This is a genomic window from Saccharopolyspora cebuensis (assembly GCF_039542665.1).
GTDB lineage: Bacteria > Actinomycetota > Actinomycetes > Mycobacteriales > Pseudonocardiaceae > Saccharopolyspora > Saccharopolyspora cebuensis.
The window spans coordinates 221,037-277,750 of sequence record NZ_BAABII010000016.1; the positions used below are offsets into that span (position 1 = coordinate 221,037).

Below are 56,714 nucleotides of genomic sequence, written 5' to 3' on the forward strand. Positions count from 1 at the left end.
GTTGAGCATCGGCAGCCCGGCGGCGTGGGTGCGGATGCGCTCGGCCAGGTGCTCGCCCCACTCGTGCGTGGACAGCTCGCTGCCGGTCAGCCGGAGCACGGTGCCGATCTGCTGCGGCACGGTCGGGGTGGTGGCGTGCACGAAGAACGCGTCCTGCGGGCGCAGCGACCGCCTGCCGTGGTGGCGGGGCACCTCGGCCAGCGCCGCGACCTGCTCGGCGAAGTCCCCGGCCTGGGCGTGCTTGAGCGCCCGCTGTTCGAGCTGGGTCAGCGCGTCGGGCTGCTCGGTCCACCGCCGCAGCAGCGCGGTGAGCTGGTCGGCGTCCCAGCACAGCTCGGCGAGCTCGGCCTCGGCCATCAGCTCCGCGTTGGCCTTGCCGTGGCCCGCGATCGGTTCGAACATGACCACCGCCCGGCCGCAGGCCAGCGCCTCCAGCGCGGTCGCGCCCCCGGCGTTGGTGATCACCGCGTCCGCCGCGGCCATCAGCCCCGGCATGTCCTCGACCCAGCCCAGCGGGACGACCCGCGGATCGGCCAGGTCGGTGAGCCGCTGGCGCAGCGCCGCGTTGCGGCCGCAGACCACGACCACGCGGTCCACCCCGTCGGCGCGCCGGGCGGCCCGCACGGCGCGTTCGACGGACCCGAAGCCGAGCGATCCGCAGGTGATCACCACCGCGAACCCGTCGGCGGGCAGTCCGGCGGCGGTCCGGGCCGCCGTGCGGTCGGCGGGGTGGAACGCGCCGACCGCGGGCGGGACGCTCACCGCCCCCACGGCGTCGGGCTCGGCGCGCCGCATCTCCCGCAGGCTCACCTCGCTCATCACGTGGTGCAGGTCGACCTCCGGGTAGACCCAGAACGGGTGCGGCGAGAAGTCGGAGATCACCGCCGCGATCGGGACCTCGCGCAGCTCGCCGCGCCGGCGCAGCCAGTCCAGCCCGGCGGTGCCCAGCGGGTACGTCGACACGATCAGATCGGGCCGGTGCGCGGCGACCGGCGCCCGCAACCGGCGTCCGGACCAGGCGCCCACGAAGCGCCGCGAGGAGTCGGCGAACCACCGCCACCGCCACAGCGCCGAGTAGAACAGGTCGTAGAGCCACGGCGTCGATTCGACGTTGGTCGCGTAGATCCAGTTGAAGGTCCGCGGCACCCAGCCGCCCATCTCCGCCAGCGCGTCCACCCAGGACACCTCGCAGCCCGGCCAGCGCTGTTCGGCGGCCTCCGCCACGGCGCGCGCGGTCGCGTTGTGGCCTTCACCGATGGTGGCGCTGATCAGCAGCACTCGTCGCGGCTGGAGACTCACCACAGGAGGAATCCTTTCGCCCGGGCAGTGCTCCCGCAGGCTAACGCCGTGCGCGGTTGTCGGCTGGCCGAACGATCGCTGGGTCCGCCACAGTGGACTCCGCCGACCGGACCGCATCACCCGGCCAGGGCAGCGCTGGTCGTTTCGGGTGACCGGGCGCGGGTGCGGCCGCCGACCTGGTGGCATCGGGGTGATTCCGGGGATGCCGGATGCGGGACCCTGGCAGTATCACGCGCATGATCAAGCCCGTCGCACATCCTCCTCGACGGCGGCTCAGCGATGAGGTCCGGGATTGGATGCTGGCGGAGCTGGTGCTCTCCGGCGATCTCGAACCGGGGGACCGGCTGCCCAGCGAGGCGGAGCTGTGCGCCCGCTACAACGTTTCCCGGATCACCGTCCGGGCGGCGCTGCGCAGCCTCCAGGACGCCGGATACATCGCGGTCCGGCACGGTCGTGGATCGATGCTGCTGCCCCGCGCCGACAGCATCGCCGCCGGACTGGACCGGCTGTGCCCGCTCGAAACGTTCGCCGCCGAGAGCGGCAACCGGATCTCCAGCACCGATCAGCACGTCGAAGCGGTGTCCTTCGACGACCGCACCGCCCGGCTGCTGGGCGTCCGGGCCGGGAGCCCGGGCGTCGTGGTGCGCCGGACCGAGCTCTACGGCGGGACGCCGGTGGGCCGGGTCGTGGAGCACGTGCCGGACGGGGTGCTGCCGCCGTCCCGGCTGCGCGAACCCGGTGCGGTGCTCGACCGGCTGCTGACCGACGTGGGGGTGGAGTACACCGACTGCGATCTGACCCCCGTGGTGCTGGACCGGGAGCTGGCCGAGGCCCTGTCGGTCGACGTCGGGAGCCCGGCGCTGCACCTCGACGAGCTCGCCAGGGTCGGCGACGGCCGGATCGTCGCCCGGAGCCAGGCGTGGTTGCTGCCCGAGCACTTCCGGTTCGCCCTCCGGCGGCGCAGGCAGGAGTGAGCCCGGCCGCGTCGCGCGGGGCGCAGGGCCGCGACGTAGTCTGGGGCGGCGAATCGCCTCGCGGCGATGTCGCGTCCCGGCTGGCGGTTCAGCGCTGGGGGTAGCCACCAGTCGCGCCGGTGGTGGGCCGCGAGGGGGTCGGCTCACCACCGGCCGCGGGCGCCCCGTCCGGTCCGGCTGACCCGGGTCAGTTCACCCCGGGTCAGTTCACGCAGGGCACGCCGTCGGCGGTGATCGCCTCGTCGAGCCCTTCGCCCTCCTGCTGCGCGGGGCGCGTCCCGTCCAGCGCCAGCGGCTGCGCGGCGGCCATCTTGGTCGGCCCCCGGTAGTCCTCGCCGAGGACCACCTCGACCTGGCCCGGTGCCAACGCGTCGTCCTGCTCGGCGGACAGCTCGCCGAGCGCCGAGGCCACCCGCTCGCCCGAGTCGGCCAGCCCCGGCGCGTACCGCACCGACGACGTCTCGGTGCGTTCGGTGCCGCTCACCTCCGCGACGGTGACGCCCTGCGCGCTCAGCCGCTCCCGCACGCGCTCGGCGAGGCCGTCGTCGCCGGTGCCGTCGAGCACGGTGACGGCCGGGGCCGTCGCGGCGGGGGACTGCCCGGTGGCGCGGGCGATCGCGCCGCGCACCTCCTGCGGGTCGACCTGGACGGCCATGCCGTCGCTGGTCGGGTAGGAGGCGTCCTCGATCGGGATCGTGGTGAACCGGACCGCGCCACCGGCCAGCCCGCGCATCCGCTCGGCGAAGGCGAAGATGTCCCAGTCGTCGTCGAGCACCAGCGACTGCTGCACCGAGTCGATCAGCGCGCGCAGCCGGGCGGGGTTGGCCAGCACGTCACCGGAGAGCACGGTGCCGGCCAGCCCGGCGAGGAACGCCTGCTGGCGCACCACGCGGTCGAGGTCGCCGCGCGGCAGGCCGTGGCGCTGCCGGACGAAGGCCAGCGCTTCGGCGCCCACGACGGTCTGCCGCCCGGCGGCGAAGTCGGCACCGGAGTACGGGTCGTGGGCGGCGGACTTGAGGCAGACCGGCACGCCGCCCACGGCTTCGGTGATCCGGGCGAACCCGAGCAGGTTGACCTCGGCGTAGTGGTCGACCGAGGTGCCGGTGAGCTGCTCCACCGTGCGCACCAGCAGCTTGCGCCCCGCGTCCGCGCTGCGGCGCTCCAGCTCCGGCGAGGGTGCGAGGCCACCGGCCGCCAGTTCGGCGCGGGCGGTGTCCGAGCCGCGCACGAACGCCGAGTTGATCTTGTGCTGGCCGTGGCCCGGGATCTCCACGAAGGAGTCCCGGGGGAAGGAGAAGCCCACCGCGCTGGAACCGTCGTTGGGCACGTGCAGCAGGATCACGGTGTCGGTCAGGCTGGCCTCGTTGGAGGTCGCGTGCAGCTCGCGCAGCACCTCCTCGGGCAGCGGGTTGCCGTGCGCGTCGGTCCGGCTGTCCATGCCCACCAGCAGGATGTCGGTCGCGCCGTCGGTGTGCTGCTCGCTGGTCACGTCGCTGGTGGCCAGGCCGGTCTGCAACTGGCGGTAGTTCGTCCAGCCGTACCCGGTGACCAGCAGCACCACCAGCGAGGCCGCGGCGGTGGCGGCGCGGAACCGGGCCAGCCGCCGGTTCCGGCGCACGGCGGTCGCGGTGCGCCGGGGCGGTCGGCCCGGACGCGGTCGCGGGCGGCGGTCGGCCGGGCCGGTGCGGCGGCGCTGCTGAGATCCCACGATGCCCCTCCCCGTTCGCGGCAACCCCCAGCATCGCACCGGGCCGCAGGCTCGGCAGAGCGCGGAAACGGCCGTGCCGAGCGACATCCGGCGGCCCTCGGCGATCACTTGGGGTCCATTGAGGACCGACCGGCCGGGGGGCGGAACTCCGCCCGGGAGCGCGGAAGCGGTGCGCCGCCTGCCAGGTCGGCGGCGGGTTCCGGCGGAGCGGCGGAGGCCGGGACGGTGATCGTCGGCCGCGCTCCGGCATCACCGGACCGGGTGGGCCGGGGATCAGTCGGCGGCTTCGTCCGGATCGCCGGGGTCCAGGTCGGCCGGCCGGACGCGGTAGACCTGCAGCGTGGTGGCGTGGTACTTGTCCGTTTCGCCCACCCACTCCATGCCGATCCGCTCCGCGGTGGCGATGGCCCGCTGGTTCTCCGGCAGGGCCAGCGCGCTGACCTCCTCGATGTCGAAGCTGAACGCCCACCGCAGCAGCGCCCGGGCGGCCTCGGTGGCGTAGCCGTGGCCCCAGTCCGCCGGGCGGAGTTGCCAGGTCAGTTCGAGATCGTGGTCGTAGGGCGGCAGCAGCCGCAGCACCAGCCCGCCGATCACCACGCCGTCGGAGCGGCGCTGCATCGCGAACCGGCCCGTCGGCGGCACCAGGTTCGGCTGCGCCTCGGTCCAGGAGTGCACGACGGCGCGCATGGCGGCCAGGTCGGCGACGCTGGACACGGCCGGGGTGAGCCACTCGGTCACCTCGGGGCGTCCGTAGAGGTCCAGTGCCGCCTGCACGTCCGCATCGGAGCTGGTCCAGTCGCGCACCACGAGCCGTCTCGTCCCCAGCGCCGGATCCATCGCGACCACCCCTCCCGCATTCCCGGGGAACGGTCCATCCTACGCCGATCCGGCGCGGGCCGGAACGCCGTGCGCACGGAACCGCACGGCTCGTTGACACCCGTCGGCCGGTCGTGGACGATCACCTCGGTTCCGGCACCGGGAGGACGCGCGTGGGCACGGCATTCGACCTGACCGGGCGGACCGCCGTGGTCACCGGTGGTGGTCGCGGGCTCGGGCGCGGCCTGACCACCGGACTGCTGCGCGCGGGCGCCGACGTGGTGGTGCTCCAGCGCAGCCCGCTGGACCCGGACCTGGTCGACTCGGCGGCCGGGCTGGGTCGGGAGCTGGAGTGCGTGCCCGCCGACCTGGCCGACCCCGCGAGCACCGATGCCGCCGTCGCCGAGGTCCTGGACCGCCGGGCGGTGGACGTGCTGGTGAACAACGCCGGGGTGCAGGCCAGGCACGCGGCCGAGGACTTCCCGGACGCCGACTTCGACCACGTCCTCGACGTGAACCTGCGCTCGGTGTTCCGGTTGTGCAAGGCCTTCGGCCGTCCGATGCTGGAGCGCGGCCGCGGCAAGATCGTCAACATCGCCTCGCTGCTGAGCTTCCAGGGCGGCATCCGGGTGCCCGCCTACGCGGCGAGCAAGGGCGGCGTGGTGCAGTTGACGATGGCGCTGTGCAACGAGTGGGCCGGGCGGGGCGTCAACGTCAACGCCATCGCACCCGGGTACATGAGCACCGACCTGAACACCGCGCTGCGCGCGGATCCGGTCCGGTACCAGGAGATCTCCGAGCGCATCCCGGCCGGGCGGTGGGGTGCGGCCGACGACCTCGCCGGGGCGGTGGTGTTCCTGTCCTCGGCGGCGGCCGACTACGTGCACGGTGCGGTGCTGCCGGTGGACGGCGGCTGGCTGGCCCGCTGAACCTCCCGAGGTGCGTGCGCCGTCCGGCGGGCCCGGTGCGGGCGCCGCCGGACCGGCGGGTCACGGGCGGGGCAGCATCCCCCGCTCGTCGAACGCCCAGTCGCGGGGTTCGCCGAGCACCTCGATGTCCGGGTGCGCGCCGACCTCCTCGGCGTAGGCCTCCGAGACCTCGATGTGCGGCATCGACAAGGTGTTGCGGATGCGCACGATCCGCGCCGTCGCGTTGGTGGTGTCCAGCGAGCTGTGCACCGCCGCGACGATCGCGTCCCGGTCGCTGCCCAGCGCCATCGGGATCCGCGCCCCGTCGGGTACGCCGGAGGTCAGCGAGTTGGTGTAGAACGAGGCGAAGTCGATCCCGTCGACGCAGCGCTGGGTGGTGAAGTCGGCCATCCCCAGTCCGCAGGCGTTGCCGTGGGTCTTCTCGGTCAGGCCCAGCACGACGATGCGCTGCAACGGCGGCGCGACGAAGCCGTCGGCGTCGACCGGGGTCCGCCCGGTGATGTTGGGGTCCATGCCCGCGCCGCTGATGTCCTTGCCGATCTCGTCGACGACGAGCACGTCGATCCGGGACAGCAGCAGGCGGGGCATCAGCGACTTCGCCCGGGTGAGCAGTTCGGTCTCCCGGTCGAGCAGGTCCGCGGGCTCGACCAGCTCCACCGCGGCGATGTGCTCGTAGCCGTTCTCCACCACCGCCAGGCCGAATTCGATCGGCACCGCGTCGAGCACGGCCTCGGCGACGGCCGGGATGAGCTCGCCGAACCGGCCGAACCCGTGCTTGTGCAGGGTCGCCGCGCCCCGGTGCTTGCCCAGCCCGATGGCCAGCATCTTGGCCAGCCCGCTCTCCACCCCGGCCTTGAAGTCGGTGTGCGGCTTGACCCGGTTGACCACCACCACGCCGTCGGCCTGGGCGGCCTCGGCGTCGAAGTGCACGGGCGTGCCGTCGGGCAGTTCGGCGACGACCGCGGTATCCATCGAGGCGATGATCGGCGCGCCGATCGCGTCCTCGGTGATGCCGTACTCGGCGAGCACCCCGCGCTGGCCTTCGGCGGTGGCACCGCCGTGGCTGCCCATCGCGGGGACCACGAAGGGTTTGGCGCCGCAGCGCGCCAGCGCGTCCACGACGACGGTGATGATGCGCCCGATCTCGGCGACGCCCCGGCTGCCCGCCGCCACGGCGATCCGCTTGCCGGTGAGCGGTCGCCGCCGGTCGTGCTGGGCGATCTGCTCCCGGATGACGCCGTCGAGGTCCTCGACGGCGTCGTCGGGGAACCGCTGCTCGACCGGGATCATGCGGGGAAGTGCGAGGTCGGCCCCGGCTAACCGGACCTGTTCGACGTTGAACATGCGTCAGATCCTCTTCCGTGCGCTGCCCTTGTGGTCAGACCATGTGACCGGGATCCTTCCACGCGGGGCCGCCGCGGCGGAAGGGGCGCGTGCGACCGGTGCGATCCCGGGTAGCAGTACGGCTGTATGGTAATCGGATGCCCCGGGTCGCCGATCACGATCAGCGCCGCGCCCAGATCGCGCGGGCGTTCCGCCGCCTGCTCGCCGCCGAAGGCTTCGCCGGTGTCTCGTTCTCCCGGCTGGCGGCCGAGGCCGGGATCTCGGTCGGGCTCATCCAGCACTACTTCGCGAGCAAGGACGTGCTGCTGCGCTTCGCCTACGACGACGCCGTGCGCCGGCTGGGGGAGCGGGTGCGGGACCGGGTCCAGGAAGGTGCGGCCGCCGGTCTCCCGGTCGCCGACGTGCTGCTGGACAGCCTGGTGGAGCTGCTGCCGCTGGACGCCGAACGCGACGCGGAGTACCGCGTCCGGCAGGGGTTGCAGGCCCAGGCGCTGCACGACGAGGGGCTGGCCGAGGTCGCCCGGCGGTCGGGCGGTGACCTCCTCGCCTACGTCGCGGCGGTGGTGGACGACGGCGTCGCGCGCGGCGAGGTCGAGCCCGGGGTGGACGCGGTGCTCGCCGCCCGCGCGATCCTCGCGGCGGTGCAGGGCCTGGCCGATCAGGTGGTGCTCTCCGGCGCGGACGCGTTCCCGGCGCGGGACGTGCTGGGCCGGGTGGTCGCCGCGGTGTTCACCGGTGGGCGCTGAGGCGCGTCGGCGGAAATCCCGAGACGGCAATAGGGGCGTATGGTTATCATAATCGTATGATCATATTGTTATTCCGCCCCGAGGGGCCGACCGCCGGGCGGCGCGGCCGACGCGGGGAGCGGGTCCGGTGACCTCGATCGTGGAGCTGAGCAGCGGTGCCGTGCGCGGTCGGCAGTTCGACGGCCACCTCGCGTTCCGCGGCATCCCCTACGCCGCGCCCCCGGTCGGCGAACGGCGCTGGCGGGCGCCCGCACCCGTCGAACCCTGGTCCGGGACCCGGGACGCGACCGCGCCCGGCAACCCCGCCCCGCAGCGGGCCCGCTCGCTCACCGAGATCACCGCCCTCGACGAGGACTGCCTGACGCTGGACGTCGTGGTCCCGGAAGGCCCGCGCGCCGGGCGGCCGGTGGTGGTGTGGCTGCACGGCGGTGGCGGGACGAACGGCGGCGCCGCCACCCGCGACCCGCACCGCTTCGCGGTCACCGGCGACGTCGTCGTCGTGACGCCGAACTTCCGGCTCGGCGTGCTCGGGTGCTTCGGCCACCCCGGCCTGGCCGGTGGTGGGACCTTCGGGTTGCAGGACCAGCAGGCCGTGCTGGGCTGGGTGCGTCGCGAGATCGCGCGGTTCGGCGGCGACCCGGCGAACGTGACCCTGGCCGGGGAGTCCTACGGGGCGCTGATGGTCGCCGCGCACCTGGTGGCGCCGGGCTCGGCCGGGCTGTTCCACCGGGCGGTCCTGCAGAGCGCGTTCTCGGTGCTGGAGCCGACCCCGGCGCACCTGTTCATCCCCGGTGTTCCGGCGCTGCCGCCGAGGTGGTCCCCGGCCGCCGAGCTGGACCGGCTCGGCGCCGCCGTCGCGGCCGAGCACGGGTGGGTCGCGCCGGGCAGCGACCCCGAATCGGCGCTCGCCCGGCTCCGCCGGGTGCCGGTGGCCGACCTGCTCCAGGCCACGGACGCCTTCATCCGGCCCGCGTTCGGCGGTCCCGCGCTGCCCGAATCCCCGGCGGTGGCGCTGCCCGCGGGGCGGTTCCACCGGGTGCCGGTGCTGCTGGGCACCACCCGCGACGAGGCGCGCTTCTTCGTCGAGCTGTTCGGCGCCGACCACCCGGTCACCGCCGAGAACCTCCCGCGGTTGCTGGCCGAGGCGTTCGGCGACGCGGCGGACGAGGTCGCCGCCCGCTACCCGCCGGACCGGTTCCCGACGCCGGCCCTGGCCTGGTCGCGGCTGAGCACCGACCGGGCCTGGGCCCGGCCGACCTGGGACCTGGCCCGCTGCCTGGCCGCGCGCACCGGGACCTGGTTCTACGAGTTCGCCGACCCGGACGCGCCGCCGATCCTGCCGGGAACGCCCTCCGGCGCCCAGCACGGCAGCGAGCTCGGGTACCAGTTCGACCTCCCCGGAGCCGGCCCGCTCGGGGCCGACCAGCGCGCTCTCGGTGACGCGATGAACCGGTACTGGACGGCCTTCGCCGCGCACGGCGACCCGGCTCGCGCCGACCTGCCCGCCTGGCCCGGATTCGGCACCGGGCACGTCCAGTCGCTGGCCCCGGGCCGGATCGGCCGCGTCGACTACCGGGGCGAGCACGCACTGGACTTCTGGTCCGCCGTGCCGTGAACCCCCGCCTCGCTCCCGGCACCGGGCCGGTGCGCAGGGCGGACGGGGTGCCGCGGACCGGTCGCCGCTCAGGGTCCTTTCAGGATGCGGCGGAGCCGCATGCGGTGAGCACACAACCGGCACCGCGGCGGGTTCTCAGCGGCCTTCTCGCGAGGACAGCCGCGACGCCGTGTACGTACTTGGTACATCAGGAGCGGCTCCCGGAGCGAGGAGGCCGCTGAGGTTCCGCCACCCGCACCGCCACGCGGGCCATTGGCGAAAGCAGTCCTTATTGTTGCTTAACGTTTTCAGCCCGCTCTAGTGTCTCCGGGCAGCCGGGTGATCCGGGGCACACGACAGGAGGTCGGGCGTGGAGGAGACGACGCGCGTGCGGCGCACGGTGGCGGGCCGGGTGTCGGCCGCCGCGGTGGCCCGTGCCGCCGGGGTCTCGCCCGCCGCGGTGTCCTACGTGATGAACGGCAAGGGGGGCGTCGCCCCGGACACCCGGCGCCGGGTGCTCTCGGTGGCCCGGGACCTCGGTTTCCAGCCGAGGCGCCCGGCCCCCGCCGTCGACCCGGACCGCAGCCGGGTCATCGGGCTGGTGATGCCCAACATCATCAACCCGGTGTACCCGTGCTTCGCCCAGGGGATCGTCAGCGCGGGCGCCGCGGCCGGGTACGAGGTCTTCGTCGCCACCACCCAGGACGATCCGGACGTGCTGCGCCAGGTGACCGCCACGCTGATCGAGCGCAACGCCGACGGCGTGATCCTGGCCGGAACGCTGCGCGAGGACGCCACGGCGCTGCGGCTGCTGCGCGCGGCGAAGATCCCGTTCGCCTGCCTGTCCCGCAGATCCCCGTACCTGGAAGCCGATTTCGTCGGGATCGACGACGATGCCGCCGCCGAGGCGATGATGCGGCACGTGCTCTCCCACGGGCACACCGAGATCGCCACCGTGATCGGCCCCCGGCTGTCGAGCTCGTCGTTGACCCGCGAGCAGGCGTTCATCCGGACCGCGGCGGCCGCCGGGGTGGAGATCGGCGGCGACCGCAAGATCAGCACCGCGCTCAGCAGCGCGGGAGGCCGGATCGCCGCCGAGCGGTTGTTCGCCGCCGACCGGCCGCCGCGGGCCGTCGTCTGCGGTTCCGACGAGATCGCGATCGGCATCATGGAGCACGCCGTGGCGCGCGGTCTCCGGGTGCCCGAGGACGTCGCGGTCACCGGCGGCGACGGCCACCCGCACAGCATCTCGGCGCTGATCGACCTGACCACCGTCGTGCAGCCGCAGCAGGAGATGGCGGTCGAAGCGCTGGGCCTGGTGCTCAAGCGGATCGAGCGCCCCTCGACGGTGCACCAATCCCTCATCTGCGCCCACCGGCTGCACATCGGGCGCACCTGCGGCTGCGATCCGGCCGCGCGCCGCTGATCCGGCGACCGAGCAACGACCCACCGCCCAGAGGAAACCCATGTCCACATCACCCGGTGCCGCGACGATGCGGCCACCCGCCGAGCTGAACAAGGTCATCCTGCGCAAGCTCATGCCGCTGCTGGTGGCGGCCTACGTGATGAGCTTCCTGGACCGCACCAACATCGGCATCGCCAAGGAACGCCTGGAGATCGACCTCGGCATCTCCGCGACGGCCTACGGCATCGGCGCCGGGCTGTTCTTCATCACCTACGCGCTGTTCGAGGTGCCCTCCAACCTCATCATGCACCGCGTCGGCGCCCGCTTCTGGATCACCCGGATCATGATCAGCTGGGGCTTGATCTCGGCGGGCATGGCCTTCGTGCAGGGCGAGTGGTCGTTCTACGTGATGCGGCTGCTGCTCGGCGCCGCCGAGGCCGGGCTCTACCCCGGCGTGATGTTCTACCTGACCCGCTGGTTCACCCGTCCCGACCGCGCCAAGGCCAACGGCTTGTTCCTGCTCGGGGTGTCCTTCGCCAACATCGTCGGCGCCCCGCTGGGCGGTTTGCTGCTGGGCATGGACGGCATCGGCGGCTGGCACGGCTGGCAGTGGATGTTCGTCCTCGAAGGACTGCCCGCCTGCCTGCTCGCCGTCCTGGTGTGGAAGCTGCTGCCCGACCGGCCGACCGACGCGCGCTTCCTCAACCGCGCCGAGGCCGAGGCGCTGGAACGGCGGATCGCCGAGGAGGACGCCGCGGGCGAGGCCGCCTCCGGCACCCGCAGCATGCGGTTGGTCTGGCGGGACCGGCAGATCCTGCTCGTGGTCGGGGTGTACCTGGCGCACCAGATCGCGGTGTACGCGCTGTCCTACTTCCTGCCGTCGATCATCGGCGGTTACGGGGAGCTGAGTTCGGTGCAGATCGGGCTGCTGACCGCGCTGCCGTGGGTGTTCGCCGCGATCGGCGCGGCCGTGGTGCCCCGGTTCGCCTCCTCCGGGCGGGCGTCGCGGAAGTTGATCAGCGCCACGATGATCGGCATCGCCGCCGGGTTCGCGCTCGGCGCCGCCTCCGGTGCGGTGTTCGGCCTGATCGGGTTCTGCCTGGCCGCGTTCTGCTTCTTCGCGCTGCAGTCCGTGCTGTTCACCTTCCCGGCGTCCCGGCTCAGCGGCGCGACCCTGGCCGGCGGCATCGCCTTCGTCAACACCATCGGCCTGTTCGGCGGGTTCATCGGCCCGTACGTGATGGGCGCGGTGGAGGGCGCCACCGGGGAGTCCTCCGGCGGGCTGTGGTTCGTCGTCGGTGTCGTGCTGGTGGGCGCGGTGCTGTCGTTCTTCCTGCGCTACGGCGCCGACAAACCGGGATCGACCGAGGAGTGAGCATGGATCTGACCGGGAAGCGGGTGCTGGTCACCGCCGGGGCGGCGGGCATCGGCCGGGCCATCGCCGAGCGGTTCGCCGGGTTCGGGGCCGAGGTGCTGGTCAGCGACCTGGATCCGGCGGCGGTGCGGGACGCCGAAGGCGCCGGGCTGCGCGCCGAGGTCTCCGACGCCGCCGACGAGGCGGCCGTCGAGGCCCTGGTGGATGCCGCCGAGCGGCGCCTCGGGGGCTTGGACGTGCTGGTCAACAACGCCGGGGTCGCCGGTCCCACCGGCCCGGTGGAGGCGCTGGACGGCGCGGCGTGGGCGCGGACCTTCGAGGTCAACGTGCACAGCCAGTTCTACTGCGTCAAGCACGCGCTGCGGCTGCTCCGCGCCGGGACCGAGCCGGCCATCGTGAACCTGTCCTCGGCGGCCGGCCGGCTCGGGATGGCCGGGCGCAGCGCCTACTCCGCGTCGAAGTGGGCCGTCGTCGGGTTCACCCGCACGCTGGCCATCGAACTCGGCCCCGAGGGCATCCGGGCCAACGCGATCTGCCCCGGCGCGGTGGACGGACCGCGCATCCAGGCGGTGATCGACGCCAAGGCGCGGATGCTCGACGCGCCCCGGGAGCAGATCGAGGCGCTGTACCGCGACCAGTCCTCGATGCGCCGGATGGTGACCGCCGGCGACATCGCCGACATGGCCGCCTTCCTGGCCGGTCCGATGGCCCGCAGCATCAACGGTCAGGCGATGGCCGTCGACGGCAACACCGAGAAGCTGTACTGAGGAGGGGACGTGGCAGTCCAACGCAAGGTCGTCATCACCTGCGCGGTGACCGGGGCGATCCACACGCCGTCGATGTCGGAGCACCTGCCGGTCTCGGCGGCCGAGATCACCGAGGCGGCGCTCGGCGCGGCGGAGGCGGGCGCGGCCATCGTGCACCTGCACGCCCGCGATCCCGAGGACGGCAGGCCGTCGCAGAACCCGGACCACTTCGCGCCCATCCTCGCCGGGCTCAAGCCGCACACCGACGCGGTCCTCAACATCACCACCGGCGGCTCGCCGCACATGGCGGTGGCCGAGCGGATGCGCCCGGCGGCGGAGTTCCAGCCCGAGCTCGCCTCGCTGAACATGGGATCGATGAACTTCGGCCTCTTCCCGATGCTGGAGCGCTTCACCGAGTTCCGGCACGAGTGGGAGCGGGCGGCGCTGGAGGGCAGCCGGGACCTGGTCTTCAAGAACACCTTCGCCGACATCGAGTCGATCCTGGAGATCGGGGCGCGCGGCGGCACCCGGTTCGAGTTCGAGTGCTACGACATCGCGCACCTGAACAACCTGGCGCACTTCCGCTCCCGGGGGCTGGTGACCGGGCCGGTGTTCGTGCAGTCGATCTTCGGCCTGCTCGGCGGCATCGGGGCGCACCCGGAGGACCTGATGCACATGCGCCGCACCGCCGACCGGTTGCTCGGCGCGGACTACCACTGGTCGGTGCTCGGCGCCGGGCGCAACCAGATCCCGCTGGCCACCATCGGCGCGGCGCAGGGCGCGCACGTGCGGGTCGGGCTGGAGGACTCGCTGTGGATCGGACCCGGTCAGCTCGCCCGCAGCAACGCCGAGCAGGTCGCGCGGATCCGCACCGTCCTGGAGGCGCTGAACCTGGAGGTGGCCACCCCGGACGAGGCGCGCGCGATGCTCGGGCTCAAGGGACGTGACGCCGTGGGCTTCTGACCGCGCCGCCGTGCGCGCCGACCGGGCGTCACCGGTCGGCACCGCGTTCCGCGGGCAGCGCGTCGGGGAGGCCGAAGCGCGGGAACAGCGCCACGTCGAAGAACGCCACCACGTGCCCGATCCGGCCGTCCTGCGGGGCGAGCACGTGGAGCTGGAAGGGGACGTACTCGCCGGCCGGATCGCGGCGGTACATGCCGAACGCCGGTTGCCCGTTGGCCGAGGTGGGGACCAGCCGCAGCTCGCCCCGGTCCGCCGGGCACCACCGGTCGACCAGCTCGCCGATGGCCTCGGCGCCGCGGACCCAGTTGGCGTACGGCGGCATCTCCCACACCGCGTCCTCGGTGAACAGCTCGACGATCGCCGGGATGTCCTTGTCCTCGAAGGCGGTGACGTAGCGGTCCAGCAGCCGGCGCAGTTCCGGGCTGCTCGGTTCCGCGGTCCCGTCGCGCTGCGGGGCGATCTGCTGGAGCTGCGCCCGGGCCCGCTGCAAGGCGCTGTTGGCCGCCGCGATGCTGGTCCCCATCGCGGCGGCCACCTCGGAGGCCTTCCACCGCAGCACGTCGCGCAGCAGCAGGGCGGCGCGCTGGCGGGGCGGCAGGTGCTGGAGCGCGGCGATGAACGCCAGCCGGGTGCTCTCCCGGGCGGCGACGATCGCCGCCGGGTCGTCGGAGTCGTCGACCAGGGCGTCCGGGATCGGCTCCAGCCAGCCGATCTCGGGCAGTTCGGTCAGCGGTTCGCCGGGATCGTGGCTCGGCGCGCCGAGCCCGGTCGGCAGCGGGCGGCGGCGCCTGCTCTCCAGCGCGGTCAGGCAGGCGGTGGTCGCGATCCGGTACAGCCAGGTGCGCAGCGAAGACCGCCCCTCGAACCGGGGGTAGCCGCGCCAGGCCCGCAGGTAGGTCTCCTGCACGAGGTCTTCGGCGTCCTGCACGGAACCGAGCATCCGGTAGCAGTGCGCGAGCAGTTCGCGGCGGTACGGGTCCGCCAGCCGGACGAAGTCGTCGCTGACCGGTGGGGCTGACATGACTGCGTCCTTCCTCCTGGCGGACCGCGCGCCGGGCGGTCCTGCTCCGAGGGTAGGTCAGCCGACCGACAGCGCACGGCTCCGCGCGGACCGCCGGCGGGCGCTCAGCTCCGGCCTTCGCGCCAGTAGCCCATGAACGCGACCGAACCGCGCGGGATGCCGTAGTCGTTGACCAGCAGCCTGCGCAGCCGCTTGATCACCGCCGCCTCCCCGGCCAGCCAGCCGTACAGGTCGTCGGCGCCGGGTTCACCGCGCTCCGGGACCTCCCACAGCGCGGTGGTGTCCACGTCGACGTCGTCGAGCACCGCGGTACCGGTGCCGCGGGTCCGCAGCTCGTCCAGCGCACCGCCCACCGCGGGTTCCAGCAGGGCGCCGTGCGGGGCGCCGTCCCGGGCCAGCCAGCGCACGTCCACGCCCGCCGGGACCGCCCACTCCTGCCGGTCCGCCGGGCTGGGCACTTCCAGGCAGGCGATGCCGCGGGCGTCGGCGGGCAGCGCTTCGAGGATGGATCCGATCGCCGGGACGGCGGTCTCGTCCCCGGCCAGCACCAGCCGCGACGCCTCGCTCGGCGGTGCCCATTCGCAGCCCCACGGACGTCCGCTGCCGGGCCGGTCCGGGCCCAGCAGCGCGATGACGTCACCGGGCCGGGCGGCGGCGGCGAAGGTGGAGGCCGGGCCGCCGTGCCCGCTGTCGAGCCCGTGCAGCACGAAGTCGACGTCGAGTTCGCGGCGCTCGGGGCGGAACGCCCGGACCGTGTAGGTGCGCAGCACCGGCCTGATCGGGTCCGGCATCGCCAGCCACCGCTGGTACCAGTCCTCGCCGTCGGGCACGTCGGCGACGGTGCGGCCGGGCTGGGGGAGCGCGAGCTTGATCCGCTGGTCGGCGCCGCCCGCCCCGAAGGTGTCGAGGTGTTCGCCGGTGAAGGTCAGCCGCACGAAGTTCGGGCACAGCCGCTGCACGCGCGCCACCTCGACGGTGAACATGCGCCAGAGCGGCCGGTGCTCGGTGCCGCCTCGGACTGCGGTGCTCGTCATGGCCGGAGGACCTCCCGCGGATCAGGTGCTAGGTTAGCCTAGCCTAAACATAGAGGAGGTCGTCGTGCGTCACAAGATCGGCCCCGCCGCGGCACTCGTGGCGGTGACCGCGGTGCTGTCGGCGTGCTCGCCCGCCGGAGGTGACCGGGCCGGGGGAACCGGCTGGTCCTACACCGATGACCGCGGGGTGGCCATCACCGCCGAGCAGCGCCCCGAGCGGATCATCGCGCAGGTGTCCTCGGCCGCCGCGCTGAAGGACTTCGGCGTCGACGTGGTGGGCACCTTCGGCCCGCTGGTGCGCGACGACGGCACGGTCGAACCCGAAGCGCGCGGCCTCGACCCCCGCGCGGTCACCGACGTCACCGGGCCGGGGTACGGCGAGGTCGCCGTGGAACGGGTCGCCGCGCTGGAACCCGACCTGCTGGTCAGTGGCAAGTACGCGGAGTTCCCCGGCCTGTGGCACCTGACCGCCGAGCAGGAGGAGCAGGTCAAGTCCCTGGTCCCGACGGCGGGCGTGCAGCACGCGGGGGTGCCGCTGCCGGAGACCATCGCCTCCTACCGGGACCTGGCCGCCGCGCTCGGCGGCGACGTCGACTCGGCCCGCGTCCGGGCCGACGAGGCGGCCTTCCACGCCGCGGCCGACCGGCTGCGCGGGATCGGGGAGCGGATGAAGGCGGCGGGTCGCACCATCCTCGCCGTCGGCGGTACCGAGCAGGAGTTCTTCGCCGTCGTGCCGGGGCGCAACCCGGACCTGGACTTCTACGTCCGGGAACTGGGGCTGCCGATCATCGTCCCGGACCACCCCGACACGGCGGGCGGCGGCTACTTCGAGCGGCTGTCCTGGGAGCACGCCGCGGCGTACCCGGCCGACATCCTGCTGTGGGACACCCGGGCCGCTTCGCTGCCGCCGGAGCGGATGATGGAGAACCCGGTGTTCGCCGCGCGTCCGTCCGCGGCCGCGGGCCGGTTCGTCGAGTGGGACGCGGTCGCGCCGATGAGCTACGCGAGCTACGCCGGGATCATGACCGAGCTCGCCGACCAGCTCGAGGCGAAGCTCGGCGGGCGGTGACCACCGCGCACCGGCCGCCCGGGGAGCTCAGCCGGGTTCGGGCGGCCGGGCCAGCGCGTCCTCGACGCGCCGGGCGGCGGTGAGCACCGCGGCGCCGAAGCGCCGACCGGGGCTCGGCCGCAGCCGTTGCAGCGGTGCGGCCAGCGAGACCGCCGCCACCACCTGACCGTGCAGGTGCACCGGAGCGCTCACCGAGCCGACCCCCGGAGCCCGGGCCTGGACGCTCTCCACCCAGCCGTGGCCGTCGGGGTTGCGCTCGCCCAGCAGCGCCTGGGCCGCCGAGCCCAGCGGGAGCGGCAGCAGGCTGCCGACCGGCTGGCTGGCCCGCAGCTCCTCGGTCGACTCCACGCAGACCACGCACAACCGGTGGTCGGCTCGGCGCACCCAGAGCTGCACCGATTCGCCCACCTCGGCGCCGAGCTCGGTGAGCACCGGGCGCGCGGTCTCGGCCAGCGCCGAGGTGGCGAACCGGGGGCCGAGGTGGAAGCAGCCGCTGGGATCGCGCCGCAGCAACCCGTGCGCGACCAGCGCGGTGGCCAGCCGGTGCGCGGTGGAGATCGTGAGGCCCAGGGTCCTGGCCAGCTCGGTGGTGCCCATCGGGTTGCTCTCGACGCAGTCGAGGATGGCCACCGAGCGGTCCAGGACGCCGACGCCGGTGGCGAACGGCGGAGGAGTCGTCATGGTCGTTTCCGGGGGTCGGTGCTCGCGGTGCGGCCGTCGCCGCCGGTCAGGCCGCCTGCCGCGGGGCGGCGGGTGCGGCCGGGATCTGCGCCAGCGCGGAGGGCAGGGGATGACCCACCAGCTCCGCGAGGCGGTCGCGCAGCGCCGCCAGCCGGGAGGTGTCGATCCCGGTGCGGACGCCTTCGCGGTGGAACAGGTGGATCAGGTCGTCCGCGGCGATGTTGCCGGTGGCGCCCGGGGCGAACGGGCAGCCGCCGAGCCCGCCCAGCGCGGCGTCGAAGCGCCGGATCCCGCAGCGGAAGGCCTCCCAGGCGTTGGCCGAGGCCATCCCGTAGGTGGCGTGCAGGTGCAACCCGGTGCGCTCCACCGGGAAGACCTCGCCCACCGCGGTGACCGCTCGCCGGATGTCGCCGGGGGAGGCCGCACCGATGGTGTCGGCCAGGTGCAGCACCTCCACGCCCAGCTCGGCGTAGTGCCGGGCGACGCGGACGACGCGGTCGGCCGGGGTGTCGCCGTCGAACGGGCAGACGAACGCGGTGGCGATGCAGCCTTCCAGGCCCACCCCGCCGTCGCGCAGGATCTCGGCGGCGCGGCCGATCCGGGCCATCGCCTCCTCGGTGGGCACCCCGGCGTTGGACCGGCTGTGCCCGTCGCTGGCCGACAGCACCAGCCGGACGTGCCGGGCCCCGGCGGCCACCGCGCGCTGGGCGCCGCGCTCGTTGAGCACCAGCGCGTGCGAGGTGGCCCCGGCGTCGGCCAGCCCGGCCACGACCTCGGCCGAATCGGCCATCGTCGGCACCCGCCTCGGGTCCACGAAGGAACCCACCTCCAGGTGGCGGAACCCGGCCTCGACCAGCATCCGACCGAAGTCGATCTTGTCCGCGGTCGGTACGACGACCGGTTCGATCTGCAGTCCGTCGCGCAGCGAGACCTCGGTGATGAGGACGTCGGCGGTCATCTCAGATCACTCCTTCGGCACGCAGTCGGGTGATGTCGGCGGGGGTGCGGTGCAACTCGGCGAGGACCTCGTCGGTGTGCGCCCCGAGTTCGGGCCCCAGCCAGCGGGTGCCGCCGGGCTCTTCGGCCAGCTTGGGCACCACGCCGGGGAAGGCGACCTCGCGGGGTTCGTCGTCGATGCGCACCGGGTGGCGCTCCAGCATCCCCCGGGCGGCGAAGTGCGGATCGGCGGCGATGTCGGCGACGTCGTAGATCGGTCCGCTGGGCACGGACGCGGCGGCCAGCCGGTCCAGCGCCGCGGCGCTGTCCAGCCCGGCGGTCCAGGCGCCGATCGCCTCGTCGATGTCGGCGGCGCGCGCGACCCGCCCGGCGTTGTCCGCCAGCTCCGGGTCGGCGGCCAGGTCGGGACGTCCGACGGCGGTCATCAGCCGGGTGAAGATGGCGTTGTTGTTGCCGCCCACCACGACGTACTTGCCGTCGGCGCAGCGGTAGGTGTTGGACGGCACCACGCCGGGGATCACCGCACCGGTGGCCTCGCGGGTGACGCCGAAGGCGTCGTAGTCGGGCAGCGAGGACTCCATCAGCGAGTACACCGCTTCGTAGAGCGCGACGTCCACGGTTTCGCCGGACGCCCCGGCGCGGGCGCGCAGCAGGCCCAGCAGCGCGCCGATGACCGCGTAGAGCCCGGCCACCGAATCGGCCAGCGACACCCCGGTGCGCACCGGGGGCAGCCCCGGGTAGCCGGTCAGGTGCCGGACCCCGCCCAGCGCTTCGGCGACGCCGCCGAACCCCGGCCGGTTCCGGTACGGGCCGGTCTGGCCGTACCCGGAGATCCGGACCAGCACCACCGACGGGTGCAGCGCCCGGATCTCCTCCGGGCCGAGCCCCCACTTCTCCAGCGTGCCCGGGCGGAAGTTCTCCAGCACGACGTCGGCGGTGCCGATCAGGTCGCGGGCGATCCGCTGGCCCTCGGCCGCGCGCAGGTCCAGCGTCAGCGAGCGCTTGTTGCGCGCCATGGTGCGGAACAGCAGCGAGGTGTCGCCGCGGTGCAGCCGCCAGGTGCGCAGCTCGTCGCCGGTGCTGGGGCGTTCGACCTTGATGACGTCGCCGCCGAACTCGGCGAGCACCCGCCCCGCGGTGGGGGCGGCGATGAAGTTGCCGAGCTCGACGACGCGGACTCCGGTGAGCGGGCCGTGGCGGCCACTGGGCGTCATCGGTGTGGTTCTCCTGTTGTGCCGGTGCGTGCCCTGCTCCTCGGCGCCGTGGTGCGGGCGAGGGGCGGGGTCGGGCGGTGCTGCCGCTGGTGCGCAGGTCGATGCGGTGTCCGTCCTCAACTTCCTGCTATTTCCCGTTATTCGGGAAACGAGTGCCTGCATTCGGCAATGCAGGACGGTAATCGGCGGCCGTCGGCGAAGCAATACCCCGGGCCCGCCGTCCGCGGCCGGGTTCCGCCGGGGCGGTCGGTGTGTACACTGCGCCGGTCCGTCCCACCGCCGCCGGCGAGCACCCCGTCGCCCGGCGGTCGCCGCTCCACGACTCCTGCTGCCAGGCGGTCCCCCGCGCGGGGACCGGAGCTTCGCGCTGCCCGCTGCGGCGGGCGGCTTGACGGATACGGACGTGACGGATGTCAGACATCGCTGTCCTGGCGAACGCCGTGATCACCATCGTGGGCGTCGTCGTGCTCATCCTGAAGTTGCGGATCACCCCCGCCATCGCCCTCGTGCTCGGGGCGCTGTACCTGGGGCTGGTCACGGGGCTCGGGGTTCCGGGCACGCTGGAGTCGATCACCACCGGCTTCGGCGAGCTGATGACCGAGGTGGGACTGCTCATCGCCTTCGGCGTGCTGCTGGGCGCGGTGATGGCGCAGCTCGGCGCGATCGAGAAGCTGGTCGACGTGCTGGTGCGGGCCTGCGGCCCCCGCGCGCTGCCCTACGCCTTCGCCAGCACCATCGGTACCGTGCTGCAGTCGATCTTCGCCGACGTGCTGCTGGTGATCACCGCGCCGCTGGCGAGCAGGCTGTCCCGGCAAATCGGCCCATGGGGGGCGGCCCGGATGACCGCCGCGATGGCGCTGGGCATCGAGGTCGGTCTGGTGTTCGTTGTGCCGGGGGTCGGTGCCGTCGCGCTGGCCGGGGTGCTCGGGTTGCCCTTCGGCAAGATGTTCCTGTTCGGCGCGGTGACGGCGGTGTTCACCATCGTCACGACGCTCGCGCTGTTCACCGCGCTGGCCAAGCGCGGGCTGTGGAAGCCGGAGCTCGACGAGCGGGACGACACCCTGGTCGACGAGGCGGAGCAGCCGGCGGCGGAGCGCGGCACCGACCACCTGCCCTCGCTCGGCGTGGCGCTCGCGCCGCTGGTGGTGGCCCTGGCGCTGATCGCGTTCGGCGCGATCGCCGAGATGGCCGGGTGGGCGCACCCCGTCGTCGCGCTGCTCGGCGATCCGGTCATCGCGCTGCTCATCGGCCTGATCGGAGCGCTGCTCATCGCCCGCTGGAAGCTGCCCGCCGAGCAGGTGGAGTCCTCGCTCAAGCGCGGTTTCCACGAGAGCGGGCAGATCCTGATCCTCACCGGCGTGGGCGGTTCGCTGGCGCAGACGGTCAAGGACGCCGGACTCGGCGAGATCCTCAAGGGCTACTTCACCACCAGCACGGTGTTCCCGCTGCTGCTGGTGTGGCTGGTCGCCGCGGTGCTGCACATCGCGATCGGGTCGGTGACGCTGGCGTCGATCACCGCCGCGGGCGTGCTCGGCCCGGTGATGCCCGCGCTCGGCATCGACCCGGTCTTCGTCGCGCTCGCGGCGGGCGCCGGCTCGCTGTTCGCCATCCACGCCACCAGCAACACGTTCTGGCTGCTGCAGACCTTGCTCCCGCAGACCACCCGGGGAGCGCTGAAGTCCTGCACCTTCGCGGTCTCCTGCGCCTCCGTCCTGGCGATGCTGCCGATCCAGCTCATGGCGCTGGTCTTCTGAGGTCGTGCCGCGGGCTCGCCCTGCGCGGCGGCGAGGGGGTCGTACGCGATGTCGCCGACGAGTTCGTCACATGAGAGGCGATAGTGGAGTACCGGCCGACCGGTAGCGGCATGGCCGACCGGCTGCCGCCCGAACCGGTCAGGACAGTTCGTGCAGAAAACCTCGCAACTCGGCAATCCGGGGGTGACTGGGCGGCAATCGGCGTTCGTAATGGGAGAGGCATTGCCGGGTCAGCCGCGCAGCCTCGGTCCGATCGCCCTCGACGGCCAGTACGCGCGCGAGGTTGGCGACCGACGAAACGGTATCCGGGTGGTCGGGGCCGAACATGCGCTCCCGCTCCATCGCGCTCGCCCGCAACAGCACGCCTGCCTCGCGGTACTCCTCGAGTCCGAACAGGACGGTCGCGAGATTGTTTCGTATGTTGGCTGTGAATTCCTGCTGATCGTGTTTTCCGGTGGTCCTTTCGAGTATTTCCCGAAACAGTTGCGCCGCTTCCGCGGCATGTCCGAGCTGGAACTCGGTGGCGGCGAGGTTGTTGCGGGCGATGGTTGCTTGCTCGCTATCGACGCCGAAAACGCGGTCCGCGTCATGGACGATGTCGCGGAATAGCACGGCCGCTTCCTCGAGCCGACCGGCGGACCGCAGTGCGTCGGCCGTCTTGCCGCGGCTGATCAGCGTGATTTCGTGGTCGGTGCTCAGGGCTTTGGCGCTCCGTTCGGACACGTCCTCGTGCAACGCCTGGGCTTCTGCCGGACGGCCCAGACCGGTGAGCACGGTCCCGAGCGCCTGGGCGGCGGCGAGCGTGTCCGGATGGTCTCGGCCCAGCGACCTTTCCCGGCCTGCGAGCGCGTCGCGGAGCATGTCCTCGGCCAACTCCAGGTCGCCCACTGCGCACTGCATGTCGCCCGCCTCGAACACGGCGGTGAGTGTGTCCGGGTGGTCCGGCCCGAGGTTCTGGTAGGTGAGCCGCGCGACCTGGTGCAGCAGTTCCGCTGCCTCCTGGTGGTGCTGGCGTTCCTCCGATAGCAGGTAGGCGACCTGTCGCATCGCCTTGACCGACTCCTGGTGCTCCTCGCCGTAGCGTTCGATCGCGGCCCGCATCTGCAACGACGCCGCTTCGAGTGGGGTCAACGTGATCGTGATTTCCCGGTGTACGGGCTGGTCTTGCTTCTTGCGGCGACGCCGTCGCAGGAATCCCATCGCACACCCCTCTTGTGATCGACCCACCATGGCACAGCGCGACGCGCCCTCTAGTCGCTACGCTCCGGAATGCACCCAGCCGGCCCAAATGCTCGGCGGGTAGTCGCGGAACTGGTGCAGCACCTCGTGCAGCACTGCGGCGGCCCGATCCGGCGCCGGCGGCATACCGGTGGCAGCGAGCCTTGTGTGGAAGGCGAGCGCTATCCGGCTCGCTATCCTGTCGTTGACCTGCCACAGGGTCGCGACGACGCTGGGAAATCCGGCTAGCTGGAATGCTCCCGCGAGGTGCAGCGCCTCGTCGGCGAGTCTCGGTGCGCCGCGGGCCGTGTGGCAGGCGGATAGCACTGCCAGCCGGGCGTCGGGCAGGTGTGCGCGGGACATCTCCAGCATCGTGAGCGGTCGACCGTGCAGCAGCAGGCTGCTCGCCGATGGTTCCGCCGGATCGTGCACGCCGTGGCAGGCGAAGTGCGCGTAGCCATGGCGCGCGAGAGCGTCGAGCACACGATCGGGGGTGGCGTCCGCGCCAGTGAACGCGGTTGCGGACCAAAGCTCGCCGACCGCGTCGGCTTCCTGGTACGCATGGGGGAGCGGAGGTGCGGTGTCGGGCTCCGGGACGGCCACCGTCATCATCGCCCTTGACCGGCCCGGTTTCGCCGCGGCGCTTCGCGCGTTCCCGAGAGCGCGTACGGTGGGCGTGTACGACGAAATCACGCGGTCCAGGACACTGTTCCCGGGCCTTCCGGCGGCGTGCAACGGCAGCGCGGTCAGCGGGCCGCCGGGTGACCACCACACCCGAGCGCCGTCGCAGGGCAGGCGGGCCAGCACCGGGCCGGTGACGGTGTCGTCCAGCCAGTTCAGGATCTCGCTGATCACTTGGCCGCTGTCGTGCTCGCGCCCGGGTTCGTTCGACGCATCGATCGCTTCGGCGAACCGGTCGGCGTTGCGGGCAGCGTCGGTGAATGTCAGCTCCGGTAATGGAATCGCGACGAGTGTGCCAGCGGCGAGCACGAGGGCGTCGCACCGGAACCTGCTCACGTTGACCAGTACGACCGGTCCCGGGCCTGCCCACTCGTGCACCTGGGCGAGGGTCGGCGGCAGCAGGAATTCTGCGAATCCGGGCAGCTCGCGAATGTCATCCAGCAGCACCTCGCGTTGCCGCGCCACCTCGTGCCGCCGGTCGCTGCCCATAGGGGCGATGTCCAGGTCCGCCAACGCCGCATCGAGTTCCGCGAACCGCGCGGCGGTGCCGGGATGCCGACTGCGCAGTTCCGAGACAGCACTGCGCGCGTCCAGGGTCTGGCCCAGCAACACTCCGCGGCCTTGCTCCAGCCAGCGCACGGCGAGGTCGGCGTCGGCTGCCTGCAGGGCGCACGCTGCCGCGTCCGCAGCGACACCGGCGAGCTGGGCGATGCCGTGCTCGCGGTCGGTCCGCATGAGCCGCCGCGACACGACCTCCGGGAGTAGCGACATCGCCATCTTGGCGGCCTGCAGCGCCCGGGACCAGTCGTCGATCCGGGCCGCAGCGTCCGCCCACCGGCTCGCGGACAGCACTCGGGCGAGCGGATCGTCCGCCGAGTCCGCCGCTGCGGCAGCGAACGCCTCGGTCGCGGACCGCAAAGGTCCGATGGCGCGTACGCGATCGTGCTGCACGAGCAGCAGTTCGGCGAACCAGCGGCGGTACTCGGCGCGTTGGGAATCGGTGAGCGGATCGGCGCGCATCGCGCGCCCCAGCGCCGCGATGGCGCGATCCAGCGCTTGTAGGTCGCCGGTCCGTTCGAATTCCAGCTGCCAGTCGTGGCCGAGCGCGGCCAGACAACGGTTGCGCAGGGGCGAGCCGGTGGGCAACCGGTCGAGCAGGTCGCGCAGGAGGCGCAGTGCCTCGGCCAGATCGGCGGAGTCGCCGCGTGCCAGGTATTTCTGTGCGTAGGCATTGGCGAGGGTGAGCCATAGGTGATCGTGGTCGTCGCCACCGAGCCGGATCGCTTCGTGGGCGCGGATGACCGCCTCGTCCGCGGCATCGGCATCCCGCGTGAGCGTGAACACGTCTTGGAGCGACACCCCGAGAGTGTTCAGAACAACCGCCCTCCCCTGCTGGTCGGGGGTGATGGCTACGGCCTCGCGCAGCAGCTCGACCGTTTCCGCCAGCGCATCGACGTCGTTGAAGTACAGCGCCCGCTGGCGCAGTGCGGCGGCCAGGTTGTTCAACCGCCCTGGTCGCTCCTGATGTTCCGGGGGCGTGGCCGCGAGCGCCTGGCGATTGCCCTCGATCGCCTCGGTGAGCGCGTCGCGGTTGCCGGTGGCCATGAATTCATATACCAGGGCGGTGCTCAAACTCACCAGCCGATTCGTGTGATCTTCCGGCGTCGCCGTTGGAAGGAGAACGGCTTGGCGCAATCGGCGGGCACTGCCGTAGAGGTCGGCCGGGTCACCGGTCGCTTCGTACCGGTAGCGCAGCAGCACACCCGCCGCTTGCCACATCTCACCGCGCACCGCCTGGTCACCGGGAAAATGCGTGGCAACTTCCTCGGCCGCTGCAATGGTCGCTGCTGCTAGCCCGGTGGCCAGGGGCGGCGCCGCGAGCTCGATCCTGCGCCGGGACTGCCGCACGAAGTTGGCCAGATGCACGAGTCGTCGGAACCCCGTGTCGGAGTCCGCTGCGGCGTGGTACGCGCAGAGCGCCTGGTCCAGGTCGGCGACTTGCGCAGTCAGTTCGAACCGATAGGTGAGCGCGTTGCCCAGCACGGCATTCAGACCGGGCAGAGCGATGTCCTGTGGCAGCGCGTTGGCCAGCAAGTACCGAACCAACCGGATCGCCCGCTGCAGTTCGGCCTGGTCTTCGTCGAGTTCGTAGTTGTATACGGCCATCCGCGCGAGCATCGACCCCTGCTGCGTGGTCAGCCCGGACGGAGCGAGTGCCGCCAGAGCCGACTGCGCCTCGTCGAGATCGGATCGGACGCCTCGCTCCTCGAAGCGGACCAACAGCATCGTCGCCAGGTTGCCGAGGGCGATGGGGTGGCTCTCGGCCTCTCGACACAACCTGACCCCACGATCGAGCTCCCGGACATCGTGACTGCTCTGATAGCGCTCCAGGCAGGCGGCGGTTTCGGCCCTGAGTGCAGCTGGGTCGAGGCTTCGCATCCATCCTCCGAAAATCGAGGTGGTCCGAGCACAGAATCTCTACTGTGGGACCGTCGGGCAAGGGTGATAGACCGGAGACGCTGGTGAGGGACGCGGCGGACGAGCACGATGGGCGACGGATCGGGCAGCTCTGCGCACGGCTGTCGGAGCAGCAGGGGCCGCTCGTGAGAGCAGGGCCGATGAACGACCTCGCCATGCGTATCGCGGCCGCGCTCCGCGACGGGCGGCCGCCGGCCGAGATGTCCGGCAGGCTCGACGAACTGGAGGATTCGCTGCTGCGTGCCGGATACACCGCGGGCATTGGTCCGTTCCGCTCGGTGGCGCCGGACCTTCCAGGTATTGACGGCGGCCATCCGCAGCTCGAAGTGTTCGCCTGTCCGTCCCAGGTCTGCTCCAGGGTCGTGCCACCCGATGACGACGTGCCGATCTGCCGGGTGCTGGATCGGCCGCTGCGTCGGGTGCGGCTCGGGCGATGAACAAGTTCCTGGACACGCTGGCGGGAAAGCTGGCTGAACGCTGGCTGGCCCTGCTCGTGCTGCCCGGTGCGCTCTACGTGGCGGTCGCGATCGCCGCCATCCGCTTGAGTCACGTCCGCTGGTACCGCGTTGATCTGTTGCGCCACGACCTGGCGAGGCTCGCGTCCGAGCCCGCGGCACGCAGCCCCGGCACCATAGCGCTGGCGCTTGCCGGGCTGCTCGCAGCCGCGGCGGTGGCGGGTATCCTCAACCAGTCCCTTGGCTCGCTGTTCCGCGGACTGTGGTTCGCCTCGTCGCGCGGTCCTCTGACTCGCGCACTGACCCGGCGCCGCGCACGCCGCTGGGATACGGCGGAACAGCGGTTCCGGGAGGTGATCGTCGCGGCGGGGGAGGCGCAGCTGGCCGGCGAGCCGGGCACCGCCGGCTTGATCCGGCGGGCCGAGGAGCTCGCCGCGGCACGCAACGCGATCGGTCTGGTCCGACCGACGAGGCCGTTCGCGGCGGGGGACCGGATGGCGGCGGCCGATCGGCGCGTGCTGGACCGCTACGCGCTCGATCTCACGTCGGCATGGCCGCGGCTGTGGCTCGCCTTGCCGGACACCACCCGCTCCGCGCTCCAGGTGGCGCACGGTGCCGTCGCGGCCGCGCAGCGGCTCGCCGGCTGGGCGATCGCCTACCTGCTCCTCACCGTCGTGTGGTGGCCGGCCGTGCTGATTGCGGTCGTCTGCCTCGTGGTGGCGTGGCGAAGGGCCGCATCGGCAGCCGGCACGCTGGCCGATCTTGTCGAAGCAGCCGTCGATCTGCACGGCCGGGCGCTGGCACGCTCCCTCGGGGTCCGCTCGCCAGGCCCGCTCGACCGGCAGACCGGCGCTGAAATCACGGCGCTGCTCCGCAAAGGCACCTGACAGGCTGTCTATTGTGGAAAATGCGGTACTGTGGACCCCGTCGCTTCGTCGTGTCGTGGAGGTTGTCCTGATGGCCCCGAAGATCGCCACCGCCGACCGGGTCGACCGGGCGGCGCTGCTGGAGTTCCTGCGGCCCCGGCACCGGGGCGTGCTGGTCACCGGTCGCGCCGACGGGCGGCCGCAGATGTCGCCGGTGTCCTGCGGGGTCGACGCGGCGGGCCGGATCGTGGTGGCGACCTACCCGCAGCGGGCCAAGGTGCGCAACCTGCGGCGCGACCCGGCGGTGTCGATGTGCGTGCTCTCCGACGACTGGAACGGGCCGTACGTCCAGGTCGGCGGCACCGCCGAGGTGCTGGACCTGCCCGAGGCGCTGGACCCGCTGGTGGAGTACTTCCGGTCCATCTCCGGCGAGCACCCCGACTGGGACGAGTACCGGGCGGCGATGCAGCGCCAGGGCAAGTCGTTGATCCGGATCACCGTCGAGGACTGGGGTCCGATCGCCACCGGCGGGTTCCCGCCCGAGCTCGCCGACTGACCCCGGAGCGGTCAGTCCGCGCCGCGGGCTTCCCGCCGCGCCGCCGGCCGCAGCTCCAGGACGCTGCCGCCGGCCAGCACCGGGCCCGCCGTGTGCAGGTGGCAGCGCACCCGGCCGCCGCCGTCGACCGGTGTCGGCGCGGGCGTCTCCTCCCGGCACACGTCCATCGCGTACGGGCAGCGCGGGTGGAACGGGCAGCCGCGCGGCGGGTCGGTGGGGTCGGGCGGGTCGCCCGGCAGCACGATGCGCTCCCGCCGGCGCTGCGCCACCGGGTCGGGCACCGGCACCGCCGACAGCAGCGCCTCGGTGTAGGGGTGCGCGGGCCGCGAGTACAGCCGCTCCGACGGGCCGTCCTCCACCAGCCGCCCCAGGTACATCACCGCGACGCGCTGGGCGAGCCGGCGCACCACCGACAGGTCGTGCGAGATGAACAGGTACGACGTGCCCAGTTCGCCGCGCAGCCGTTCCAGCAGGTTGATGATCTGGTTCTGGGTGGAGACGTCCAGCGCCGACACCGCCTCGTCGCACACCACCACCGCCGGGTCCACCGCCAGGGCGCGGGCGATCGCCAGCCGCTGCCGCTGCCCGCCGGAGAACTCGTACGGGTAGCGCTCCAGGTGCCGGGCGGACAGGCCGACGCGCACCAGCAGCTCGCGGACCCGTTCGTCCCGCTGCCTGCCGCGCAGTCCTTCGTGGACCTCCAGCGGCTCGCCGACGCTCTCGGCGATCACCATCGACGGGTCCAGCGACGAGTACGGGTCCTGGAACACCATCTGGATGTGCCTGCGGTGCCTGCGCATCTGCTCGCCGGAGAGCTCGGTGAGCTCGACCTCGCGCAGCCGCACGCTGCCCGCGTCCGGTTCGACCAGCCGCATCAGGGCGCGTCCGGTGGTGGACTTGCCGGAGCCGGATTCGCCGACCAGGCCGAGGACCTCCCCGGGGGCCAGCTCGAAGGAGACGTCGTCCACGGCGCGCAGCCGGTCCGGGCGCCGGAACAGCCCCCGCTTGACCGGGAAGCTGACCGACAGCGCGTCGACGGCGAGTACGGGCGGAGTGCTCACGCGGGACCTCGCAACTCGATCTCGTCGGTGCGCACGCACCGGGTGGCCCGCCCGGCGCCGAGGTCCCGCAGCGGGACCGCCGACGCGGTGCAGTCGTCGGTGGCGTACGGGCAGCGGGGGTGGAACCGGCAGCCGTCCGGCAGCGCGCCGGGGGCGGGGGCGTGCCCGGGGATGGTGGCCAGCGGCCCGGCGTCGCCGAGCTGCGGCATCGCGGCGAGCAGGCCCTCGGCGTAGGGGTGCGGTGGCTGCCGGAACAGGTGCCCGACGTCGTCGGCGGCCACCACCTGCCCGGCGTACATCACGACCACCTGGTCGCAGATGTCGGCCACCACCCCGAGGTCGTGGGTGATGAACACCATGCCCATGCCCAGCGCGTCGCGCATGTCCCGCAGCAGGTCGAGCACCTGCGCCTGGATGGTGACGTCCAGCGCGGTCGTCGGTTCGTCGGCCACGAGCACCTTCGGCTCGCAGCAGATCGCCATCGCGATCATCGCCCGCTGCCGCATCCCGCCGGAGAACTCGTGCGGGTAGCCGCGGGCCCGCCGCGCCGCGTTCGGGATGCCGACCTGCTCCAGCGCGGCGACCGCCCGCGCGGCGGCCTGCTTGCGGGACAGGCCGCGGTGCCTGCGCACCGTCTCGGCGATCTGGTCGCCGATGGTGAACGCCGGGTTCAGCGACGACATCGGCTCCTGGAAGATCATCGCGATGTCGTTGCCGCGCACGTCCTCCAGCGCCCGGCGCGGCATCCCGATCAGCTCGGTGCCCCCCAGCCGGATGCTCCCGGAGCTGATCCGGCTGGTGCGGGCGGGCAGCAGCGCCAGCAGCGCGAGGCTGGTCACGGTCTTGCCGGAGCCCGATTCGCCGACCAGGCCGAGCGTCGAACCGGGTTCGACGGCGAACGACACGTCCTCGACGACGGTCACCCAGCCCCGGTCGGTGGCGAACCGCACCGACAGCTCGGAGACCTCCAGCACGGCGGTCACGAGCCCCTCCTGATCTCGCGACCCAGCGAGTCGCGCAGTCCGTCGCCGAGCACGTTGAACGCCAGCACGGTCACCGCGATGGCCACGCCGGGGAAGATCACCAGGTGCGGGGCCAGCGAGACGAACCGCGCGCCCTCCTGGAGCATCGACCCCCAGCTCGCCTGCGGCGGGACCACGCCGAGGCCGAGGAAGCTCAGCGTCGCCTCGGCCAGCATCGCGAACGCCGCGACCAGCGAGAGCTGCACCAGCAGCGGGGACAGCACGTTGGGCAGCACGTGCCGCCGGATGATCCGTCCGGTCGGGGTGCCGATGCTGCGCGCGGCTTCGATGAAGGTCTCCTCCCGCACCGCCAGCACCGAGCTGCGCACCAGCCGCAGCAGCCGGGGCGCGGTGACCAGCCCGACGGCGAACATCGCGTTGGTCAGGCCCGGTCCGCGCGCCGCCACGATGGCCACCGCCAGGATCAGCGGCGGGAAGCTCATGAAGGCGTCCGACAACCGCACCACCCACCGGTCGACCCGGCCGCCGAGGTACGCGCCGACCAGTCCCAGCGGCACGCCCAGCACGACCGCGACGCCCACCGCCTCGGCCGCCGCCAGCAGCGAGATCCGCCCGGCCACCAGCATCCGGCTGAGCACGTCCCGGCCGAACTGGTCGGAGCCCAGCAGGAACCCGGCGCTGCCGGGCGCGGCCAGCACCTCCCGGAGGTTCTGGTCGTCGGGGTCGGCCGGGGCGAGCAGCGGGGCGGCCACCGCGACCAGGGTCAGCAGCACCAGGAACACCGCGGCCACCACCGCGGGGCGCTGGGCGCGGAAGCGCCGCCAGAACCGCTGCCGCGGTGATCGCGGCGGCCCGAGGTCCTCGTCGGCGTCGTCGGCGACCACGTGCCCGGTCCAGCGCTCGGCAGGGGGCGGAACCGCCGTCATCTCAGGTCCTCCTTCGCCGGGCTCACTGCGCGCGCACCTTCGGGTTCAGGTAGCCGTAGGAGAGGTCCACCAGCAGGTTCGCCACCATCACCAGCACGGCCGTGACGACCACGACGCCCTGGATCATCGGCAGGTCGCGTTGCAGGACGGCGGTGATGGCGAGCTGGCCGAGCCCCGGGATGCCGAAGATCTGCTCCACCACCACGGTGCCGCCGAGCAGCACCGAGATCCGCATCCCGAGCACCGTGACCACCGGGGTCGCGGCGTTCTTCATGGCGTGCTTGACCACCACGGTGCCGCCGCGCAGGCCCTTGGCCCGTGCGGTGCGCAGGTAGTCCTGGTCGAACACGTCGATCAGCGAGCTGCGCAACTGCCTGGTCAGCTCGGCGGCGGCGGCGAGACCCAGGGTGAACCCGGGCAGCAGCAGGTGCGCCAGCCACGACACCGGATCGTCGTCCAGCGGCACGTACCCGGTGGCGGGCAGCAGCCCCAGGTGCAGCGCGACGCCGGTGGCCAGCAGCAGGCCCAGCCAGAAGTTCGGCATCGCCACGCCGAGCGCGGTGCCCAGCGTCGCGGTGCGGTCGATCCAGCCGCCCCGGCGGGTGGCGGCGGCGACGGCCGCGGGCACGGCGATCAGCAGCGCCATCACGATCGCCACGGCGGTCAGCGACGCCGTCGCCGGGAAGCGTTCGGCGATGGCCTCCGACACGCCGCGGTTGCTGAACATCGAGGTGCCCAGATCGCCCTGGACCGCGCTGCTGGCCCAGCGCCAGTACTGCACCAGCAGCGGATCGTCGAGGCCGAGCCGGTCCCGGGTGGCGGCGATCTCCTCCTCGGTGGCGTTCTCGCCCGCGATGGTGATCGCCGGATCGCCGGGCACCAGCAGCACCAGGCCGAACACGATCAGCGAGACCAGCACCAGCAGCGGGACCATCGCGGCGAGCCGCCGCGCGACCAGGGTCAGCACCGGATCACCTCCCGGTCCCGGACACGCCCACGCCCCGGAACTCCGGTTTGTTGGACAGCCAGCTGCGCAGGTCGGTCACCCGCCGGGCGTGGCCGAACGTCGTCTCGGCGAAGGTCAGCGGCACGTCCAGCGCCTGCTCGACGACGATGCCGTTGACGCGGTGGAGCAGCTCGGCGCGGGCCGCCCGGTCGATCGTGGTGCGCGCCTGCCGGATGAGCTCGGTGACCTCGGGCAGCGTGTGCCCGCCGGGGTTGGAGAAGCCCGTCGAGCCGTAGAGCAGCCCGAGGGTCTGCAGCGGATCGGCCCGCCCGCCCCACGGCGCCACCAGCGCGTCGCCCTCCTCGCGGCCGTAGAACAGGTCGGCGGTCTCGGCCGGGGCCGCTTCCCGGATGCGCATCCGCACGCCCACGTCGGCGAACTGCTCCTGGATCGCGATGGCCAGCCCGGGGTCGGTGTTGGGCACGATCGCCTCGAACTCGAAGCCGTTCGGCAGACCCGCCTCGGCGAGCAGCTGCCGCGCCCGCCGCGGGTCGTACGGGTAGGGATCGGGCAGCTCCGGGTCGTGCGCGAGGTAGCCGGGCGGGAACGGTTGCACCGCGGTCTCGCCGTTGCCGAACAGCACGCCCTCGATGAGCGCATCCTGGTCGATGGCGAGGTTGAGGGCGCGGCGCACCCGCGGGTCGTCGAACTCCGAGCGGGTCCGGTTGAGCTGCATGTGGTAGAAGGCCAGCGTGGTGTCGCCGACGACGCCGAGCTCGTACTGCCGGGCTTCGACGACCTGGTTGCCGCCGATCAGCGCCGCGTCGATCTCCCCGGCGCGCAGGGCGTTCATCCGCGTCGTCGGGTCGGATTGGAACACGATCACCAGCGAGTCCACCCGCACGGCGGCCGGGTCCCAGTAGCCGGGGTGGGCGCGCAGCACCACCCGGTCGTTCGGGCTGTAGCGGACCACGGAGAACGGGCCGGCGCCGACCGGGTGCTGGTCGAGCTGCGGATCGTCGAACGCCGCCGGGCTGATCATCATCCCGGCGCGGTCGGACAGCACCCGCACCAGCGAGCTGTCCGGGGCGCTGAGCACGAGCTCGATCGTCATCGGTCCGCGCACCTCGACGCGCTCCACGGACGCCAGTTCGGCGGCCACCGTGGAACCCTCCAGCCCGATCGCCCGGTCCAGGTTGGCCTTCGCCGCCGCCGCGTCGAACGGGGTGCCGTCGTGGAAGGTGACGCCGGGCCGCAGCCGGAACACCAGTCCGCGACCGCCGTCGACGTACTCCCACCCGGTCGCCAGCCCCGGCACCGGCTCGGCCTCCGGCGTCAGGTGGACCAGCCGGTCGTAGACCGGGAAGAGGCTGACGTTGTCGAAGCTGGACGAGGCCCGGTGCGGGTCGTAGCGGCTGGGCCCGACCGAGTAGGCGAACCGGAACACGTCACCGGACCCACCGGAGGTCGAGCCCGCGGCTTCGGTGTTGATCCCGCCGCAGCCCGCGACGAGCACGAGCAGCAGGGGCAGGAGGAGAGCGAGGGGACCTGTGCGTCGGGCGGACACGCGCACCTCCGGCGTCCGGTGGCGGGGGAGACGGGCTTCGTTGCTGCGTCGACGAGCCCGCGGGTGTCGCGGCCCGTGACCGGAACCAGTGATCGGTCGCCCCATTCAAGGAGAGGTGGATCACAGAATCAAATAGCCGTCGGTGAACGGACGAATAGGGCGCACCGATGCCAGCCGACCGGACCCGCACCGCCGGTCCCGCACGAGCGCCGTCCTCGCGCGGCACCGGCGCGATGCCCCCGCCCGCGCGCACCGCAGCCCCGCGCGGGCGGGCGACGACCCCACGATCGAGTGCTTATCACCAGGTGAGGGGCCCCCTTGTCCCAGTTACTCGGACAAGGGGGCCCCTCACTCAAGGCCCTTCCGGGTGACGATCGGTGATCCGGTCCCGGTCGCGCGCCAGGGGCGGGATCCGGGGCCGGCGCTCAGCGGCCGATGATCATGATCAGGTTCCCGCAGGTGTCGTCGAAGACGGCGCTGATCAGCGAACCGGAGTCCTGCGGAGCCTCCACGAAGCGCACCCCGAGCCCGGCCAGCCGCTCGTGCTCGGCGCGGACGTCGTCGACCGCGAAGCTGATCGCCGGCACCTCCGCGTCGAACATGGCGCGCTGGTACTCGGCGGCGGGGATCGCGGGGTTGTCGGTGGACTCCAGCAGCAGCTCGGTGCCGTCCGGCTCCTCCGGGGAAACGACGGTGAGCCACTTCGCCCCGCCGATGGCCACGTCGTGCTTGGTGCGGAACCCGAGCGTCTCGGTGTAGAAGCGGTGGGCCTTGGCCTGGTCGTCCACCATGATGCTCGCGATGTTGATGCGCATGTGCGATCCCCGTTCGCCGTCGACGCTGCTGGCTCGTTGATACGACACCCGGGCCGGTCCCGCAGCACGTCGGTCAGGGCGCGGTGGTCGCGGCACGGAACTGCGCGGCCAGCTCGCTGCGGGAGCGCACGCCCAGCTTGGCGTAGATGCGGGTCAGGTGGAACTGGACCGTCTTGACCGAGACGAACAGCTCCACCGCCACCTGCTTGTTGCTGCGGCCCTCGGCCACCAGCCCGGCCACCGCCTGCTCCTGCGGGGTCAGCTCGGCCAGGTCCACGCCGCGCTTGGGGTGCAGGCCGCCCGCCTTGAGCTCGCGGTCGCAGCGCTCCACGTAGGTCGTCGCGCCGAACGCGGCGTAGCCGTCGCGGGCCCGGCGCAGCACCACCTCCGCCTCCTTGCGCTTGCCCGCCCGGCGCAGCGTCTGGCCGTAGGCGAACCGGATCCGGGTGCGCTCGTAGGGCAGCGGGAGGCTCTTGATCCGCTCCAGCGCGCCCTCGAAGGACTCCCGGGCGGCGTCGACGTCGCCGAGCGCGCCGTGGATCCGCCCCCGCACGTAACCCAGCCGGGCGAGGGTGGAGCGGTGCCCGCGCTCGGCGGCGAGCCGCTCGTGCGGGGTCAGGAACGCGTCGGCCTCCTCGACCCGGTTGGTCATCACCAGCGCGTTGCCGTACACGTCGTGCCACGGCCAGAACCCCGGCTCGTCGATGCCCTCCCGGGGCCGCAGCTGCACCAGCGGCTCCAGCGCGCGCAGCACGCCGTCGTAGTCCGACTGCGCTTCGGCGCACTGCGCGGCGGCCAGGCAGGACGGCAGGAACATGACCTCGTAGTTGTGGACCGAGGCCGAGGCGTGCTTGAGGTGCTCCTCGGCGCGGGGCAGGTCCCCGCGCAGGGCGTGGACCTGGGCACCGGTCCAGTGCACCAGCGGCCGGACCAGCTCCAGCCCGGTGTTGTCGAGCTGGACGGCGGCCCGGTTCACCGTCTGCACCGCCTCGTCCCAGGAGCCGAGCGCGAACTCGGTGCGGGCCAGCCACGCCTGCGCCCACAGCGAGATCCGCACCGAGCCGCGCCGGTACTCGGTGGGCACCGCCGTGGCCAACTCCCGGCGCGCGGCCTGCGGATCGTCCATCGCCAGGTCCAGCCAGCCCTTGCCCATCTGCGCGCGCTGCGACTGGGCGCCCAGGCTGATCCGCGACACCACCTCGTCGTAGGTGCGCCGGGCCCGCTCGCTCTGCCCGGTGGCGGCCAGGCCCAGACCCATGATCACCTGGGTCTCGACGGCCGACGGGTCGTGCGGATCGGCCAGCTCCACCGCCCGCCGCCCCCACGCCACCAGGTCCGGACCGTGCCAGCGGCTCAGCGAGTGCAGCACCCGGCGCTGGCAGATCAGCGCCGCGGTCTCCGGTTCCCGCTCCGGGTGGCAGCGCTCCCACGCCTGGCTGAGCAGCAGCTCGGCTTCGGCGGGCCGGCCGCGCAGGATCGCGAGGTAGCCCAGCACCTCGTCGCGCAGCGGGCTCGGCGGGAAGCTCTCGATCTCGGCGGCGAACGAGCCCGCCTGCGCCAGGTCCCCGGCGCCGACCAGCGCGTCCACCGCGCGCAGCAGCCGCCGCTGCCGTTCGCCGCGGTCCGGGCTGAGCCGACCGGCGCTGACCAGCGCCGCGCCGACCGCCGACCACACGCCCAGTGCCGCCTGCACGCCCGCGTACTCCTCCAGCTCGGCGGCCAGCGCGGCGTCGTGGAACGGGGTGACCGCGACCCGGTGCAGCAGCGCGGTCCCGGTGTCCTGCGCCAGCCGGGCCGCCTCCCGGTGCCGCTCGTAGCGGTGGAGCGGGCTCAGCCCGTGGTAGACGGCGGCGTGCGCCAGCGGGTCGCGGAAGGTCAGGGTCACCGGGCCGCGGCCGGGCACCGTGTCGATCAGGCCCGCCCGGCCCGCCTCGTCGAGCGCCGAGACCGGGTCGTCCAGCCCGGCCAGCTCGGCGGCGTCGGCCAGCGCGACGGTGCGCCCGAGCACCGCGGCGCACTCCACCAGCGCGCGGGCGCCCGGCCCGCACCCGGCCAGCGCCCGCTCGACCTCGGCGGCCAGCGCGCGCGGTGCGGGCAGCGCGGCCTGCCAGCGCGACCAGCTCTCGGCGGGCAGTTCTCGCAGCAGGTCCCGGACGTGCCGGGGGTTGCCCGCGGTGTGCTCGGCGAGGCGGTAGGCCGTGGGTGCCGACAGGTCCTGACCGGCGTGCAGCATCGCCAGGGTCCGCACCTCGGACGGGCCCAGCGGCCGCACCCGCACCACGGGTCCGGGGCAGCGGTCCAGGAAGCGGCTGATCTCCGAGGCCGGGTCGTCCCGGGCCAGCAGCAGCACCAGCACCCGCTCGGCGCTCAGCCGGTGGTGCGCCGAGAGCAGGGCGCGCAGCGAGTCGACGTCGGCCCACTGCGCGTCGTCGACGACCACGGCGATCGTCGGCTCCGGATCGCCGTCGGTCCAGTCGGCCAGCAGGCGGGTGGCGGCGGCCGGGGCGGTGGTGCGGCCGGGGCCGCCCGGTCCGACCAGCCGGTCCAGCAGGCCGAACGGGATCTGCTGCTCCCACGGCAGCGCGGTGACCCGGTCGACGCGCAGCTCGGGGTGCCGGTCCAGGAACAGCTCCGCGAGCGTGGTCCGGCCGATGCCCGCGGGCCCGGCGACCACCGCGAAGCGCGGATGACCGGCGCGCACGTCGGCGAGGACCTGGTCCAGCTCGGCCAGCTCCTGCTGCCTGCCGACCGCTTCCTGGCCACGTCGCCCGCCGGTCATCCGCCCACTGTAACCCGATCAGCGCAACGGTCAGCCCACGTCGCCGCCCGCCACCGGGAGCACCGACCCGGTGATGTAGGAGGCCTCGTCGGAGGCCAGGAAGGCGATCGCGGCCGCCTGCTCCGCCAGCGTGCCGTAGCGCTTGAGCAGCGACGACCCGACGGTCTGGTCCACCACCTGCTGGTACCAGGCCCGTTCCTGGTCGTCCTGGGCGCCGGGCCCGCGCGGCACCCGGCGGGGCGGGGCGTCGGTGCCGCCCGGGGCGGTGGCCACCACCCGGACGCCGTGCGGCGCGGCTTCCAGGGCCAGCGCCGTGGTGATCGCGTTGACCCCGCCCTTGGCCGCGGCGTAGGGCACCCGGTTGATGCCCCGGGTGGCCACCGAGGAGATGTTGACGATGGTGCCGCCGCCCTGCGCGATGAGGTGCGGCAGCGCGGCGCGGCAGCTCCACAGCGTCGGGAACAGCGAGCGCCGCACCTCCGCCTCGATCTGCTCCGGCGGGTAGTGCTGGTACGGCTTGGCCCAGATGGTGCCGCCCACGCCGTTGACCACCACGTCGATGCCGCCGTGCCGTTCCACGGCCTCGGTCATCGCCTCCTCGGCCCCGGCGTGGTGCTCCAGGTCCGCGGTCACGCCGTGGGCCTTGCGGCCGCCGGAGATCAGGCCGCCGGAGACCTCGTGCACCAGTTCGGCGCGGTCCACCAGCACGACCTCGGCGCCCTCCGCGAACAGCCGCTCGGCCACGGTCCGCCCGATGCCCTGCGCCGCACCGGTCACCACGGCGACCTTCCCGCCGAACCGCCCGGTCACCGGTCGTCCCCGGTGGCGGCGACGGTGAACTTCTCGGTGTAGAAGTTCACCGGGGTGACGCCCTGCTCGGCCAGGTGCCCGCGCACCGCCTCCACCATCGGCGGCGGTCCGCACAGGTAGACGTCGAGGTCCCCGCCGCGCAGGTTCTCCGGGGTGAACAGGCCGGTGACGTAGCCCTTGTGCACCGCGGTGCTGGCCTCGTCGGCCACGCACCAGTCGAAGGTGAACCCGGGGATCCGCGCGGCGAGGTCGTGCAGCCGGTCCAGCTCGACGAGGTCCTGGTCGGTGGTGACCCCGTAGATCAGGTGGATCGGGTGCGCCGGCTCGGTGTCGGCGAGTCCGTCCAGCATGGACAGAAGCGGTGCCAGCCCGGTGCCGCCGGCCAGCAGCAGCGCCGGACGCGCCAGCGAGCGCAGGTAGAAGGTGCCCATCGGGCCGGTGAACTCCAGCCGGTCGCCCACCTCGGCGCGGTCGGCGAGGTAGCCGGACATGGCGCCGCCCTCGGTGATCCGCACCAGGAAGGACACCGACTTCTCGGCCGGTCCGCTGCTGAAGGAGTACGACCGGGTCACCCCGTCCAGGCCCGGGACCGCGACGTTGACGTACTGCCCGGGCAGGAACGCGAGCTGGTCCCGGTCGTCCAGCTCGACGGTGAAGGCCACGGTGCTCGGCGAGAGCCGCCGGACCTCGGTGAGCGCACCGCCGTGGGACGCGGCGGCGGTCTTGGCCGACTCCGAGGTCGCCGCGATCTCCAGCACCAGGTCCGATTCCGGCATCATCTGGCACGGCAGCGCGAACCCGGCGGCGGCTTCCTCGTCGCTGAGCGCGTCCTCGATGTAGTCCCCGCCGTCGTAGTCGCCGGAGACGCACCTCGCCTTGCAGGTGCCGCAGGCGCCGTCCCGGCAGTCCAGCGGGATGTTGATCCGCGAGCGGTACGAGGCCTCGGCGACCGTTTCGCCCGGACCGCAGGGGACGAAGCGGGTCACCCCGTCCTCGAAGTTCAGCGCGACCTGGAAGGTCATCGTCGATCCACCTCCGCTCAGACGTGGTAGATGTCGACCACGTGGTGCACGTAGTCGTTCTTGAGCACGATCTTCTTGCTGGTGATCAGCGGCTGGTCGCCGGAGAAGTCCACCGTGTAGAACGAGGTGCCGAAGTAGGTGTCCACGGTCTGGTACCGGTAGTACAGCGTGAACCAGTTGAACCGCAGGTCCACGCGATCCCCGCGCTGCTCCAGGATCTCCACGTTGGTGATGTTGTGGCCGGTGCGCGGTTCCGGGATGCTGGTCGCCGCCGAGCGGTCGGTGCGGATCCGGAACACCCGGTCCTCCAGCCCGCCCCGGTTGGCGTAGTAGATCAGCGAGATCTCGGTGCGCGGGTCGGTGGTGAGCTCGTCGTCGTCATCCCACGCGGGCATCCAGAACTCGACGTCCGGGTGGTAGCACTCCAGCCACCGCTCGAACTCGCGGTCGTCGAGGTACCGGGCCTCGCGGTGGAGGAACTCCCGGACCTCCTCGAGGGTCACGGTGCGTGCGTCGGTCGCGGTCATCGTCCGGCTCCTCACTGGTCCTGCTGGGCGGCTTCGGCGGCGACCGCGGCACGCATGGTGTCCAGCCAGTAGCCGTGCTGGATGGGGTAGAGGCCCTCGTCCTCGGTGCGCACCCCGCTGGCGATGGGTTCGATGCCGAGCCTGGCGGCGTCCTCGTCCGGACCGTCGATCTGGTGCACCGCGCCGCGGCTGAGGTCGTTGCCGCCGCCCGCGACGTAGGTGTGCTGGCAGGCCCGGAACTCCTCCAGGTCGTCGGGGGTGGCCATGCCGGTGGCGTTGAAGAAGTCCTCGTACTGCCGGATCCGGTTCTGCCGGGCCTCGGCGCTCTCGCCCTTCGGCGCGATGCAGTAGATGGTGACCTCGGTCTTGTCCACCGAGATCGGCCGGAAGTGCCGGATCTGCGAGCTGAACTGGTCCATCAGGTAGACGTTGGGGTACAGGCAGAGGTTGCGGGAGAACCCGATCATCCAGTTCGCCTTGTCCTCGCCGAACCGCTCGACGAGCTCGTCCCGCCGCTCGTTGAGCGAGCGGTTGCTCGGGTCGGCCCACTCGGTCCACAGCAGCAGGTGGCCGTGCTCGAAGGAGTAGAAGCCGCCCTTCTGCTTCGACCAGCCGCCGGCGTCCATGTTCTTGGTGCTGTTGGCCGATTCGCCGGAGGTGCGGCGGGCGGTGGTGGCCGCGTAGTTCCAGTGCGTCGCCGAGACGTGGTAGCCGTCGGCGCCGTTCTCGGCCTGGAGCTTCCAGTTGCCGTCGTAGACGTAGCTGGACGCGCCGCGCAGCACCTCCAGCCCCTCGGGCGACTGGTCGACGACCATGTCGATGATCTTGGTCGTCTCGCCGAGGTGCTCGGTCAGCGGCTTGACGTCCGGGTTGAGGCTGCCGAACAGGAAACCCCGGTAGCCGTCGAAGCGCGCCACCCGCGTCAGGTCGTGCGAGCCCTCGGTGTTGAACTGCTCCGGGTAGCCGGCCCCGCGCGGGTCCTTGACCTTGAGCAGCTTGCCGTTGTTGCTGAACGTCCAGCCGTGGAACGGGCAGGTGAGGGTGGTCCGGTTGTCCCGCTTGCGGCGGCAGAGCATCGCGCCCCGGTGGGTGCAGGCGTTGACCAGCAGGTTGAGCTCGCCCTGCTTGTCCCGCGTGATCACCACCGGCGTCCGGCCGATGTGGGTGGTGAAGTAGTCCCCGATCTCCGGGATCTGGCTCTCGTGCGCCAGGTACACCCAGTTGCCCTCGAAGATGTACTTCATCTCCAGCTCGAACAGCTCCGCGTCGGTGAAGATGCGGCGCTTCGCGCGGTAGATCCCCCGCTCGGGGTCCTCGACCACGGCATCGGTGAGCGTGCTGCTGATGCGCTCCAGCGTCTGCGACATCGGTGCCTCCCTTCCTGCTGCGGACCTCGGCGTCCGCGGCGTGCCGACGACGCTGGCACGGAGGTGGCGTGCGTCACGCCGGGCATTTGCCCAGTCCTCACCTAGGACCCCGCTGAGACGTGCCGCGTCTCAATCCATCCCCGATGAGTATTTGTCGGAGCTGAATTGCTGACCTACTCTCGGATTTCCGGGAGTCGCCGCGTGGTCGGGGACACAGCTCGACGGGGAGGAGGCCGGGATGGAACTGCGCCACCTGCGCTACTTCGCGGCCGTGGCCGAGACCCGCCACTTCGGCCGGGCGGCGCAGCGCCTGAACATGGCGCAACCGCCGCTGTCCCAAGCGATCCGGCAGCTCGAGGCCGAGCTCGGGACCCCGCTGCTCACCCGCACCACCCGCCAGGTGCAGCTCACCCCGGCGGGCGCGGTCTTCTTCGACGACGCGCTGCGCATCCTGGGCTCCGTCGACGACGCCACCCGGCGGGTCAAGCGGCTCGCCGACGGCTCGCACGGCGTGCTGCGCCTCGGCCTGACCGGGTTGGCCTCGTACCGGCAGCTGCCCCGCATCGCCCAGGTCCTGCGGCGCGCGCTGCCCGAGGTGGCGCTGGAGATCCACCCCGACATGCTCACCGCGGCCCAGGAGCGGGCGCTGCTGCGCAGCGAGGTCGACCTGGGCGTGCTGCGACCGCCCACCCGCGACGAAGCCGTGGTGCACCGCACCGTCGAGCGGGAGCCGCTGGTCCTGGTGCTGCCGAAGAACCACCGGCTCGCCGGGGAACCCGAGGTCGGCATGGCCGAGCTGCGCCACGAGCAGTTCATCGTGTACGCGGCGGCCTCCCGGTCGGTGGTCAACGACGCGGTGCTGCGGAGCTGCCTGGCGGCGGGCTTCTACCCGCAGATCGGGCACGAGGCGAGCGAGGCCGCCATCCAGGTCGCACTGGTCGCCGCCGGGCTCGGCGTCGCGCTGGCGCCCGCCTCGGTGCGCGCGCTGCCGCTGGACGGCGTGGTGTTCGTCCCGGTGCCCGACGCCGAAGCCGTCGAACTCGCCTTGGCCTGGCGCGCGGACGACACCTCGCCGCTGCTGCGCTCCGTGCTGGCGGCGCTCTCGGAACACGACGTGTTCACCGCCCCCGACATCGAGGACACCCGTGAAGATCACGCAGGTTGACGCCATCCCGTTCGCGATCCCGTACCGCAAGCCGCTGAAGTTCGCCAGCGGTGAGGCGCGCACCGCCGATCACGTGCTGGTGCGGGTGCACACCGACGAGGGCCTGGTCGGGGTGGCCGAGGCGCCACCGCGCCCCTACACCTACGGCGAGACCCAGCGGTCCATCGTGGCGGTGCTGGAATCGATCTTCGCCCCCGCGGTCGTCGGGCTCTCCCCGCTGCGCCGCGAGGTGGTCCACGAGCGGCTGGACCGCACCATCGGCAACCCGGCGGCCAAGGCGGCGCTGGACATGGCGCTCTGGGACATCATCGGCCAGGCGGCCGGCCGGTCGGTGACCGAGCTGCTCGGCGGCTGGACCGACCGGATGCGGGTGGCGCACATGGTCGGGTTCGCCCCGCCGGAGCAGATGGTCGCCGAGGCGCAGCGGGTGCGCGAGGAGCACGGCATCACCACGTTCAAGGTCAAGGTCGGCCGCCGGCCGCACACCCTGGACGTGCGGGCGTGCCGGGCGCTGCGCGAGGGGCTGGGCGAGGAGGTCGAGCTCTACGTCGACGGCAACCGGGGCTGGACCGCCTCCGAATCGGCCCGCGCGCTGCGCGAGATGGACGACCTCGGCCTGACCCTGGCCGAGGAGCTCTGCCCGGCCGACGACGTCCTCGGCAGGCGGTGGCTCGTGGAGCGCAGCCCGATCCCGTTCGTCGCCGACGAGAGCGCCACCCGCCCCGGCGAGGTCACCCGCGAACTGCTCTCCGGGGCGGCCAACGCCATCAGCATCAAGACCGCCCGCACCGGCTTCAGCACCTCGCAACGGGTGCTGCACCAGTGCGAGGGGCTCGGAGTCGAGGTCGTGCTGGGCAACCAGATCGACGGCCAGATCGGCACGGTGTGCAGCGCCGCGTTCGGCGCCGCGCACCGGCACACCGCCCGGCGCGCCGGTGAGCTGTCGAACTTCCTCGACATGAGCGATGACCTGCTGGCCGAACCCGTCCGGATCACCGGCGGGACCGTGGCCGTGCGGCAGGTCCCCGGACTCGGGATCGAGCTCGACCCCGACAAGCTGGCGCGCTACCGGCAGGACACCTGAGCGCGCCGTAACCGCCGCCGGAGAACAGGAAGTACGACGATGACCCAGCACGACCCCGAGCAGACCGCCACCGCCGCCGCGTCGGGCGCCTCGGCGACCGAGCGGTTCCGCGAGCGCCGGTCCGGTGCCGCCGCGAGCACCAGCCAGGAGCGGGTGCACACCCTGGCCACCGAGGTCATCACCGCGGTGCACCGGGTGATCCGCGAGCACGAGGTGACCTACGACGAGTACGACGCCCTCAAGTCGTGGCTGATCTCGGTCGGCCAGGACGGCGAGTGGCCGCTGTTCCTCGACGTGTGGATCGAGCACGTCGTCGAGGAGGTCGCCCACGAGGACCGCCAGGGTTCCAAGGGCACCATCGAGGGCCCGTACTACGTGCCGGACTCCCCGGAGCTGCCCGCCGAGGCGACGTTGCCGATGCGGCCCGACGAGCACGGCACCCCGCTGCTGTTCCAGGGCCAGGTCACCGCGGTCGGCGGCGCACCGCTGGCCGGGGCGAAGGTCGAGATCTGGCACGCCGACGACGAGGGCTTCTACTCGCAGTTCGCGCCGGGCCTGCCGGAGTGGAACCTGCGCGGCACGATCATCGCCGACGAGCAGGGCCACTTCAGGATCCGCACCATGCAGCCGGCCCCGTACCAGATCCCGCAGGACGGCTCGTGCGGCAAGCTGATCGCCGCCGCGGGCTGGCACGCCTGGCGACCCGCCCACCTGCACCTGAAGGTCTCCGCGCCGGGGCACCAGCTGCTCACCGTGCAGCTCTACTTCCGGGGCGGCGAGCACGTCGAGGACGACGTCGCCCAGGCGGTGAAGCCGGAGCTGATCCTCGACCCGAAGCCAGCCGCCGACGGCGAGGGCAACGAGGTCACCTACGACTTCGTGCTCGACCCCGAGTGACCGCGCGGCGGCAGCCGCCGCCGCACCCGACGCCGAGGAGAGGAGGAGCACGCCCGTGCTCTACGCGGTGAAGATGGACGTCAACCTGCCGGTCGGCATGGACCCCGAGGAGAAGTCCGACGCGCTGGCCCGGGAGAAGGCCTATTCGCAGGAGGTCCAGCGCGGCGGGGAGTGGGTGCGCATCTGGCGCTGCGCGGGGCAGTACTCGAACCTGAGCATCTTCGACGTGTCCGGCCACGACCGGTTGCACGAGATCCTCTGGAACCTGCCGCTGTTCCCGTACATGGACATCGAGATCACCCCGCTGACCGCGCACCCGTCGGACATCGCGCTGGAGTCCTGAGCGTCCGGCGCGGGTGGCGGGACCTCAGCGGGAGCGGCCCCGCACTTCGAGGGAGTCGAGCAGCGCGGCGGTCGCGCGCTCGACCTCCTCGACGGCGCGGTCGAAGGCGGCGGCGTTGTGCGGGGCCGGGGCGCGGAAACCCGAGATCTTGCGGACGTACTGCAGGGCGGCGGCCCGCACGTCGTCGTCGGTGACCTGCTCGGCGTAGGGCGGGCGGAGGGTCTTGATGCTGCGGCACATACCCGCATTGTGCGCTGCGGCGCACCGGCGCTGCCCGGGAACGCCGTGATCAGCTCGGGTCGGCCAGGTCCCGGGCCAGCAGGGCGACGTGCAACGACACCACCGACTCCGGCGAGCCGAGCGACACCCCCAGGAGCTGCTCCACGCGGGCGAGCTGGGCGTAGTAGGCGGTGCGGGACAGGTGCGCCGCCGCCGCGGCGGCGGACTTGTTGCCGCCGTGGTCGCAGAAGTGCCGCAGCGCGTCGAGCAGCCGCCGGTCGTCGAGCAGGGCGCCGAGCTCCCGCTCGACGAACGCGGTGACCCGCTCGTCGTCGCGCAGCAGGTGCAGCAGCCCGCGCAGCCGGACGTCGTCGAGCCGGTGGACGTCGCGGTCGTCGGCCAGGTGCAGCGCCGCGGCGGCGACCTGCGCGGCCTCCGAGAGGGTGCGGCGGGCGCCGCCGGGGGAGCGGGCCGCGCTGCCCACCGCGATCACCACCGGCAGCGCGGGAGCCGACCGCCGCACCTCCGCGGCGACCTGGCCGAGGACGGCGTCGGCTCCGGTCTCGGGCAGCACCACCAGCGCCCGCACCGTGATGTCGTCGACGACCCCGACCAGGGCGGGCAGCTTCGCCTTGCGCGCCGCCGAGGCGATGGCCTCGGACAGGTCGCGCAGCGCCTGCTGGCTCTCCAGCGCCGGTGCGGCGGCGGAGGTGGTCCGGGGCCGCACCGCCACCCCGGCCAGCGGACCGGTCAGCGCCACCCCGAGCCCCGCCGCGCGGGCGGCCAGGTCCGCCGGGTCGGCGTCCCCGCCGAGCAGTTCGGTGAGCAGCGTGCGGTGCGTCTGGCGTTCCAGGCTCTCCCGGTCGCGGGCGGCCAGCCGGTTCACCGCGAGCGCGGAGGCGGCCCGCTCGGCGACCACCACGTGCCGGTGCGGCGGCGCCGTCGGGCTCACCAGCACCAGGCGCCCCCAGTCGTCGCCCCGGGCGCCCACGACGGTGGTCAGCCAGTGCTGCTCCGGGTGGTAGCGGGTGCGCCCGGACTGCACCGCGGCGCGGGAGCGCTCGGCCCAGTCCGACAGCAGCGACACCGGGTCCTCGCCCGCGGAGTCGTAGGCGAGGACCTGGTGGGCCATCGTCTCCAGCACCAGCGGGCGCTCGGTGAGCCGGGCCGCCTCGCGCAGCACCTCGGCGGGTTCGGCGCCCGCGGTGGTCAGGTCGGTGAAGATCTCGTGGATCACCTGGGTGGTGCGCAGCTCGGCGAGCTGCGCGTCCCGGATCCGGGCCACCACGGCCTCGGTCACCCGCACGAACCGGGTCTCCACGTCGAGCGCCACCAGCGGCAGGTCGTGCCGGTGCGCGGCGTCGACCAGGGCCGAGGGCAGCCGGTCCCGCCACCGGCGGCCGAGTTCGACGATCAGCCCGGCGGCGCCCACCGCGGCGAGCTCGTCGACGTAGCGGGCCAGCGCCTCCGGCGCGTCGGACAGCGCGATGCCGGTGGTCAGCACCAGTTCCCCGCCGGTGAGCAGGGCGGCGATGTCGGCGAGTTCGGCGACGTGCGCCCAGCGGACCCGCCCGTCCAGCCCGGTCGCCCCGGCCACCACGCGGGGCTTGCCCTGGCGCAGTTCCGGCAGGTCGAGCACCTCCGCCACGGTGGGCAGCAGCAGGACGTCGGGCGAGGTCGGGTGCATCGAACCTCCTCGGCAGCGCACACACCGTCACGCGGCGATCATTAGAACAGGACAGGTTGTCGATGGTGGAGCGGGGCCGGGCCGACGAGACTGCCGGGTGCAGCCATGCGCGGAGGGGAGAGCACCACCGATGAGCCGATCCGATCTGCTGGCCCGCCACCGCGAGGTGATGCCGGGCTGGATGTCGCTGTACTACGAGGAACCCGTCGAGATCGTCAGCGGTCGCGGCAGGCACGTCACCGACGCCGACGGCAACACCTACCTGGACTTCTTCGCGGGCATCCTGACCAACGCGGTGGGCTACGACATCCCCGAGATCAGCGATGCGATCCGCGCGCGGGTCGACAGCGGGGTGCTGCACACCTCGACGCTGTACCTGATCCGGCAGCAGGTCGAGCTCGCCGAGCGGATCGCCGAGCTCTCCGGCATGTCCCGGCCCAAGGTGTTCTTCACCAACTCCGGCACCGAGGCCAACGAGACCGCGCTGATGCTGGCCACCCAGCGCCGGCGCAGCAACCAGGTGCTCGCGCTGCGCAACTCCTACCACGGCCGCGCGTTCGCCACGGTCGGCATCACCGGCAACCGGAGCTGGTCGGCCAGCGCGCTGTCCCCGGTCAAGGTCAGCTACGTGCACGGCGGCTACCGCTACCGCAGCCCGTTCCGGAACCTGTCCGACGCCGACTACGTCCGCGCCTGCGTCGAGGACCTGCGCGAGGTGATCGAGACGACCACCGCCGGGGACGTGGCCTGCATGATCGTGGAGCCGATCCAGGGCGTCGGCGGGTTCGCCACGCCGCCGGACGGCCTGTTCGGCGCCTTCGCCGAGGTGCTCGACGAGTACGGCATCCTGCTCGTCTCCGACGAGGTGCAGACCGGGTGGGGGCGCACCGGGGAGCACTTCTGGGGCATCCAGGCGCACGGCGTGGTGCCCTCGGCGATGACCTTCGCCAAGGGCCTGGCCAACGGCATGGCGATCGGCGGCCTCGTCGCCGAGGCGGAGCTGATGGACTGCCTCACCGCGAACTCGCTGTCCACCTTCGGCGGCAACCCGGTGTCGACCGCCGCGGCGACGGCGACGCTGGAGTACCTGCTCGACCACGACCTGCAGGGCAACGCCGCCCGGCTCGGCGCGAGGCTGCTCGCCGGTCTGCGCACCCACGCCGAGGGCAGTGCGCTGGTCGGCGATGTGCGGGGCAAGGGCCTGATGATCGGCGTGGAGCTGGTCCGCCCCGGCTCCGCCGAACCGGCCCCGGAGGCCGCCGGGCGCGTCCTGGAACTGGCCAGGCAGCGCGGGCTGCTGGTGGGCAAGGGCGGCCTGCACGGCAACGTGCTGCGGCTCGCCCCGCCGATGACGCTGACCGAGGAGGAGGCCGCCGAGGCCCTGGCCGTCCTCACCGACGTCCTGACCACCGCTGAGAAGGAGCTGCGCGCATGACCATCGGGCACTGGATCGGCGGCCGGACCACCGGCACCGACCCCGAGCGCAGCGGTCCGGTCTTCGACCCCGCCACCGGTGCGGAGACCACGCGGGTCGCCTTCGCCGATCAGGAGGTGGTGGACGCCGCCGTGGCCGCGGCGTCGGAGGCGGCGCGGACCTGGCGCCGGACTTCGCTGGCCCGCCGCTCCGCCGTGCTGTTCGCCTTCCGCGAGCTGCTGCACCGGCACGCCGACGAGCTGGCCCGGATCATCACCGCCGAGCACGGCAAGGTGGTCGCCGACGCCGCGGGCGAGGTCCAGCGCGGGCTGGAGAACGTCGAGTACGCCTGCGGCATCCCGGCGCTGCTCCAGGGCGGGTTCTCCGAGAACGCCTCGACGGCCGTGGACGTGCACTCGGTCCGGCAGCCGCTCGGCGTGGTCGGCGTGATCTCGCCGTTCAACTTCCCGGCGATGGTGCCGCTGTGGTTCGTCCCGGGCGCGATCGCCTGCGGCAACGCCGTGGTGCTCAAGCCCAGCGAGAAGGACCCGTCGGCGGCGATGTTCCTGGCCCGGCTGTGGCAGGAGGCCGGGCTGCCGGACGGGGTGCTCACCGTGCTCCACGGCGACAAGGTGGCCGTCGACGGCCTGCTGGACCACCCCGGGGTCAAGGCGATCTCCTTCGTCGGGTCCACGCCGGTGGCCCGCTACGTCTACGAGCGGGGCACCGCGCGGGGCAAGCGGGTGCAGGCCCTCGGCGGGGCGAAGAACCACATGGTGGTGCTGCCCGACGCCGATCTGGACCTCGCCGCCGACGCCGCGGTGTCGGCCGGGTTCGGCTCCGCGGGCGAGCGCTGCATGGCGGTCTCGGCGGTCGTCGCGGTGGACCCGGTCGGCGACGAGCTGGTCGCCCGGATCGCCGAGCGGATGGCCGGGCTGCGGGTCGGCGACGGGCGGCGCGGCTGCGACATGGGCCCGCTGGTCACCGCCGCGCACCGGGACCGCGTCGCCTCCTACGTGGCGGCGGGGCAGCGGGCCGGGGCGGACCTCGTGGTCGACGGCCGCGACGTCGCCGCCGACGGCGCCGACGCGGGGTTCTGGCTCGGCCCGACCCTGTTCGACCACGTCACCACCGACATGTCGATCTACACCGACGAGATCTTCGGCCCGGTGCTGTCGGTGCTGCGGGTGCCCGGTTACGACGCCGCGCTGGAGGTGCTCGACGCCAACCCCTACGGCAACGGCACCGCGATCTTCACCGCCAGCGGCGGCGCGGCGCGGGCCTTCAGCGAGGAGGTGGAGGTCGGCATGGTGGGCGTGAACGTGCCGATCCCGGTCCCGGTGGCGCACCAGTCCTTCGGCGGCTGGAAGGACTCGCTGTTCGGCGATGCGCACGCCTACGGCCCGGACGGCATCCGCTTCTTCACCCGCACCAAGGTCGTGACCACCCGCTGGCCCGATCCCTCGCAGGGCGGGGTGGACCTCGGCTTCCCGCGCAACGGCTGAGCGGTGCCGGTGAGCGGGAACGGGCAGCGGCCGGGGGCGCGCTGATGGCCGACCTGTCGCTGCCGGTGCTGGTGGTGCTGGCGCTGATCGGTTTCGCCGGGGGCGTCGGCATCACCGCCGTGGGCCCGGGCGGGGTGCTGCCCACCATCGGCCTGTTCGCGCTGACCGGGCTGGCCCCGGCCGAGGTGGCGGGCACCGCCATCGTCACCCACGTGGCCACCGGAGCGCTGGCCACCGCCGCCTACACCCGCTCCGGGCACCTGCGGGAACCGCGCACCCGGCGGGACGCGCTGGTGCTGGCCGGCACCGCCGTGCTCGGCACCCCGCTGGGCGTGCTGCTCAACTCGGCGGTCTCCGCCAGGGCGTTCGGCCTGGTGCTCGCGGTGTTCCTGGTGCTGGTCGCCGCTCTGGTGTGGTACCGGGATCGCCGCGCGCCCGCCGCCCCGGCGGTCCGGCCGCCCGAGCCGGCGGTGGCGGCGCTGGGGCTGGCGGTGTCGGCGGCCAGCGGCGTCGTCGGCATCGGCGGACCCATGCTCACCGTGCCGCTGCTGGTCGCGCTCGGCGTTCCGGTGCTGTCCGCGCTGGCCGCGGCGCAGGTGCAGTCCATCGTGATCGCCGGGGTGGGCACCCTCGGCTACCTCGCCCACGGGGCGATCGACTGGCCGCTGGCCGCCCTGGTCGGCGTGCCCGAGCTCGCCGGGGTGCTGCTGGGCTGGAAGCTCGCCCGCGCGCTGCCGACCCGCGGGCTGAAGTACGCCCTGATCGGCACGCTGGTCGCGCTCGCGCCCTACCTCGCCCTGCACGGCTGAGCACCGCTGACCGGCGATCAGCGCCGCGATGGGCTACAACCGGGAGATGGCCGATTTCGACACCTCCGCGTTGACGCCGGGGCAGAGCCGCAGCGCCCCCGACGGGGAACGGATCGGGTGCTCGGCGGGGGGCCGGTTGGTCCAGCTCCGCAAGCGGGTCTCCGAACCCGGCTTCGTCGTCACCGTCGACGCCGAGCCGCGCCCCGAGGTGCCCGCCGAGCTGATGACCCACGAGTGGGCCGCGGCCAACAGCGAGTTCGCCCGGCTGATGCGGGAGTACTAGCGCGTGCCCCGGTCCAGGGTGCCTTCCCGGAACGAGGGAGGAGAGCGCGATGGCACGTGTGTTCGTCGTCGATGACCACGAGATCATCCGGCGGGGGATCGCCGCTCTGGTGCAGGCGGAGGCCGACCTCGAGATCGCGGGCGAATCCTCGTCGGTGGGGGAGGCGCTGGCCTGGGTGCCGAAGGTCCAGCCCGACGTGGCCGTGCTGGACGTGCGGTTGCCCGACGGCAACGGCGTCGAGCTCTGCCGGGAGCTGCAGTCCCAGCTCCCGGGCCTGCGCTGCCTCATCCTGACCTCCTACGACGACCACGACGCCCTGATGGACGCGATCATGGCCGGTGCGGCGGGTTTCGTGCTCAAGGAGGCGGTCAGCGACGAGATCGTGCGGGCCATCCGGATCGCCGGACGCGGCGAGTCCCTGCTGAGCCCGCAGAAGTCCGAGGCCATGCTGCGGTGGCTGCGCAAGGAGCAGGAGCAGGCCGACCCGCTGCGCGAGCTCACCGACCGCGAGCGGCAGGTGCTCGAGCTCGTCGGCGAGGGGCTGACCAACCGGGAGATCGCCAAGCGGATGTACCTGGCGGAGAAGACCGTCAAGAACTACGTCTCCCAGATGCTGGCGAAGCTGTCGATGCGGCACCGCAGCGAGGCCGCCGTGCTGGCCACCGAGCTGCGCCTGGACCGGGGTTCCCGCGACCGGCGGTAGCGCGGGGACGGAGCAGCGGGGGAGCGGGAGGCGCGATGGCACCGCAGGACCGGCCGGACACCGACCCGGTGGTGCTGACCCGCCTGCTGCTGGGGTTGCGCGACCTCCGCGACGGCAACTTCCGGCGGCGGCTGGCGTTCACCGGCGGCGGGCTGCCCGCCGAGGTCGCCGCGGTGTTCAACGAGCTCGCCGAGCGCAACCAGCGCCTCGTCGCCGAGCTGGAGCGGGTCAGCGCCGCGTCGGCGGAGGGCAGCCGACCGATCGCCCCGGTGCGGGTGGACGGCGCGCCCGGCGGCTGGGCCCGGGCGGCGTCGGCGGCGGACGCGCTGGTCCGGGAGCTGCCCGGCCCGCCGGCCGAGCTGCAACGGGTGCTCGGCGCGCTGGCGCGCGGCGACCTGGCCGCACGGTTGCCCCGCCGCGCCGATGACGTCGCGCTGCCCGGCGGCTCGGCCGCCGACGCGAACCGGTCGCTGGACCGGGTGGCGCGTGCGGTCGAGGGGATCGTCCGGGTGGTGCGCGAGCTGGGCGTCGAGGGGCGCTTCGGCGGCCGGGTCGACCCCACCGGGCTGGCGGGCACCTGGTTGGAGCTGGCCGAGGCGGTCAACGGCACCTCGGCGGCGCTGGCCGCGCAGGTGCGCGACGTGGCCGGGGTGACCGGTGCGGTCGCGGCGGGCGACCTGTCCCGGGAGATCACCGCCGAGGCCCGCGGGGAGATGGGCGAGCTGGCCGGCACGATCAACGCGATGGTCCGGCGGCTGGCGGTGTTCGACGAGGAGGTTTCCCGGGTCGCCCGCGAGGTCGCCGAGGAGGGCAGGCTCGGGGCGCGCGCCGAGGTGCCGGGCGCGCGCGGCCGCTGGCGGGAGCTGACCGGGGCGGTGAACCTGCTGGCCGACGACCTCACCGCGCAGGTCCGCGACATCGCCGCGGTGGCGACCGCGGTCGCGCGCGGGGACCTCACCCGCAAGGTCGACGTGGCCGCCCGCGGCGAGGTGCTCCAGCTCAAGAACACGCTCAACGCCATGGTCGACCGGCTCTCCGCGTTCGCCGACGAGGTGATCCGGGTGGCGCGGGAGGTCGGCACCGAGGGGCGGCTGGGCGGCCAGGCGCGGGTGCCGGGGGTGGCCGGGACGTGGCAGGAGCTCACCGACGGGGTCAACACCATGGCCGACAACCTGACCGGCCAGGTGCGCGGCATCGCCCAGGTGACCACGGCGGTGGCCGGCGGCGACCTGTCCAAGCGGATCGACGTGGCCGCCCGCGGCGAGATCCTGGAGCTCAAGACGACCATCAACACGATGGTCGACCGGCTCTCCGCCTTCGCCGACGAGGTGACGCGGGTGGCCCGCGAGGTCGGCACCGAGGGTCGGCTCGGCGGTCAGGCCGAGGTCGCCGACGTCTCCGGGACGTGGCGGCGGCTCACCGAGAGCGTCAACCGGCTCGCGGGCAACCTCACCACCCAGGTCCGCGCCATCGCCGAGGTCGCCACCGCGGTCGCCGAGGGCGACCTGAGCCGGGAGATCACCGTGGCCGCGGCCGGGGAGGTCGCCGAGCTCAAGGACGACATCAACGCGATGATCGGCAACCTGCGGGAGACCACCCGGGCCAACCGGGAGCAGGACTGGCTCAAGAGCAACCTGGCCCGGCTCTCGGCGGTGGTGCAGGGCGGCCACGAGCTCGACGTGCTGGCCCGGTCGGTGCTCGACGAACTGGTCCCGCTGGTCGATGCCCAGTACGGTGCCTTCTTCCTGCGCCGCAGCGATCCCGACGGGCGGGCGGTGCTGGAGCGGACCGCGGGCTACGGCGTGCCGCCCGGGGCCGGGACGTCCCGGGTGCGGCCCGGCGAGTCGCTGGTCGGCCAGGTCGCGTCGAGCGGGCGCACCGTGCTCGTCACCGACGCGCCGCGGGAGCACGTGCGGATCGGCTCCGGGATCGTCGAGGCGGACGCGGTGAACCTGGTGGTGCTGCCGGTGCGGTTCGAGGACGAGGTCCTCGCGGTGCTGGAACTGGCCGCGGTGCGCCGCTTCGCGCCGGTGCACCTCGACCTGCTGGAGCGGGTGACCGGCACGATCGGCGTCGAGGTCAACACCATCATCTCCAACTCCCGCACCGAGGAGCTGCTCGCCGGGTTCCAGCACCTCGCGCAGCAGTTGCGGGAGCGTTCCGAGCAGCTCCAGACCCAGCAGGACGAGCTGCGCCGCTCGAACACCGAACTCGCCGAGAAGGCGACCCTGCTGGCCAGCCGCAACCGGGACATCGAGCTGAAGAACCTGGAGATCGAACAGGCCCGGCAGGACCTGGAGGATCGGGCGCGCGAGCTCTCCCGGGCCTCGGCCTACAAATCGGAGTTCCTGGCCAACATGTCGCACGAGCTGCGCACCCCGCTCAACAGCGTGCTGATCATGGCCAAGCTGCTCGCCGAGGACCGGGAGGACACGCTCACCCCGCAGCAGGTGGACTTGGCGCGCACCATCCACCAGGCGGGCACCGACCTGCTGCGGCTGATCAACGACGTGCTGGACCTGGCCAAGGTGGAGGCGGGCCGGATGAACCTGCTCACCGCGGAGGTGGAGCTCGCCGAGCTGGCCGCGGACCTCGACGCGCTGTACCGGCCGGTGGCCGAGGACGCCGGGCTCGGCTTCGACGTGGTGGTCGACCCCTCGGTCCCGCCGACCCTGCGGACCGACCGGGACCGGCTGGAGCAGGTGCTGCGCAACCTGCTGTCCAACGCGGTGAAGTTCACCGACCGCGGCCGGGTCGAGCTGCGCGTCCGGGCCGCCTCGCCGACCGAGGTGGGGGCCGCGGCGCTGCGTTGCGCGCCGCAGCGGGTGGCCCTCGAGGTGCGCGACACCGGCCGGGGCATCCCGGAGGACCAGCTCTCGCGCGTGTTCGAGGCCTTCCAGCAGGTCGACGCCACCGCCGTGCGGGAGCACGGTGGTACCGGGCTCGGGCTGTCGATCAGCCAGGAGCTCACCGCGCTGCTCGGCGGCGAGCTCGCGGTGCGCAGCGAACCCGGCCGGGGCAGCACCTTCGCGGTGTTCCTGCCCACCGCGCCACCCGAGGAGGAACCGGCGGAGGCCGAAGTGGACGTCCCACCGCGAGCTGAGCCGGAGACCGGGGTGCGGCCGCGGTTCGACGGCGAGCGGGTGCTGCTGGTCGACGACGACGAACGCGGGGCGCGGGCGCTGGCGATGCTGCTGGAGCAGCACGGGCTCGAGGTGGTGACCGCCGGGGACGCCTTCGCCGGGATCAGTGCGCTGCGCGAGCACGAGGACGTCCGCGCCGTGCTCATGGACGTGATGATGCCGGAGCTCGACGGTGATGCGGCGATCCGGTTGATCCGGGAGATGCCGCGCTACCGCGAGCTGCCGATCATCGCGGTGACGGCCAAGGCCATGCCCGCCGACCGGGAACGCAGCCTGGAAGCCGGGGCCACCGACTGCGTGGCCAAACCAGTGGACGCCGACGCGCTGCTCGGCCTGCTGGCCGAGCAGCTGCGCCGGTGAGGCCCGCTCACACCAGTTCGACGTCCTCGCGCGTGCGGGGCCCGGTGCGGACCAGGGGGTCTTCCCGGACCTCGCGCCACAGCGAGTAGGCCAGGCCGATCATGAGCACCACGAACGGCGCGGCGCTGATGATCACCGCCTGCTGCAACGCCTCCAGGCCGCCGGCGAGCAGCAGCACCACGGAGGTGAGGCCGGTCAGGCCGCCCCACACCGCGAGCACCGTCGCGCTCGGACGCGGGTGCCCGTCGGAGGACAGCATGCTCAGCACGTAGGTGTTCGCATCGGCACCGGAGACGAAGAACATCAGCACCAGCACCGTCGCGATCAGCGAGGTGAGCGTGGACAGCGGGTAGGCCGAGAGCATCGCGAAGATCGAGCCCGCGGCGTCGGCCTGCGCGGCCTCGGCGACCTGGCCGCCCTGGAAGGCGTCCTGGAAGATCGCCGAACCGCCCATCGTGGCGAACCAGAGGAAGAACACCGCGCTCGGCACGCCGAGCACCGCCAGGACGAACTCGCGGATGGTGCGGCCGCGGGAGATCCGGGCGAGGAAGACGCCGACGAAGGCGCCCCAGGAGATCCACCAGGCGAGCATGAAGTACGTCCAGCTCTGCATCCAGTCGAGCTGGCCGAAGATCCCGGTGCGCAGGCTCATCGGGACGAAGTCGCCGATGTAGAGGCCGAGCGATTCCACCAGCAGGTTGAGCACGAACCCGCCGGGACCGACCAGCAGCACGAACCCGAACAGCAGCGCCGCCAGCGCCGTGCTGGATTCGCTGAGGAAGCGGATTCCCTTGTGCAGCCCGGTGATCGCCGAGATGGTGAACAGCACCGTGACCACCGCGATGATCGCGATCTCGGTGCCCACCCCGCCGGGCAGCCCGAGCACGTGGCTGAGCCCGCCGCTGATCTGCATGGCGCCGAGGCCGAGCGAGGTCGTGGTGCCGAACAGCGTCGCGAAGATCGCCAGCACGTCCACCGCCTTGCCCACCGGTCCGTCCACAGCGGACCCGAGGAGCGGGCGCAGCATCGGGCTGATCAGTCCCTTGCGGCCCTTGCGGTGCATCGAGTAGCCCAGCGCGATGCCGAACACCGCGAAGATCCCCCAGGCGTGCAGGCCCCAGTCGAAGAAGGAGTGCTGGAGCGCGACCACCGCGGCGTGCTTGCTGCCGGGTTCGGCGAGGTCGTGCGGCGGTTCGGCGAAGTGCGTGATCGGCTCGGTGACGCCGTAGGTGATCAGGCCGGAACCCATCACGGCGGCCAGGATCATGGCCAGCCAGCTGATGGTGCGGAACTCGGGGCGGTCGTCGTCGGCGCCGAGCCGGATGCGGCCGCAGCGGCTCGCGGCGAGCCAGGCGAGGAAGCCGAGGATGCCCAGCGCCGAAACCAGGTAGACCCAGCCGAAGTTGCCGGTGACCCAGTCCAGGACGGTGCCGGTGACGGCGTTGAGGCTTTCGGTGGACAGCACCGCCCACAGCACGAACACGGCGCACAGCGCCACCGAGGAGAAGAAGACGGGGCCCGGTTTCGCGGGCGCGGTATGTCGGTCGGGTGCGTCGGACACGGAGAACTCCCGGTGGATGCGCTGGAGCGGAGCACGCGGACGCGCGGCGGCCGGTGCGGAATCGGAGAGGCAGGTGGGTGCGGACGTGCGAGCCCGATCGATTCACGAGTGGTGGGGAGTGGGGCTCTTCCTGCCGGGGACGGTGCGCGCCGGGGCTGACCCGCGGGCGCGAATGCTCCGATCGACCGTACCGGACCGCGGGAGGGCCACCAACCCGCGTGGCGTCCCGGCGCGGTGTTCCGGGTCCGTCGCGGCCGGGTGACCAGCGCGGACCGGGCGACGGGCCGAGGTGTGACGACCGCCTCGCCGCCGGTGCGCCGGTCGGTCTCGTTGCGCGTTGTGCGCATATGCGGATAGTTTCGGTGCGATTCTTGCGCGAAGTGCGCAAGAGTGAGGAGTGCGGCGGTGGGGACCGAGGTGCTGGTCGTGGCGGACGACCTCTCCGGGGCGGGCGATTCCGGGGTGCCGTTCGCGGTGCGGGAGCTGCGCACGCTGGTGTCGTTGCGCGCCGCCGGGACCGCCGAGGTCGTCGTGGTGGACACCGACAGCCGGGGCGCGGCCGCGCCCGAGGCGGCCCGCCGGGTCGCCGGTGCGCTGCGCGCGCACGGCACCGGGCGGCTGGTGCTCAAGAAGGTCGACTCCACGTTGCGCGGCAACCTCGCGGCCGAGGTCGGCGCCCTGGCCGAGCACGCAGCGGGCGCCGGGGTGCTGCTCTGCCCGGCCTCGCCGGCGACCGGCCGCACCGTGCTCGGCGGCGTGGTGCACCTCGGCGGCACCGCGCTGCACCGGACCGACGCGTGGCGCGCCGAAACCGCGGCCCCGCCGCCCGCCGTGGCCGCCGCCCTGGAACCGCTG

General features: G+C 73.1%; 49 protein-coding genes (2 of these 49 cut by a window edge). 24 read left to right on the forward strand and 25 right to left on the reverse strand.

Annotated elements, in window-relative coordinates; all coding sequences use genetic code 11:
• On the reverse strand, positions 1-1,299 hold the 5' portion of the coding sequence (locus ABD976_RS21205) for a wax ester/triacylglycerol synthase domain-containing protein (protein WP_345365899.1). Its footprint begins 1,095 nt before the window's first position; 1,299 of the gene's 2,394 nt are visible here — the first part of the coding sequence; the start codon lies at positions 1,297-1,299; its stop codon lies beyond the left edge, outside the window.
• Positions 1,300-1,535: 236 nt separating this feature from the next.
• On the opposite strand from ABD976_RS21205, the gene ABD976_RS21210 reads away from it, so the two are divergent.
• On the forward strand, positions 1,536-2,273 hold the full coding sequence (locus tag ABD976_RS21210; protein WP_345365901.1) for a GntR family transcriptional regulator: 738 nt from the start codon (positions 1,536-1,538) through the stop codon (positions 2,271-2,273).
• Between the two features lie 202 nt (positions 2,274-2,475).
• Here ABD976_RS21210 and ABD976_RS21215 read toward each other — a convergent pair whose 3' ends face one another.
• On the reverse strand, positions 2,476-3,981 hold the full coding sequence (locus ABD976_RS21215; protein WP_345365903.1) for an LCP family protein: 1,506 nt from the start codon (positions 3,979-3,981) through the stop codon (positions 2,476-2,478).
• Positions 3,982-4,254: 273 nt separating this feature from the next.
• The gene (locus ABD976_RS21220; protein ID WP_345365905.1) at positions 4,255-4,818 is read right to left on the reverse strand and encodes a GNAT family N-acetyltransferase; all 564 of its coding nucleotides are present in this window, start codon (positions 4,816-4,818) and stop codon (positions 4,255-4,257) included.
• A 152-nt stretch (positions 4,819-4,970) separates the two neighbouring features.
• Here ABD976_RS21220 and ABD976_RS21225 point away from each other — a divergent pair, with 152 nt between their 5' ends.
• Positions 4,971-5,726, forward strand: coding sequence for an SDR family NAD(P)-dependent oxidoreductase (locus tag ABD976_RS21225; protein WP_345365907.1), 756 nt, complete (start codon positions 4,971-4,973; stop codon positions 5,724-5,726).
• Between the two features lie 60 nt (positions 5,727-5,786).
• Here ABD976_RS21225 and ABD976_RS21230 read toward each other — a convergent pair whose 3' ends face one another.
• On the reverse strand, positions 5,787-7,070 hold the full coding sequence (locus ABD976_RS21230) for a nickel pincer cofactor-dependent isomerase, group 22 (protein ID WP_345365909.1): 1,284 nt from the start codon (positions 7,068-7,070) through the stop codon (positions 5,787-5,789).
• A gap of 137 nt (positions 7,071-7,207) precedes the next feature.
• Here ABD976_RS21230 and ABD976_RS21235 point away from each other — a divergent pair, with 137 nt between their 5' ends.
• The 6 genes from ABD976_RS21235 to kce all read left to right on the forward strand — a co-directional run bounded on the left by ABD976_RS21235 (position 7,208) and on the right by kce (position 13,899).
• A complete protein-coding gene (locus tag ABD976_RS21235; protein ID WP_345365911.1) occupies positions 7,208-7,816 on the forward strand; it encodes a TetR/AcrR family transcriptional regulator in 609 nt (202 codons plus the stop codon).
• Positions 7,817-7,943: 127 nt separating this feature from the next.
• Entirely contained in the window at positions 7,944-9,431 is a 1,488-nt protein-coding gene (locus tag ABD976_RS21240; protein ID WP_345365912.1) for a carboxylesterase/lipase family protein, read from the forward strand.
• Between the two features lie 349 nt (positions 9,432-9,780).
• Positions 9,781-10,836, forward strand: a complete 1,056-nt coding sequence (locus ABD976_RS21245) for a LacI family DNA-binding transcriptional regulator (RefSeq protein ID WP_345365914.1) — start codon at positions 9,781-9,783, stop codon at positions 10,834-10,836.
• A gap of 40 nt (positions 10,837-10,876) precedes the next feature.
• Complete coding sequence (locus tag ABD976_RS21250; protein ID WP_345365916.1) at positions 10,877-12,190, forward strand: MFS transporter; 1,314 nt, start codon at positions 10,877-10,879, stop codon at positions 12,188-12,190.
• A gap of 2 nt (positions 12,191-12,192) precedes the next feature.
• A complete protein-coding gene (locus ABD976_RS21255; protein WP_345365918.1) occupies positions 12,193-12,957 on the forward strand; it encodes an SDR family oxidoreductase in 765 nt (254 codons plus the stop codon).
• Positions 12,958-12,966: 9 nt separating this feature from the next.
• The gene (kce, locus tag ABD976_RS21260) at positions 12,967-13,899 is read left to right on the forward strand and encodes a 3,5-dioxohexanoate:acetyl-CoA acetone transferase (protein WP_345365920.1); all 933 of its coding nucleotides are present in this window, start codon (positions 12,967-12,969) and stop codon (positions 13,897-13,899) included.
• 28 nt (positions 13,900-13,927) lie between these two features.
• Here kce and ABD976_RS21265 read toward each other — a convergent pair whose 3' ends face one another.
• Together ABD976_RS21265 and ABD976_RS21270 are read right to left on the reverse strand one after the other, a co-directional pair.
• Positions 13,928-14,920, reverse strand: a complete 993-nt coding sequence (locus ABD976_RS21265) for a sigma-70 family RNA polymerase sigma factor (protein WP_345365922.1) — start codon at positions 14,918-14,920, stop codon at positions 13,928-13,930.
• A gap of 104 nt (positions 14,921-15,024) precedes the next feature.
• Positions 15,025-15,954: a siderophore-interacting protein gene (locus tag ABD976_RS21270; RefSeq protein WP_345365924.1), complete on the reverse strand. Its 930-nt coding sequence runs from the start codon at positions 15,952-15,954 to the stop codon at positions 15,025-15,027.
• A 64-nt stretch (positions 15,955-16,018) separates the two neighbouring features.
• On the opposite strand from ABD976_RS21270, the gene ABD976_RS21275 reads away from it, so the two are divergent.
• On the forward strand, positions 16,019-17,023 hold the full coding sequence (locus ABD976_RS21275) for an ABC transporter substrate-binding protein (protein ID WP_345365926.1): 1,005 nt from the start codon (positions 16,019-16,021) through the stop codon (positions 17,021-17,023).
• A gap of 27 nt (positions 17,024-17,050) precedes the next feature.
• Here ABD976_RS21275 and ABD976_RS21280 read toward each other — a convergent pair whose 3' ends face one another.
• Genes ABD976_RS21280 through ABD976_RS21290 form a run of 3 tightly spaced genes read right to left on the reverse strand, consistent with a single transcriptional unit; the run spans position 17,051 to position 19,875 of the window.
• Entirely contained in the window at positions 17,051-17,704 is a 654-nt protein-coding gene (locus tag ABD976_RS21280) for an IclR family transcriptional regulator (RefSeq protein WP_345365928.1), read from the reverse strand.
• 46 nt (positions 17,705-17,750) lie between these two features.
• Entirely contained in the window at positions 17,751-18,662 is a 912-nt protein-coding gene (locus tag ABD976_RS21285) for a hydroxymethylglutaryl-CoA lyase (protein WP_345365930.1), read from the reverse strand.
• A gap of 1 nt (position 18,663) precedes the next feature.
• Positions 18,664-19,875: a CaiB/BaiF CoA transferase family protein gene (locus ABD976_RS21290; protein ID WP_345365932.1), complete on the reverse strand. Its 1,212-nt coding sequence runs from the start codon at positions 19,873-19,875 to the stop codon at positions 18,664-18,666.
• A 410-nt stretch (positions 19,876-20,285) separates the two neighbouring features.
• On the opposite strand from ABD976_RS21290, the gene ABD976_RS21295 reads away from it, so the two are divergent.
• Positions 20,286-21,629: a GntP family permease gene (locus tag ABD976_RS21295; protein ID WP_345365934.1), complete on the forward strand. Its 1,344-nt coding sequence runs from the start codon at positions 20,286-20,288 to the stop codon at positions 21,627-21,629.
• Positions 21,630-21,767: 138 nt separating this feature from the next.
• Here the strand turns inward: ABD976_RS21295 and ABD976_RS21300 are convergent, their stop codons facing one another.
• Positions 21,768-22,829 (reverse strand): tetratricopeptide repeat protein, encoded by a 1,062-nt coding sequence (locus ABD976_RS21300; protein WP_345365936.1) that lies wholly within the window; start codon positions 22,827-22,829, stop codon positions 21,768-21,770.
• 57 nt (positions 22,830-22,886) lie between these two features.
• Positions 22,887-25,967: a CHAT domain-containing protein gene (locus ABD976_RS21305; protein ID WP_345365938.1), complete on the reverse strand. Its 3,081-nt coding sequence runs from the start codon at positions 25,965-25,967 to the stop codon at positions 22,887-22,889.
• A gap of 179 nt (positions 25,968-26,146) precedes the next feature.
• On the opposite strand from ABD976_RS21305, the gene ABD976_RS21310 reads away from it, so the two are divergent.
• From ABD976_RS21310 to ABD976_RS21320, 3 genes are all read left to right on the forward strand, one after another.
• Positions 26,147-26,443 (forward strand): hypothetical protein, encoded by a 297-nt coding sequence (locus ABD976_RS21310; RefSeq protein WP_345365940.1) that lies wholly within the window; start codon positions 26,147-26,149, stop codon positions 26,441-26,443.
• Positions 26,440-27,348 (forward strand): hypothetical protein, encoded by a 909-nt coding sequence (locus tag ABD976_RS21315; RefSeq protein WP_345365943.1) that lies wholly within the window; start codon positions 26,440-26,442, stop codon positions 27,346-27,348. Before ABD976_RS21310 ends, ABD976_RS21315 begins: the two co-directional genes overlap by 4 nt.
• A gap of 70 nt (positions 27,349-27,418) precedes the next feature.
• A complete protein-coding gene (locus ABD976_RS21320; protein WP_345365945.1) occupies positions 27,419-27,883 on the forward strand; it encodes a PPOX class F420-dependent oxidoreductase in 465 nt (154 codons plus the stop codon).
• A gap of 11 nt (positions 27,884-27,894) precedes the next feature.
• On the opposite strand, the gene ABD976_RS21325 is transcribed toward ABD976_RS21320, so the two are convergent.
• From ABD976_RS21325 to benA, 11 genes are all read right to left on the reverse strand, one after another.
• The gene (locus tag ABD976_RS21325; RefSeq protein ID WP_345365947.1) at positions 27,895-28,944 is read right to left on the reverse strand and encodes an ABC transporter ATP-binding protein; all 1,050 of its coding nucleotides are present in this window, start codon (positions 28,942-28,944) and stop codon (positions 27,895-27,897) included.
• The gene (locus ABD976_RS21330; protein WP_345365949.1) at positions 28,941-29,927 is read right to left on the reverse strand and encodes an ABC transporter ATP-binding protein; all 987 of its coding nucleotides are present in this window, start codon (positions 29,925-29,927) and stop codon (positions 28,941-28,943) included. The genes ABD976_RS21325 and ABD976_RS21330 overlap by 4 nt, the downstream gene beginning before the upstream one ends.
• Positions 29,924-30,853 carry an ABC transporter permease gene (locus ABD976_RS21335; protein ID WP_345365951.1) on the reverse strand — a complete coding sequence of 310 codons (930 nt, stop codon included), beginning with the start codon at positions 30,851-30,853 and terminating at the stop codon, positions 29,924-29,926. Before ABD976_RS21335 ends, ABD976_RS21330 begins: the two co-directional genes overlap by 4 nt.
• Positions 30,854-30,875: 22 nt before the next feature.
• The gene (locus tag ABD976_RS21340) at positions 30,876-31,820 is read right to left on the reverse strand and encodes an ABC transporter permease (RefSeq protein ID WP_345365953.1); all 945 of its coding nucleotides are present in this window, start codon (positions 31,818-31,820) and stop codon (positions 30,876-30,878) included.
• A gap of 4 nt (positions 31,821-31,824) precedes the next feature.
• Complete coding sequence (locus ABD976_RS21345; RefSeq protein WP_345365955.1) at positions 31,825-33,366, reverse strand: ABC transporter substrate-binding protein; 1,542 nt, start codon at positions 33,364-33,366, stop codon at positions 31,825-31,827.
• Positions 33,367-33,791: 425 nt separating this feature from the next.
• Positions 33,792-34,181, reverse strand: a complete 390-nt coding sequence (locus ABD976_RS21350; RefSeq protein WP_345365957.1) for a VOC family protein — start codon at positions 34,179-34,181, stop codon at positions 33,792-33,794.
• 73 nt (positions 34,182-34,254) lie between these two features.
• Positions 34,255-36,960: a helix-turn-helix transcriptional regulator gene (locus tag ABD976_RS21355; protein WP_345365959.1), complete on the reverse strand. Its 2,706-nt coding sequence runs from the start codon at positions 36,958-36,960 to the stop codon at positions 34,255-34,257.
• A gap of 30 nt (positions 36,961-36,990) precedes the next feature.
• On the reverse strand, positions 36,991-37,770 hold the full coding sequence (locus ABD976_RS21360) for a 1,6-dihydroxycyclohexa-2,4-diene-1-carboxylate dehydrogenase (RefSeq protein ID WP_345365961.1): 780 nt from the start codon (positions 37,768-37,770) through the stop codon (positions 36,991-36,993).
• Positions 37,767-38,792, reverse strand: a complete 1,026-nt coding sequence (gene benC / locus ABD976_RS21365; RefSeq protein WP_345365963.1) for a benzoate 1,2-dioxygenase electron transfer component BenC — start codon at positions 38,790-38,792, stop codon at positions 37,767-37,769. The genes ABD976_RS21360 and benC overlap by 4 nt, the downstream gene beginning before the upstream one ends.
• Before the next feature lie 17 nt (positions 38,793-38,809).
• Complete coding sequence (gene benB / locus ABD976_RS21370; protein ID WP_345365965.1) at positions 38,810-39,319, reverse strand: benzoate 1,2-dioxygenase small subunit; 510 nt, start codon at positions 39,317-39,319, stop codon at positions 38,810-38,812.
• A gap of 11 nt (positions 39,320-39,330) precedes the next feature.
• Positions 39,331-40,686, reverse strand: a complete 1,356-nt coding sequence (benA, locus tag ABD976_RS21375; protein WP_345365966.1) for a benzoate 1,2-dioxygenase large subunit — start codon at positions 40,684-40,686, stop codon at positions 39,331-39,333.
• A gap of 238 nt (positions 40,687-40,924) precedes the next feature.
• On the opposite strand from benA, the gene ABD976_RS21380 reads away from it, so the two are divergent.
• Genes ABD976_RS21380 through catC form a run of 4 tightly spaced genes read left to right on the forward strand, consistent with a single transcriptional unit; the run spans position 40,925 to position 44,175 of the window.
• On the forward strand, positions 40,925-41,851 hold the full coding sequence (locus tag ABD976_RS21380) for a LysR substrate-binding domain-containing protein (RefSeq protein ID WP_345365967.1): 927 nt from the start codon (positions 40,925-40,927) through the stop codon (positions 41,849-41,851).
• Positions 41,832-42,935 (forward strand): mandelate racemase/muconate lactonizing enzyme family protein, encoded by a 1,104-nt coding sequence (locus ABD976_RS21385; RefSeq protein ID WP_345365969.1) that lies wholly within the window; start codon positions 41,832-41,834, stop codon positions 42,933-42,935. The genes ABD976_RS21380 and ABD976_RS21385 overlap by 20 nt, the downstream gene beginning before the upstream one ends.
• A gap of 39 nt (positions 42,936-42,974) precedes the next feature.
• Positions 42,975-43,832: a catechol 1,2-dioxygenase gene (gene catA, locus ABD976_RS21390; protein WP_345365971.1), complete on the forward strand. Its 858-nt coding sequence runs from the start codon at positions 42,975-42,977 to the stop codon at positions 43,830-43,832.
• A 55-nt stretch (positions 43,833-43,887) separates the two neighbouring features.
• On the forward strand, positions 43,888-44,175 hold the full coding sequence (gene catC, locus ABD976_RS21395) for a muconolactone Delta-isomerase (RefSeq protein WP_345365973.1): 288 nt from the start codon (positions 43,888-43,890) through the stop codon (positions 44,173-44,175).
• A gap of 24 nt (positions 44,176-44,199) precedes the next feature.
• On the opposite strand, the gene ABD976_RS21400 is transcribed toward catC, so the two are convergent.
• Together ABD976_RS21400 and ABD976_RS21405 are read right to left on the reverse strand one after the other, a co-directional pair.
• A complete protein-coding gene (locus tag ABD976_RS21400; RefSeq protein WP_345365975.1) occupies positions 44,200-44,415 on the reverse strand; it encodes a DUF2277 domain-containing protein in 216 nt (71 codons plus the stop codon).
• 49 nt (positions 44,416-44,464) lie between these two features.
• Positions 44,465-46,054 carry a PucR family transcriptional regulator gene (locus ABD976_RS21405; RefSeq protein WP_345366845.1) on the reverse strand — a complete coding sequence of 530 codons (1,590 nt, stop codon included), beginning with the start codon at positions 46,052-46,054 and terminating at the stop codon, positions 44,465-44,467.
• Positions 46,055-46,211: 157 nt separating this feature from the next.
• Here ABD976_RS21405 and ABD976_RS21410 point away from each other — a divergent pair, with 157 nt between their 5' ends.
• Genes ABD976_RS21410 through ABD976_RS21435 form a run of 6 tightly spaced genes read left to right on the forward strand, consistent with a single transcriptional unit; the run spans position 46,212 to position 54,298 of the window.
• Positions 46,212-47,516 carry an aspartate aminotransferase family protein gene (locus ABD976_RS21410; RefSeq protein WP_345365977.1) on the forward strand — a complete coding sequence of 435 codons (1,305 nt, stop codon included), beginning with the start codon at positions 46,212-46,214 and terminating at the stop codon, positions 47,514-47,516.
• Positions 47,513-49,000: a CoA-acylating methylmalonate-semialdehyde dehydrogenase gene (locus tag ABD976_RS21415; protein WP_345365979.1), complete on the forward strand. Its 1,488-nt coding sequence runs from the start codon at positions 47,513-47,515 to the stop codon at positions 48,998-49,000. Before ABD976_RS21410 ends, ABD976_RS21415 begins: the two co-directional genes overlap by 4 nt.
• A gap of 44 nt (positions 49,001-49,044) precedes the next feature.
• Positions 49,045-49,809: a sulfite exporter TauE/SafE family protein gene (locus ABD976_RS21420; protein WP_345365981.1), complete on the forward strand. Its 765-nt coding sequence runs from the start codon at positions 49,045-49,047 to the stop codon at positions 49,807-49,809.
• Between the two features lie 46 nt (positions 49,810-49,855).
• Positions 49,856-50,092, forward strand: a complete 237-nt coding sequence (locus ABD976_RS21425) for a hypothetical protein (protein WP_345365983.1) — start codon at positions 49,856-49,858, stop codon at positions 50,090-50,092.
• Between the two features lie 49 nt (positions 50,093-50,141).
• Positions 50,142-50,795 (forward strand): response regulator, encoded by a 654-nt coding sequence (locus ABD976_RS21430; RefSeq protein WP_345365985.1) that lies wholly within the window; start codon positions 50,142-50,144, stop codon positions 50,793-50,795.
• Between the two features lie 35 nt (positions 50,796-50,830).
• A complete protein-coding gene (locus ABD976_RS21435; RefSeq protein WP_345365987.1) occupies positions 50,831-54,298 on the forward strand; it encodes a HAMP domain-containing protein in 3,468 nt (1,155 codons plus the stop codon).
• Between the two features lie 7 nt (positions 54,299-54,305).
• Here ABD976_RS21435 and ABD976_RS21440 read toward each other — a convergent pair whose 3' ends face one another.
• Positions 54,306-55,859 (reverse strand): BCCT family transporter, encoded by a 1,554-nt coding sequence (locus tag ABD976_RS21440; RefSeq protein WP_345365989.1) that lies wholly within the window; start codon positions 55,857-55,859, stop codon positions 54,306-54,308.
• 405 nt (positions 55,860-56,264) lie between these two features.
• On the opposite strand from ABD976_RS21440, the gene ABD976_RS21445 reads away from it, so the two are divergent.
• Positions 56,265-56,714: the beginning of a four-carbon acid sugar kinase family protein gene (locus tag ABD976_RS21445; RefSeq protein ID WP_345365991.1), read on the forward strand. Its footprint extends 726 nt past the window's final position; only the first 450 of its 1,176 coding nucleotides appear in the window; its start codon is at positions 56,265-56,267; its stop codon lies off the right edge, out of view.

Excerpts from the sequence above, each read along its gene's own strand:
- ABD976_RS21210 (WP_345365901.1), top strand. The coding sequence starts at position 1,536 with ATGATCAAGCCCGTCGCACATCCTCCTCGACGGCGGCTCAGCGATGAG.
- ABD976_RS21220 (WP_345365905.1), bottom strand. The coding sequence starts at position 4,818 with ATGGATCCGGCGCTGGGGACGAGACGGCTCGTGGTGCGCGACTGGACC.
- ABD976_RS21230 (WP_345365909.1), bottom strand. The coding sequence starts at position 7,070 with ATGTTCAACGTCGAACAGGTCCGGTTAGCCGGGGCCGACCTCGCACTT.
- ABD976_RS21235 (WP_345365911.1), top strand. The coding sequence starts at position 7,208 with ATGCCCCGGGTCGCCGATCACGATCAGCGCCGCGCCCAGATCGCGCGG.
- ABD976_RS21250 (WP_345365916.1), top strand. The coding sequence starts at position 10,877 with ATGTCCACATCACCCGGTGCCGCGACGATGCGGCCACCCGCCGAGCTG.
- ABD976_RS21255 (WP_345365918.1), top strand. The coding sequence starts at position 12,193 with ATGGATCTGACCGGGAAGCGGGTGCTGGTCACCGCCGGGGCGGCGGGC.
- ABD976_RS21265 (WP_345365922.1), bottom strand. The coding sequence starts at position 14,920 with ATGTCAGCCCCACCGGTCAGCGACGACTTCGTCCGGCTGGCGGACCCG.
- ABD976_RS21270 (WP_345365924.1), bottom strand. The coding sequence starts at position 15,954 with ATGACGAGCACCGCAGTCCGAGGCGGCACCGAGCACCGGCCGCTCTGG.
- ABD976_RS21280 (WP_345365928.1), bottom strand. The coding sequence starts at position 17,704 with ATGACGACTCCTCCGCCGTTCGCCACCGGCGTCGGCGTCCTGGACCGC.
- ABD976_RS21285 (WP_345365930.1), bottom strand. The coding sequence starts at position 18,662 with ATGACCGCCGACGTCCTCATCACCGAGGTCTCGCTGCGCGACGGACTG.
- ABD976_RS21290 (WP_345365932.1), bottom strand. The coding sequence starts at position 19,875 with ATGACGCCCAGTGGCCGCCACGGCCCGCTCACCGGAGTCCGCGTCGTC.
- ABD976_RS21295 (WP_345365934.1), top strand. The coding sequence starts at position 20,286 with ATGTCAGACATCGCTGTCCTGGCGAACGCCGTGATCACCATCGTGGGC.
- ABD976_RS21300 (WP_345365936.1), bottom strand. The coding sequence starts at position 22,829 with ATGGGATTCCTGCGACGGCGTCGCCGCAAGAAGCAAGACCAGCCCGTA.
- ABD976_RS21305 (WP_345365938.1), bottom strand. The coding sequence starts at position 25,967 with ATGCGAAGCCTCGACCCAGCTGCACTCAGGGCCGAAACCGCCGCCTGC.
- ABD976_RS21310 (WP_345365940.1), top strand. The coding sequence starts at position 26,147 with ATGAACGACCTCGCCATGCGTATCGCGGCCGCGCTCCGCGACGGGCGG.
- ABD976_RS21315 (WP_345365943.1), top strand. The coding sequence starts at position 26,440 with ATGAACAAGTTCCTGGACACGCTGGCGGGAAAGCTGGCTGAACGCTGG.
- ABD976_RS21320 (WP_345365945.1), top strand. The coding sequence starts at position 27,419 with ATGGCCCCGAAGATCGCCACCGCCGACCGGGTCGACCGGGCGGCGCTG.
- ABD976_RS21335 (WP_345365951.1), bottom strand. The coding sequence starts at position 30,853 with ATGACGGCGGTTCCGCCCCCTGCCGAGCGCTGGACCGGGCACGTGGTC.
- ABD976_RS21350 (WP_345365957.1), bottom strand. The coding sequence starts at position 34,181 with ATGCGCATCAACATCGCGAGCATCATGGTGGACGACCAGGCCAAGGCC.
- ABD976_RS21355 (WP_345365959.1), bottom strand. The coding sequence starts at position 36,960 with ATGACCGGCGGGCGACGTGGCCAGGAAGCGGTCGGCAGGCAGCAGGAG.
- benC (WP_345365963.1), bottom strand. The coding sequence starts at position 38,792 with ATGACCTTCCAGGTCGCGCTGAACTTCGAGGACGGGGTGACCCGCTTC.
- benB (WP_345365965.1), bottom strand. The coding sequence starts at position 39,319 with ATGACCGCGACCGACGCACGCACCGTGACCCTCGAGGAGGTCCGGGAG.
- benA (WP_345365966.1), bottom strand. The coding sequence starts at position 40,686 with ATGTCGCAGACGCTGGAGCGCATCAGCAGCACGCTCACCGATGCCGTG.
- ABD976_RS21380 (WP_345365967.1), top strand. The coding sequence starts at position 40,925 with ATGGAACTGCGCCACCTGCGCTACTTCGCGGCCGTGGCCGAGACCCGC.
- catA (WP_345365971.1), top strand. The coding sequence starts at position 42,975 with ATGACCCAGCACGACCCCGAGCAGACCGCCACCGCCGCCGCGTCGGGC.
- ABD976_RS21400 (WP_345365975.1), bottom strand. The coding sequence starts at position 44,415 with ATGTGCCGCAGCATCAAGACCCTCCGCCCGCCCTACGCCGAGCAGGTC.
- ABD976_RS21410 (WP_345365977.1), top strand. The coding sequence starts at position 46,212 with ATGAGCCGATCCGATCTGCTGGCCCGCCACCGCGAGGTGATGCCGGGC.
- ABD976_RS21415 (WP_345365979.1), top strand. The coding sequence starts at position 47,513 with ATGACCATCGGGCACTGGATCGGCGGCCGGACCACCGGCACCGACCCC.
- ABD976_RS21420 (WP_345365981.1), top strand. The coding sequence starts at position 49,045 with ATGGCCGACCTGTCGCTGCCGGTGCTGGTGGTGCTGGCGCTGATCGGT.
- ABD976_RS21425 (WP_345365983.1), top strand. The coding sequence starts at position 49,856 with ATGGCCGATTTCGACACCTCCGCGTTGACGCCGGGGCAGAGCCGCAGC.
- ABD976_RS21430 (WP_345365985.1), top strand. The coding sequence starts at position 50,142 with ATGGCACGTGTGTTCGTCGTCGATGACCACGAGATCATCCGGCGGGGG.
- ABD976_RS21435 (WP_345365987.1), top strand. The coding sequence starts at position 50,831 with ATGGCACCGCAGGACCGGCCGGACACCGACCCGGTGGTGCTGACCCGC.